Below are 54,968 nucleotides of genomic sequence, written 5' to 3'. Positions count from 1 at the left end.
CCACGCCTCGTCAGCGGTGCCCGGCGGGCTGCAGACCGATAGTGAGCCACACCGGTTGAACTGGTGGGCAGCCGCATAGAGAGCTTCCCGCCGGACACCTGGACCGAGTCTGGCCAGACACCGATCCTGCAGGGAAGTGTCTAGTAGCCGCGAACCGGCCACACTGACATGCCGAGATCCGGTCGAGTCCGTGGATCGTCAAGACAAGGACTCTGCGTGCTGACACCGGTCGGGCGACCGCGACTTGCGAGGCAGCGGCGGAGAAGGCGTGGGGGCTCGATGAGTCCGCTGCCCAGTAGCGGTCGATACCAGCATGACGACCGGACAGATCGACGACCGCTTCGGCGACCCCGCGGCGGTGGCTCCCTCGTGGGAGTCCGTGGAGGGACTGCTCGACCGGGCCGAGCTCTACTGGTTGACCACCGTGCGCTCCGACGGACGCCCGCACGTGACACCGCTCGTAGGTGTCTGGAGCGACGGGTGCTTCGCGTTCTGCACCGGTGTTGGTGAGCAGAAGCACGTCAACCTTCAACACTCCCCGCGCGTAGCCGTGACGACCGGGAGCAACAGCTGGAAGTCCGGCACAGACGTCGTGGTCGAGGGGACCGCGCAGCGGGCCACAGGACGCGAGCGGCTTCGGCCGCTCGCCGAGGCGTGGCGGCGCAAGTACGGCGATGACTGGGCATGGGACGCCGACGACGAGGGCTTTACGGCCGGTGATGGCAGCCGCCCGTGGGTGTACGTCGTACCGCCGGCGAAGGTGATCGTCTTCGGCAAGGACCCACATTCGCAGACAACCTATCGCCCCTGAGACGTTCCACGAAGATCACCTTGGCACCCTCCCGGCCCACTGCGATCACCGTGCAGGTGCGGCGCGCTGATCCATCCGCACCGACGTGCCCATCTCGTCGATCTGGCGGGCTCACACCCGCCGGCATCGACGCGTACGACGCCCTGGTCCCGAGCGTCACTCACCGCGACAGCCTAGGTAGACATCGCGCCGAGGACGTCGGGGTTCTCGCAGGCTCGGGCGAACGCGGCGATCCGGGCTCGGATCTCGCGGCCGAGCAGCCACCGGCCGATCGGGTCGGCGAGCGGGCCAAGCCAGGCGGGGCGGGCGGACCAGGTGTACTTCCACACGGCTCGGGTCCCGGACACCCCGGCCCGGTCCTCGGGACTGAAGCGCCAGCCGCCGCCGAAGGACGCGAAGAACCACGGCCCCTTCTCCATCGTCATGCCGACCGAGGTCGGCGGGCGGTAGGAGACGTAGCGGCTGATCATCGTCGGCCCGACGCGCGCCTTGGTCAGGGTGCGAACACCCTTGCCGGGCCGGTCGGCGTCGATCAGGTGCTGGTACCGGATGAACGGGTCCCAGCTCAGCCGGAGCTCACCGGTCGTCTGCGAGACGGCGAACGCCGTGTCGGGTGGGACCGGGACCCACGCCTCCGCCGTAACCTGTGGCATGCGCGCAGCATGCCACGGGGTACGGCGGAGGCGGGGAGATGCCCCCTGTCCGCCTCGTCAGCGACGGGTCGCGGTGACGATCCGGCACTCCAGTCGACGACCAGCCCGGTCCCCTCGTCGTCGAGGCGACCGGCCGCGGAGAACGTCGGCCGTAGAAGGTGAGGAACAGGTCGGCGAGCCCGGCGCCGTCGGCGAAGCGCTGGCGCACCGTCGACGTCACCGACTGCACGTCCGTGACGGTGTCGCCCAGCGTCGTGTCGTAGACACGGCCAAGCAGGTGGTGCGGAAGGCGCAGCCCCAGGCGGGAGGCCAGGAGCTGCCGGGACGGCGAGAGAGGAACACGGTGACCGCCTCGGACCGCGGACAGCAGGGCGAGAGACACCAGGTGGCCCGTCAGCGGCGGCTCACCGGCGTCGGCGCGGTAGAACGCCACCTCCAGGGCGTGCAGCTGAGGGTCGGGAACAGAGCGGAGCTCCCCGGTCGCGGGCGAAGGCGAGCCCCTGCTCCCACAGGCTCGTCTTCCCGACACCGGGCTCACCCTCCAGTACGAGCACGCCTGTGACCCCCTGGTCGGTCGACCAGGCGACGGATTGCTGCGAGCTCGTCCTCACGCGCGACCAAGCCACCCGGCTGCGGAGCGATGCCGGTCGCGTCGGGCGGGGACAGGCCCGTGGACGCATGATGGCAGCCTCGGGCGCGCCCCGCATCGGCCCTCGACGAGGGCGAGAGCCTCGGCGGGCTACAGGGGTCGGTTCCCGACTCCGACCTGGGTGCACACCTCGTCTACTCGCCGTACCCGGTCGACGGGCAGGACACCGGCACCGACGTCTCTGTCGAGATCGCCGCCTTCCCCGCGGTCTTCGCCTGCCGCATGGAAGAGCGGGCGATCGCCCTCGCGGCTACGCCGCGCCGGAGTCCGCTCGGATTTTGTCCTGCTCCGCCTTCAGCATCAGCGCGATGTCGATGAGCTGGTCCTCCTGGCCGCCGATCAGCTTGCGGCGACCGGCCTCGAGCAGGATCTTGGCGCCGGAGACGCCGTAGCGGTCGGCGGCGTTGCCGGCGTGCTTGAGGAACGACGAGTACACCCCGGCGTACCCCATCATCAGGGTCATCCGGTCGAGCTGGCACTCCTCGGGCATGGCCGGCTTGATGACATCCTCGGACGCGTCGACGATGGTGAGGAAGTCGATGCCGGTCTTCCAGCCGAGCTTGTCGCAGACGCCGACGAACGCCTCGAGGGGCGTGTTGCCGGCGCCGGCGCCAAAACGGCGGACCGAGCCGTCGATCTGGGTCGCGCCGGCGCGGGCGGCTATGACGGTGTTGGAGACGCCGAGGCCGAGGTTCTCGTGGCCGTGGAAGCCGACCGTGGCCTCGTGGCCGATCTCTCCGACGACCGCGGCGACCCGGTCGGCGGTCTGCTCCATGACGAGCGCGCCGGCAGAGTCCACGACGTACACGCACTGGTTGCCGGCGTCGACCATGATCCGCGCCTGCTTGGCGAGCACCTCGGGCGGCTGGGTGTGGCTCATCATCAGGAAGCCGACGGTCTCCAGGCCGAGCTCACGAGCCAGGCCGAAGTGCTGGATCGAGGTGTCGGCCTCGGTGCAGTGCGTGGCTATCCGGCAGATCTGGCCGCCGTTGTCCTGCGCCGCACGGATGTCGTCCTTGGTGCCGACGCCCGGGAGCATCAGGAACGCGATCTTGGCGCGCTTCGCGGTCTCGGCCGCGATCCTGATCAGCTCCTGCTCAGGCGTCTTCGAGAAGCCGTAGTTGAACGACGAGCCGCCCAGGCCGTCACCGTGGGTCACCTCGATCACCGGGACGCCGGAGTTGTCCAGCGCCTCGACGATGTCGTGCACCTCCTGTGCGGTGAACTGGTGCCGCTTGTGGTGCGAGCCGTCGCGCAGGCAGGTGTCGGTGAGGCGCAGGTCGAGGTCGTCGGACCAGGTGCGGGTCAGGGTGTTGATGTCGCTCATCAGGTTGCCTTTCGGGTTCCGGGGTTTCGAGACGGCGCTAGCGCGCCTCCTCAACCACCGGCGGCGAGGATCGAACGGGCGATGTTCTGACCGACCTGCGTCGCGGCGGCGGTCATGATGTCGAGGTTGCCGGCGTACGGCGGCAGGAAGTCGCCCGCGCCCTCGACCTCGACGAAGACAGAGACCTTGGTCTGGCCCTGGGTCGCGGCCGACGGCTCGTCGATCTGCGGCTCCTGGAGCAGCCGGTAGCCCGGCACGTACTCCTGCACTGCCTTCTCCATCGCGAAGATGCTGGCAATGATCGCGTCGCGGTCGGCGTCCGGAGCGACGGCGCAGTAGATGGTGTCGCGCATGATCATCGGCGGCTCGGCCGGGTTGAGGATGATGATCGCCTTGCCTCGCGCGGCTCCGCCGATCGTCTCCACCCCGGACGACGTGGTGCGGGTGAACTCGTCGATGTTGGCACGAGTGCCAGGCCCGGCCGACATGGACGAGACCGACGCGACGATCTCGGCGTACGACACCGCGGCCGCGCGGGAGACCGCAGCCACCATCGGGATCGTCGCCTGGCCACCGCAGGTGATCATGTTGACGTTCATCGCGGCGACGTGCTCCTCGCCGTTGACCGGCGGGATGACCGCGGGGCCGACCGCGGCCGGCGTCAGGTCGATCGCGCGGATGCCGGCCTCCTCGTAGCGCGGCGCGTACTCCCGGTGCACGTACGCCGAGGTCGCCTCGAAGATCAGGTCGGGCAGCTCGTCCTGCTTGAGCAGCCAGTCGACTCCCTCGTGGGTCGACTCGAGGCCCTTGTCCGCGGCCAGCTTGAGGCCCTCGGACGACGGGTCGACGCCGATCATCCAGCGCGGCTCGATCACGTCCGACCGGAGAAGCTTGTACATCAGGTCGGTGCCGATGTTGCCCGGCCCGACGATCGCGGCGGTCAGCTTCTTGGTCATGCTCACTCCTCGGCAGGTCACTCGACGAACTGGACGCGTAGCGGTGCGAACCCGCTGATGGTGGCCTCGACCCGGTCCCCCGGGGCGAACGGCACGAACGGGCCGAGGGCCCCGGACAGGATCAGGTGGCCGGCGCGCAGCGGGTCGCCGAACCGGTAGGCCTGGACGGCGAGCCAGCGCAGCGCCTCCAGGGGGTCGCCGAGGCAGGCCGCACCGTTGCCGGACGAGCGCTCCTCGCCGTTGATGGTGAGTGACATCGTGACGTCGCGCGGCTCCAGCTCGTCGAGGCTCCGGCCGTCGCGGCCGACGACGAAGAGACCGCTGGAGGCGTTGTCGGCGACGGTGTCCGTGAAGCCGATCGCCCAGTCGGCAATCCGGGAGTCGACGATCTCCAGCGCGGGCAGCGCGATCTCGACGGCGTCGCGGACCAGCTTGATCGTGATGTCTGCCTCGTCGGCCGGGTCGATGTCCTTCGCGAGCACGAAGGCGACCTCGCCCTCGACCCGCGGCTGCACCAGGGTGCGCATCGAGATCGGGTCGGCACCGTCGAGAGCGCCGGCACTGACGTCCATCTCGTCGAGCAGGTAGCCGAAGTCCGGCTGATCGACGCCGAGCTGGCGCTGGACGGCCTCGGACGTCGCGCCGATCTTGCGACCGACGACGGTGGCGCCAGCTGCGAGGCGCGCCTGGACCAGCCCCTGCTGCACGGCGTACGCCGCCTCGAGGTCGTCGGTGCCGATCAGGTCACGCACGGGCGCGCACGGCACCCGGGTCGCCAGCGCCTGTGAAAGGCGCGCCACGGCGGCCGCGATCGAGTCCTGGGAGGTCACGAGAGCATAGTAGAACCTGTTACAGTTTCTGGCCATGGAGACCCCCCTTCCCGCCGAGGTAGACGTGGTTGTGATCGGCGCGGGCGCTGCTGGGATGTCCGCTGCCCTTGCGGCCGGAGACCACGGCCTCGAGACCGTGCTGCTGGAGAAGAGCGCCTACTTCGGCGGCTCGACCGCACGCAGTGGAGGCGGCGTCTGGATCCCCGGCAACTACGCCCTCAAGGCCGCCGGCCAGGACGACCCGCTCGAGAACTCCAAGCTCTACCTCGACTCGATCGTCGGCGACGTGGTGCCGAAGGTCCGCCGCGACACCTACGTCGACCGCGGTGCCGAGGTGATGGAGTTCATCAAGGCCAAGACGCCGGTGCGCTTCACGTGGGTGCCGGACTACGCCGACTACCACCCCGAGCAGCCGGGCGGGCGGCCGAAGGGTCGGACTGTGGAGCCGATCCCGATGGACGCGCGCTTCCTCGGCGACGAGCTGGACCACCTGCACCCGCCGTACACCAAGGCTCCGGCCAACATGATCGTCACCCAGGCGGACTTCCGGAAGATCAGCCTGGGGCTCCGGACGATTCGCGGGCCGATCACGATGGTGAAGGTCACGCTCAAGCGACTGGTCAGCCTGCTGCTCCGTCGCCGGATGTACGCCATGGGCAACGCGATCGCGATCGGCCTGCGCAAGGGCCTGCAGGACTCCGGCGTGCCGGTCCACTACGAGACCGAGCTGCAGGACCTGGTCATCGAGGACGGCCGGGTCGTCGGCGTACGCGTCGTGCGCGACGGAGCCGAGTCCGTCGTCCGCGCCCGCCGTGGCGTGATCCTCGGCAGTGGTGGTTTCGAGCGCAACGCCGAGCTGCGTGAGAAGTACCTTCCTCAGCCCACCTCCGCGGACTGGACGACGGGCTCGCAGTTCAACACCGGCGGAGGGCTGCTCGCCGGTGTCGCCGCCGGCGCCGAGGCCGACCTGATGGACGACGCCTGGTGGGGTCCGACGATCCCGCTGCCGGGTCGTCCGTGGTTCTGCCTGGCCGAGCGCAACCTGCCCGGCTCGATCATCGTCAACAGCGCGGGCGAGCGCTTCATGAACGAGGCGCTCCCGTACGTCGAGGCCGTCCACGAGATCTACAAGGGCGAAGCCACCGGCGTGGGGCATGTGCCGGCCTGGATGGTCATCGACCAGCGCTACCGCAACCGCTACGTCTTCGCCGGCCTGATGCCGCGTCAGCCCTTCCCCGGGCGTTGGTACAAGAGCGGCGTGGTCAGGAAGGCGGACACCATCGAGGCACTGGCCACCGAGATCGAGGTGCCGGCCGAGTCGCTCGCCGCCACCGTCGAGAGGTTCAACGGCTTCGCGAAGTCCGGCACCGACGAGGACTTCCACCGTGGCGAGAGCGCGTACGACAAGTACTACTCGGACCCCACGGTGAAGCCGAACCCCTCGCTGCACAGCATCGACGAAGGCCCGTTCTACGCCGTGAAGATCGTCCCCGGCGACCTCGGCACCAAGGGTGGGCTGGTCACCGACGAGCAGGCCCGCGTGCTGCGCCCTGACGGGTCCGTGATCCCCGGCCTGTACGCCGCGGGCAACGTGTCGTCGGCCGTCATGGGCCACACCTACCCCGGACCCGGCGGCACGATCGGCCCCGCCCTGGTGTTCGGCTACCTCGCCGCCGAGGACATCGTCAACGGTGGTTGAGGGCGAAGACGCGCCAGCGCCGTCTCGAAACCCCGCACCCGAAGGAGACATCGCATGCCCATCGATCCCGACGTCGCGATCGGCGCCGAGCTCAGCTCGCTCGACTTCTCATGGTCCGAGAGCGATGTGCTGCTCTATCACCTCGGCATCGGTGCCGGTTCCAAGCCAGGCGACAACCTCTCCCCCACAGCGCTGCGCTTCACCTTCGACGGTCCGGGCCTGCAGGTGCTGCCGTCGTTCGGGGTCGTGGCACCGACGTTCCACATGACCGACCCGCCGCCGCTCGACCTGCCGGGCTGCGACATCAACCTCGCCCAGGTCGTGCACGGCTCGCAGTCGATCGAGCTGGCCGGACCGGTGCCGACCTCCGGCACAGCCACCGTGACGACCCGCATCAGCGAGATCTGGGACAAGGGCAAGGCCGCGGTGATCTGGCAGGAGGGCACCGCCACCTCGCCGTCCGGCGAGCGGCTGTGGACCACCCGGTCGTCGATCTTCGTCAAGGGCGAGGGCGGCTGGGGCGGTGACCGCGGCTCGTCCACACCGGTCGAGATCCCCGACCATGAACCAGACGCCGACACGACGTACGACGTGACGCCGCAGCAGGCGATGCTCTACCGGCTCTGCGGCGACCGCAACCCGCTGCACGCCGACCCCGACTTCGCTAAGGCTGCCGGGTTCCCGGCACCGATCCTGCACGGGCTCTGCTCCTACGGCATCGTGCTGCGGACCCTCACCGAGGAGCTGCTCGACGGCGACGCGACGCAGGTGACCGGGTTCGGCGTGAAGTTCGCCGGCGTGATCTTCCCGGGCGAGACGATGCGGGTGCGCGGCTGGCGCGAGGACGGTCGAATCATCGGCTCGGCGACGGTCTCCGGGGGCGAGCGGGACGGTGCTCCCGTGCTCGGCGACGTGGTGCTGACGACCGCCTGAGTTACCGGTCCGGGCGGTTCAGACCACCTCATCCACGTTCGTCGACCAGATGGTCTGGACGTTTCCGCTGTGGAATCCTGAGCGCGATCGTTGTCGTTCGAGGAGTCCGATGGCCAAGAACCTCCTGAAGAAGCTGACGTCGAAGAAGAAGTCGACGTCGAAGTCCGAGAGGAAGGACTCGTCGAGCCCGGCACCGACCAATCCGGTGCCGCTGCCGGTCATCGGCCGCCACCGGACGACGTCCGGTGCGCCCCAGCGCCCCCGGTCGTCCATCACGATCGGCGCGAACCGGACACCCCAGCCCCCGCCGCTCACCACGTTGCAGAAGTGGTCCCCGGGCACGAAGAGCGGGTCGCCGGCACCCGGCCCGGCGCTGATCGGGCGTGGCCGCGGCAGCTCGGCGCCAGAGGTCCGCGCCGAGGACGAGAAGGCGCCGTACACCGCCAACTACAGCTACACCTCACCCGGCGCGAGTCTCTTCGAGGACGACAAGGACTCCGGGCCCTACAACAACGAGGTCGGCAACGCGCCCTACAAGGTGACGGAGTTCGACCCCGAGGACGACAAGGACTCCGGGCCCTACAACAACGTGGCCTACTCCTCGACCGAGCAGCTGCGCCAGATGGTGGAGGACGAGAAGGACGGCGGTCCGTACAACAACATCAAGTACGGCACCCAGGAGGACCTCGACGCCATGCTCGAGGCCGACGATGACAGCGACTACCGCTCCGAGGACGACGAGCTTCTCTACCAGAACGTCGACGAGGCTCCCGAGCAGGAGCAGGAGCAGGAGGAGGTCGCGCCGCCGCCCACCAGGACGACGGCGTCGAAGGAGACCCCCGCCGTACGCGCGCACCGCGCGTGGCTGGTCGCCCAGCTGAGCAAGGACTACGAGCACGAGCGCAACGTCCAGCGCGCGGACCTCGCCAAGGCCGCCGGCGGTCTCGCCCGCGACATCAAGCTGTGGTGGGAGCTGATCGACGAGCTCGAGCTCGTCGATCAGAGCGACCCGGAGGAGCTCGCCGACGCCCTGGACTACGCCCCCAACAACCATCCGATCCGTGCCCTCACGACCGTCGCCGAGGCTCTCGAGATGGCCAGGAAGATGCACGCGATCAAGCTCGAGACGGCCCGGCGCCAGGAGCTGCCGGTGACCGAGGAGGGTGAGCTCGGCGACATCAGCGGCCGACTGGTGAAGTACGACGACGAGGCGGCCCAGGAACGGAGCCTCGTGCTCGTCGGCGGCAACAGACTCTTCCGCAACGACGACAAGAAGACCCCGGTCGACACCTTGCAGAGCTCGACCTTCCACTCGGGCCTCGGCGCCGAGATCTTCGTCGTCGGCATGGGCAACGACATCCACATGGCGTCGCACAAGATCGGCAAGTTCCACCACTCGAGCCTGCTCGGCGGCGCGACCGTCTCGATGGCCGGCGAGATGCAGGTGACCGACGGCAAGATCGACTGGGTCTCCAACAAGAGCGGCCACTACTCACCGACCGTCGTGCAGCTCCAGCAGTTCCTGCACCACCTGGGCAAGGACGTGCCGCTCACCTTCCCCGTGCTGGGCTGGGGGGTGCCGAAGGGCGTCACCGCGCAGCAGCTCGTCGACGGCGTCGACGAGAACGGCCAGCTCCAGCAGAAGAAGAGCCACAACTACCAGAAGACGCAGGCGATGCTGACCGCTTGGAAGGACCTGGTCGGCAAGGACGCCATGAAGAAGGTCCTGAAGGCCAAGGGCTGGAAGCTCGATAAGTGGAACGGCGAGTGGGAGGTCGAGGATGCCAACTACCAGGCGGTCCCGCCGGAGTCGGTGCGGCAGGCGATGAAGGAAGCCTTCCCGGACAAGAAGCCGGTCGGCGAGAAGTGAGCGCCGACCCGATCGACGCACTGCTCTCGACCACCGATCTCGATGGTCTGATGACTGCCGTCGATGCGCTGCCGGCGGACGCCGACACCGCCCGGATCGGCGGCGTCGTCGAGGCGTGGGCAGACCCGCAGGGTGTCGCCAACGTGCTCATGCACCCGTCCGTCATCCCGTCCTCGCACCGTGTCGCCGCGGTGCTGCGTGGCCTGCGATCGGAGGGCTACCTGCGGCTCGCCGCCACCGTCGGCGTCGGGCACCTGTCGCCGACCGAGCTTCCCGACGGCGTACGGCGTGAGCTGCTGGACGCCCTGCTCGATGTGGTGGCGTCCGACGCCGGACCGGCCGGCGTACGCGCGTCCGCCGAGATCGGTCCCCTGCTGCTCGCCGACGAGGTCGAGCTGCTCGACGACCTGGCGGCGCACCCCGTCGACGCCGTACGCCACAACCTGACGCAGGCCGGTCTCGGCGTCACCGCGCCGGACGCGCGCGAGCCGGTGCTGCTCCCCTACCTCCCGGACTACGCGGAGTACCTCGACGCGCGCTGACGCTCAGCTCCGAAGTGCCTGGCGCACCGGGCGCGAACCGCAGACGGATGCAAAGGACGAGGCGGCCGGCGGTCATCGAGTCAGCCCTGCTTCCTCGCGACGACGTAGAGGCGGTTGGTGGTCTCGCCACGGCGGGTGAGTGGGCCGCGGTGGTACCACTCGATGTCGACCAGGCCGGCCGCCGCGACCAGGGCAGCCACGTCCTCGGGCTCGTTGAAGACGAAGTCCAGGTCAATCGGCACGTCGAACCACTCAGCGTTGTGGCGTACGGCGGACCCCGCGTGCATCCCGAGCACCAACCAGCCGTCGGCCGCGAGCGGTCGCGCGAGCGCGGCGATGGCGTCGGGCAGCTCGGAGGCGGCGAGGTGGATCAGTGAGTACCAACCCAGCACCGCCGACCAGCCCGGCGCGGAGGTCGGGCGCATCAGCTGGCGCAGGTCACCGACCTCGTAGGTGCCGTCGGGGAAGCGGCGCCGTGCCTCCGCGATCATCGCGGGCGACAGATCGATGCCGGTCGCGTCGGCGCCCCCGTCGGCGAGGTAGGCCGTCACGTGACCCGGGCCGCAGCCGACCTCCACCACCGGTCCCTCGTCGGCGTGGGCGACCACCCGGTCGAGCAGCCAGCGCTCGAACGGCAGGTCGCTCACCTCGTTGACGAGCTCTTCGGCGTACACCTCCGCCACCGCGTCGTACGACGCGCGCACCCGGGCGTCCCGGGCAGCGCTGCCCTCGGCGAGCACGCTCTCGCGGTCGACAGCAGGGACGGCCGCGACCGGTGCTGACTCGGGCGGGTCGCCGAGCAGGTGCATCCACCGGCTGTCGCGGTCGCCGCTGCGTCGCGGCAGCTCGGACACCAGCCCGCGCTCGGCCATCCGGCGCAGCGTCTCCTCAGCCGCCCCGCGGTCGGAGAAGGCGTGCAGCCGCTCGGTGCGGGTCTTCAGCTCACCTGGCGCCTGCGGGCCGCGCAGCAGCAGCACCGTCAGCAACGCCCGCTCGTCGTCGGCGAGCTCCAGCCGCTCGTCGACCGTCTGGTGGTACTTCAGCGTCCGCCGGCCGGTGTCGGACCAGACGATCCGCACCAGCCCGGCCTCCTTGAGCCGACGGGCCGCCTGCTCGACGGTGTGCTCGTCGTACTCGGTGACGGGATCACGGCTGCTGGTCTGGTTGCACGCGGTGCGGAGGGCGTTGAGAGACAGCGGGTACGACGCCGGCACGGTCACCTGCTTCTCCAGCAGGCTGCCGAGGACGCGCTGCTCCTCCAGGTCGAGGACAGGCAGGTCGGGCACGACCCCGACCTTACTGACCGCCAGACTGTCCCCGTGCCCGCCGACCGGATCCAGCGCCTCCTCGCGGAGCCGCCCGACCTGCCGGTGCGCACCGGGCTGGCGGAGATCACCGCGGCCCTCGACGCCACGGGCACGGTCGTCGTGCAGGCACCGCCCGGCACCGGCAAGACCACCCTCGTCCCGCCGGCGGTGGCCGCCCTCGTGAACGGGCGCGTGGTCGTCACACAGCCGCGCCGGATCGCTGCCCGAGCCGCGGCCAGACGGTTGGCCCAGCTGTTGGGCGAGCCGGTCGGTGAGACCGTCGGCTACTCGGTGCGAGGCGACCGCAAGGTCGGTGCCCGCACCCGGATAGAGATCGTGACGACCGGCGTCCTGCTCCGCCGCCTCCAGCGCGACCCGGAGCTGCCCGGCATCGCCGCCGTGATCCTCGACGAGGTGCACGAGCGCCAGCTCGACGCCGACCTGACGCTCGCGATGCTGGTGGACGTGCGGGCCAACCTCCGGCCCGACCTGTTGCTGGTCGCCATGTCCGCCACCGTCGAGGCCGAGCGCACCGCTGCCCTCCTGGGAGGCCCGGCGTCCGTCGTCGCGGTGCCCGGCGCGCTGCACCCGGTGACCGAGGTGTGGTGCCCCCTGCCCGCCGGCGTACGACGCAGCGACGACCGGGGTCTGACGCCGCGCTTCCTGGACCATGTCGCCGCGTGCGTACGCCGAGCCCTCGCCGAGCAGGCCGGCGACGTGCTGGTCTTCCTGCCCGGCGTGGGCGAGGTGTCGGCGGTCGTGTCCCGGCTGGCGGGAGTCGACGCCGACGTACGCCCGCTCCACGGCCGGCTGCCACCGCGGGAGCAGGACCTCGCGCTGACTCCCGGCGACCGACGCCGGGTGGTCGTCTCGACCGCCGTCGCGGAGTCGTCGCTGACGGTGCCCGGCGTGCGCGCGGTCGTGGACGCGGGGCTCTCGCGCCAGCCGCGCACCGACCACCGCCGTGGGCTGGCCGGACTCGTCACGATCGGCGTCAGCCGCGCCGCCGCCGAGCAGCGCGCCGGCCGGGCCGGCCGTGAGGGACCGGGCAACGTCTACCGCTGCTGGTCCCAGGCCGAGCACGCCCATCTGCCGGCCCACCCGGAGCCAGAGATCGCGACGGCGGACCTCACGTCGTTCGCTTTGGAGATCGCCGCCTGGGGACACCCCGACCCGGCCGGGCTCGCCCTGATGGACCAGCCTCCCGCCGTGGCGATGGCCGCCGCCCGGTCTACGCTCGCCGGCCTCGGTGCCGTGACAGGGGACGGCTTGGTCACGGACCGCGGTCGGGAGATCGCCCGGATCGCCGCCGACCCGCGGCTCGCCCGCGCACTCCTTGACGGGGCTGCGGTCGTCGGCGCCCACCGCGCCGCCGAGATCGTGGCCCTGCTGTCCGAGGACGTGCGCGCTCCCGGCGGCGACCTGGTGGCGGCGTTGCGGGGGGTCCGGCGCGGGGGCCCTGGTGCCGGCGCCTGGGCTGCGTCGGTCAAGCAGCTGCAGGGCTCGCTCCCGTCACAGGAGATCGGCACCGCCGAGCGGATCGGCGACGACGTCGCCGTCGGGCTGGTCGTCGCGCTGGCTCATCCCGACCGCATCGCCCGCCTGCGACCGGGCGGTACGGCGTACCTGATGACCTCGGGCACCGGTGCCGTGGTGGCCGCGGGATCCTCGCTCGCCGGCCTGCCCTGGCTGGCGATCGCCGACGCGGACCGCCGACCGGGTGTCCGCGACGCCACGGTCCGGTCAGCCGCACCCCTCGGCGAGGACCTCGCTCTCGAGGCAGCCACCGCGCTCTGGCACGAGTCCGAAGAGGTGGCGTGGTCCGACGGTCGGGTGGTCGCCCGCCGGGTCGTCGCGCTCGGAGCGATCGAGCTCAGCTCGGTCACGGTCACCGACCCGCCGCCGCACCTGGTCGCCGCCGCCGTCCGCGAAGGCCTGCGTCAGGACGGGCTCTCGCTGCTGCCGTGGTCCGAGCCCGCCACTGCCCTGCGAACGCGGATGGCCTTCCTGCACCGGGCTCTGGGCGATCCCTGGCCCGAGGTGTCCGACAAGGCCCTGGCTGCCGGCATCGAGACCTGGCTCGGCCCCGAGCTCGCGCGCATCCGCGGCACCCGCGACCTGCGTCGGATCGACGTGCTCACGGCCCTGCGCAGGCTGCTCCCCTGGCCGGAGGCCGGTCGCCTCGACGAGCTCGCGCCCGAACGTGTGCGGGTGCCGAGCGGGTCCAGCGTGCGGGTCGACTACGACGGCGACCAGCCCGTGCTCGCCGTACGCATCCAGGAGGTCTTCGGCTGGACCGCGGCGCCGGCGCTGGCCGACGGCAGGGTGCCCCTGCTCCTGCACCTGCTCTCCCCCGCGCGTCGGCCGGCCGCCGTCACCGCAGACCTGGCGTCCTTCTGGGCCACCGGCTACCCGCAGGTCCGCTCCGAGCTGCGCGGCCGCTATCCCAAGCACGCCTGGCCGGAGGACCCCGCCGCCGAGCCACCCACGCGTGGCGTACGACGCCCCGGTCGCTAGCGGCGTGTCGCGAGGGGCAGGAAGACCTCGTCGACGATCGAGACCATGACGTCGTCCGGCACCCGCCCCAGCCGCATCAGCGCCTCGTGGCGGAACAGGTCGAACGCCACGTTGACCACCCGCGGCGTCAGCCCCTCGCGCTCCACCTCGCCCCGCTCGACCGCCTGGTCGATGATCACGTCGAGCACCGTCGGCCCATCGTCGAGGACCAGGCGGCGCAGGTCGTACGGCGACGTGCCGGTCTCCTGGAAGTAGCCGCCGAGGAACGCCGTGATCAGGGCCATCAGCCCGATCCGCTTGTCGTTGGTGTGGCGCATCACGGCGAGCATGTCGTCGCGCAGGCTGCCCGTGCTGGGGACCTCCGCCTTGTCGCGGCGCCCGACGAAGGTGATGGCTGCCTCGGTGAGCTCCCTCTTGCTCGGCCAGCGCCGGTAGACGACCGTCCGGCTGGTGCCGGCCCGCTGCGCGACGGCGTCGAAGGTCAACGCGCCGTACCCGACCTCGGTGAGCTCGTCCCACGTCGCTTGCAGGAGGGCCTCCTCCAGCTCGGCGCCGCGTCGGCGTCGGGCGACGGGCTGCTCGTCAAGATCCACTTGCGTATCTTATCGCTCGGACCTACGGTGGCCACAAGAGACAGTCACGTATCTAATTCCGCACACACTTCCGGAGCCCGCCCATGTCCCAGCAGGCCGTCGCACCGACACCCGGTGCCGCGCTCGACCCGCAGCTCAAGCGCATCGCCGCCGCGGTGATCACCGGCGCCATCGCCGTCATCCTCGACACGACGATCGTGAGCGTCGCGATCCACGAGCTCGGCAGCGAGCTGGACGCATCGGTCAGCACCATCCAGTGGGTGAGCACGGCCTACCTGCTGGCCATGTTCGTCGCCATCCCGGTCACCGGGTGGGCCCAGAGCCGAGTGGGCGCGAAACGGCTCTGGCTGATGGCGCTGACACTGTTCCTGGTGGGCTCGGTGCTCTGCGCGCTCGCCTGGAACGTCGAGAGCCTGATCGCGTTCCGCGTCGTCCAGGGACTCGGCGGTGGCGTGATGATGCCGCTGATGACAACGATCCTGATGCAAGCGGCGCACGGGCAGAACGTCGGCCGGCTGATGGCCGCCGTCAGCCTCCCGGCCGCGCTCGGCCCGATCCTCGGTCCCGTCATCGGCGGCCTGATCCTCAACTACCTGTCGTGGGAGTGGCTCTTCCTCGTCAACGTCCCGCTCTGCCTGGTCGGGCTCTACCTGGCCGTCCGGCTGCTCCCGGCCGACCGGGACGCCGTCCGGCCGGTGCCGCTCGACGTGGTCGGGATGCTGCTGGTCTCCCCCGGTGTCGTCGCGGTCATCTACGGTCTGGCGAACGTCGGCGGCGAGGGCGGCTTCGGCCGCGCCGACGTGATCGCCCCGTTGGTGATCGGCCTCGTGCTGCTCGCCGCCTTCGCGGCCTGGTCCGTCCACGCTGGCGAGCGTGCCCTGGTCGACGTACGCCTCTTCCGACACCGGGCACTGACGTCGTCCTCCGCGTTGCTGTTCCTGGCGGGCCTCGGCTTGTACGGGTCGATGCTGCTGCTGCCGCTCTACTGGCAGGAGGTGCGCGGCCAAGACGCCCTCGGCGCCGGCCTGCTGCTCATCGCCCAGGGCGTCGGCGCGCTCGGCTCGCGGAGCCTCGCCGGCCGCCTCACCGACACGATCGGCGGCCGCTGGGTCGCGGTGGGCGGGTTCGCCGTCCTCGCGGTGGCGACCGTCCCGTTCGCGTTCGCCACGCCGACCACCAGCGAGACGTTCCTGATGGCGGCGCTGTTCGTCCGCGGGCTCGGGTTCGGCGCCGTCACCATCCCGCTGATGACCGGCGCCTACTTCGGCCTCGAGCGGGATGAGATCCCGCACGCGAGCATCATCACCCGGGTCGCGATGCAGCTCGGCGGCTCCTTCGGCGTCGCCGTCCTGGCCGTGATCCTGGCCAGCAACGCCGCCGGCGCCACCTCCCTCGCCGGCATCGCGGAGGCCTTCGACGTCGCCTTCTGGTGGGCCATCGGGTTCACCGTGCTGGCCGTCGGGCTGTCCTTCCTGCTGCCGGCGAAGCCTGCCCGAGTCGAGGCCTGAGGCGCTCAGGTCACCAGCAAAGGGTCCAGGAACGAGTCGATCGCGAGGATGCGGCCGCCGCCGTCTGTGATCCGCCCGTCATGACGAACTCATCGCGTCACCTCGAACCTCTTCGTCAGGGTGGCCGTCGAGTCGTCTCCGGCGTACACCTGGATGGCGCCGGGCTCGACCACGAACTTCCCGCGGTTGTCGTAGAAGCCGAAGTCGCTCGCGTCGAGCGTGAAGCGCACCGTGGTCGACTCCCCCGGCTCCAGCGTCACGCGCTCGAATCCGCGCAACCGGCGGACCGGCTGGGAGATGCTCGCAACCGGGTCGTGGAGGTAGACCTGGGCGACGTCGTCACCGGCGACGTCACCGGTGTTGGTGACCTTCATCGAGGCGACCACGCTCCCCCTCCGGGAGACCGAGGCCCGGCTGAGCCTGAGGTCGGAGACGTCGAACGTCGTGTAGCTCAGCCCGAAGCCGAACGGGAAGAGCGGATCGCAGGTGCGCAGGTCGCGGTAGCGCGAGTTGTACTTCTGCGTGACGTCGCACGGCCGGCCGGTCGGCTCGTGGTTGTAGTAGATCGGCACCTGGCCGAGAGTCTGCGGGAAGGAGACCGGCAGCTTGCCGCCCGGATTGACCTTGCCGAAGACCACGTCGGCGACGGCGTTGCCCGCCTCGACGCCGGGGAACCACGCCTCGAGCACCGCCGGTGCGGACCCGACCACCCCGGACAGGGTCAACGGCCGACCGTTGAAAAGCACGACCACGAACGGCTTGCCGGTCGCCGCGATCGCGTCGATCAGCTCCTGCTGCTTGCCCGGCAGGTCGATGGTCGACCGCGAGGCCGCCTCGCCACTCATCTCGCGGGTCTCCCCCACCGCGAGCACCACCTGGTCGGCGGCGTTCGCTTTGGCGACGGCCTCGGCGAAGCCGGCGTCGGACGGGCAGTCCTGAGACGGGTCGTAGTCGGCCGGCTCCTTGTTGCTCAGCGCGCAGCCTTGAGCGTACGTCGTGGTCGCGGACGACCCGTCCGTGATGCCCTGCAGCACGCTGACGGCGTCGGCGTCCTCACCCTTGCCCCACCACGGGCCGAGCATGTCGTGCTGGGCGTCGCCGAGCGGTCCGATCACCGCTGTCTTCTTCGACGGGTCGAGCGGCAGCGTCTGGCCCTTGTTCTGGAGCAGCACCATCGACCGCGCGGCAGCCGTGCGTGCGGCCGTGCGGTCGGCTGTCGTGAGGAAGCTCGCCGGGTCGGTGGCCTTGGCCTGGTCGACGTACGGGCGCTCGAACAGCCCCGCGCGGAACTTGACGCGCAGGATCCGGCGTACGGCGTCGTCGAGCCGCTTCATCGAGATGCGGCCGTCGGCGAGCAGCTGCTTGCCGTAGTCGCGGATGTAGGTGCTGACCATCTCGGAGTCGGTGCCGGCCGTCAGTGCGTTGGCGGCCGCAGCGGGTCCGTCGGCCGCCGTGCCGTGGCCGCACGGGCCCTCGTCGGGCGTCTTCGGCGGGCAGGCGCGGGTCTCGGCGACGGCGGTGTAGTCACTCTCGATGAAGCCGTCGAAGCCCCACTCCCTCTTGAGGATCTGGGTCTCGGTGTAGCCGTTGGCGCAGCCGGGCACGCCGTTGAGGGAGTTGAACGAGCACATCACCGTGTCGGCACCGGCATCGACAGCGGCCTTGAACGGCGGCAGGTAGAGGTTGCGCAGCGTCTGCTCCGACATGTCAGTGGTGCCGTAGTCGCGACCACCCTCGGGGTCGCCGTACGCCACGAAGTGCTTGACGCTCGTGACGGCGCGGTCGGGCCGGCTGTAGTCGTTGCCCTGCGCGCCCTTCACCCGAGCCGCCGCGAACACCGAGCCGAGGTAGGGGTCCTCGCCGTTGCCCTCGACGATCCGGCCCCATCGCGGCTCGTGGGAGACGTCGACCATCGGGCTGTAGATCTGCTTGATGCCGACCGTCGTCGACTCGCGGGCGCCGATCGTGGCGTCTGCTTTCGCGACGTCGGGGTCGAACGAGCTGGCAGCGCCGAGCGGCACCGGGAAGATGGTCCGGTAGCCGTGGATCGTGTCGTAGGCGAACAGGATCGGGATGTGCAGCCGGGACTGCGTCATCGCGATCCGCTGGTAGTGGTCGATCTTCGCCGGGTCGGTGAGGCTGAACACGCCGCCCACCCCGGCCTTCGCGTCGGCATCTGTGATCTGGCCGTCCGAGAGCAGCTGCACCTGTTGCAGCTTCTCCGCCGTCGTCATCTGCGACAGCAACCTGTCGACCCGGTGCTCTATCGACCGGCTCGGATCCCCACGCGTGGGCGCCAAGGCTCGTTCGTCGGCCGATCCTCCGTCGCGTGCCAGCACACTGCCGGCGGTCAGGGAGCCGACCACCAACACCCCGGCCACCACCGTCGCACTCATCATCCTGTTCATGGGTTCCTCCGCGCGCTTCCCGCAGCTGGTGGCCGGCAGATACCGGCCACCAGGTCCCCTTCCCCGTGATCCACGTCACAAACGGGATCGGGTCGGACGCCGCCATACTGCGGGCATGACCCTCCTCGACAGCTGGACGCAGTCGTCCCACACCGCCGACGGGGTCACCCACCCGACGTACCGCAAGGGCACCGGCCCCGGAGTGGTCGTCATCCACGAGATCCCCGGTCTCACCCCCGAGGTCATCGCATTCGCCGAGGAGGTCGTCGATGCGGGCTTCACGGTGGTCCTCCCGCACCTCTTCGGAACTCCCGAGCGGCCGATGTCGCCGGCGTACGTCGGCAAGGTGCTGCCCAAGCTCTGCGTGAGCAGGGAGTTCACGACCATGGCCACTGGGAAGACCTCGCCGATCGCGGTGTGGCTGCGCTCGCTGGCCCGCTCGTTGCACGGCGAGCTCGGCGGGCCGGGCGTCGGCGCGCTCGGGATGTGCTTCACGGGTGGGTTCGCCCTGGCGATGATGGTCGACACGTCCGTCGTCGCGCCGGTGCTCGCTCAGCCGTCGCTGCCGTTCCCGGTCGGCCGTAGGCGAGCCGCCGACCTCAACCTGTCGCCGGCCGACCTCGCCGACGTCCGCGCCCGCGCGGCCGGCGGCTGCCAGGTCCTCGGCCTGCGCTACCGGGGCGACGTCGCGGTCGGCACCCGCTTCGACACGCTCACCGAGGAGATCGGCGACGCGTTCATCCGGGTCGAGTTCTCGGGCAAGGGTCACTCGACACTGACCGAGCACCGCCAGCAGGAGGGCGTCGACCGGGTGCTGGCCTTCTTCGACGAGAAGCTGCACGGCTGACAGGTCCGATTCCCGCCAGATCGACGCGTGTCCGGCCGACAGGCTCCGCGCGTACGACGCCCGCGGCTGGATCCACCCGGCGACGCGGACGCACGACGGCAGCGACGCTGCCGACGTCCTCGCCGCCGTACTGGCCGAGCCCGGCGTCGCGCTCGTGCACAGTCGCAACGTGGCGTACGGGTGCTACCTGTTCGCGGCCACCGCAGACTGACTTCTCAGCCTTTGCTGTCGCTTCTCGGGCGTTGCGATGCCTGAGAAGCGACGGTTTCCCCGGTGCACCGGGGAAACCGTCAGACAGACAGGACCAGCCCGCTCGTCGGGACGCCGGTGCCGGCGGTGACGACGAGGTGCTCGATGTCGTCGACCGGGTTGACCGAGGTGCCGCGGATCTGGCGGACGCCCTCGGCGATGCCGTTCATCCCATGGATGTAGGCCTCGCCGAGCTGGCCACCGTGCGTGTTGAGCGGGAACTTCCCGTCCACCTCGATCGCGCCGCCGGCGATGAAGCCGGGCGCCTCGCCACGACCGCAGAAGCCGAGCTCCTCCAGCTGCATGAGCACGTACGGCGTGAAGTGGTCGTAGAGGATGCCCATCCGCATGTCGCTCGGGCCGAGGCCGGATTGGCGCCACAGCTCGCGACCGACGACGCCCATCTCGGGGATGCCGACGTCGTCGCGGTAGTACGACGTCATCACGAACTGGTCCGCACCGCTCCCCTGCGCCGCCGCCGAGATGTACGCCGGCTTCTGCTTCAGGTCGCGCGCCCGCTCGGCCGACACCACGACCAGCGCCACCGCGCCGTCGGACTCCTGGCAGCAGTCGAGCAGGTGCAGCGGGTCGACGATCATCCGCGAGGCCTGGTGATCCTCGATCGTGATCGGCTTGCCGTAGAAGAACGCGTGGGGGTTGTTGGCCGCGTGCCGTCGGTCGGCCACCGCGACGGCGCCGAAGTCGGCGGAGGTGGCGCCGTACTCGTGCATGTAGCGGGTCGCTTGCATCGCGACGGTCGCCGCCGGAGTACCGAGCCCCATCGGGTAGGACCACGCGTTGTCGAGGCCGTTGGTGTTGACCTGGGTCGCGGCGGCGACGGAGAACTGGCCGAAGCGCGACTCGGAGCGCTCGTTGAAGCCGCGGTAGCAGACCACGACGTCGGCGACACCGGTCGCGACGGCCATCGCGGCCTGTTGCACGGTCGCGCAGGCGGCGCCGCCGCCGTAGTTGATCCGGCTGAAGAAGCGCAGTTCCTTGATCCCGAGCTCACGGGCGACCGCGATCTCGGAGGAGGTGTCCATGGTGAACGTCGTGAGCCCGTCCACGTCGTCGGTGGTCAGACCGCAGTCGGCGAGCGCGTGCTGGACGGCCTCGACGGAGAGCTGGAGCTCGGAGCGACCGGACGCCTTGGAGAACTCCGTCGCACCGATGCCGGCGATGGCCGCTTTGCGGTAGAGGCTCATGGGCGGCCTTCCGAGGTCTCGGCAAGCTCGACCGCCGGGGGTGCGACCACCCGTACGGTCCCGGTCACGTGGTCGCCGAGCGACACCGACCCGACGACCTTGATCGTCGCGATCCCGTCCTCGACCGACTCGACGGTCCCGTTGAAGGTCAGGGTGTCGTAGGGGTGCGCGGGCGCGCCGAGGCGGATCGCGATCCCCTTGAGCTCCGCGTCCTGGCCGAGCCAGTCCACGACGTACCTCTCGACCAGCCCGTTGCTGGTCAGGATGTTCATGAAGATGTCCTTCGACCCGGCCGCCTGCGCGATGTCCCGGTCGTGGTGGACGTCCTGCCAGTCGCGGGTCGCGATCGCGGTGCTCACGATCGTGGTCGGCGTCATCGGCAGGCTCCACTCGGGGATCTGCTGCCCGGCTTCCAACGTCTTCACAGCTTCCTCCAGATCGGCAGCGTCAGCTCGTCGTCGATGCGGCGGTAGTCCACGCGCAGCCGCATCCCGATCTCGATCTCGGCGTCCTCCCCAGAATCGGACACAGCGTCCACGACCTCGCCGACCATCCGGACGCCCTCGTCGAGGTCGACCAGCGCGATCACGATCGGCAGCTCCTTGCCGGGCACGGGCGGGTAGCGGTGCACGACGTACGAGAAGACCGTGCCGGTGCCGGCCGCCACGACGTGACCGCGGTCGAACTTCCCGCACTCGACGCACGTCGGGCCGGGCGGGAAGCGGAGCACGCCGCAGGCGTTGCACTTCTGGATGCGCAGCTCGCCGGCCGCCGTACCGTCCCAGAAGAACTGCGAGTCCCGACCCATCATCGGCCGGATCACACCGGCGGTCATGGCTTCTCCCCCTTCCTCTGAACAGGGACGAACTTGAGCACCCGGAAGAGCATCGTGGCCACGACCTCGTCACCGACGTACCAGGTGTTGCGCGACGTCACGAAGTAGCCCTCGCCCATCGCGGTCTTCTTCGGCCCGACCACCGAGTCCAGCGCGGTGGTCACCCGGAGCTCCTCGCCCACGCGCAGGTAGCGCTCGTAGGTCTGCTCGCAGTTGGTGCCGAGCACGGCGGTGTAGCCCGCGTCGGTGAGGACCTCCATCATCCGGCTCAGCGGGTCGTCGTCGGGACGGCGCCGACCGAGCCCCGGCATCGTCCAGACCTGCGCCATCGACGGCGGCGCCTCGCCGGTGCGGAAGCGCTCGTTGTCGTAGCCCATCGCGTCGAGCCAGGTGCCGATCGTCGCCTGGTTGACGGCGTACGGCGCCTTCGACTCCGACGCCTCGCCGAGCGCCTTGATCCGCTCGGCCTCGGCCATGATCGTGTCGTGGGCGCTCATCGGGGCACCCGCGGCATCCCGAGGCCGAACATGGCGATCAGCTCGCGCTGCACCTCTTGCACACCCCCACCGAAGGTGAGGACCAGGTTGCGCTTGGCCTGTCCGTCCAGATAGGTCATCAGGTCGCCGGTCTCCTTGTCCGAGGGGTCGCCGTAGCGGTGCACGATGTCGACCAGCGATGCCGAGAGGTGCTGCACCTGGTCGGCCGCGAAGACCTTCGACGACGAGGCGTCGCCGACGGAGATCTCGCCGACCGCGGCGGCGCGGGCGACCTCCCAGTTGAGCAGCTCGTTGACCCGGAAGACCGCGGTCACCTCGCCCATCACCCGGCGTACGTCGGGGCGGTCGATGACGCCTGCTTTCGTGGCCCAGTCGGCGACCCGGTCACGCAGTCCCTCGATGCGGCCGGCGGGGCCGAGCATCACGCGTTCGTGGTTGAGCTGGGTGGTGATCAGCTTCCAGCCCTGGTTCTCCTCGCCGACGAGCATGTCGACGGGGACCCGCACGTCGTTGAAGTACGTCGCGTTGACGTGGTGCGAGCGGTCGGCCGTGATGATCGGCGTGAACGAGTAACCCGGGTCCTTCGTGTCCACGATCAGGATCGAGATGCCCTTGTGCTTGGGCGCGTCCGGGTCAGTGCGTACGGCGAGCCACAGGTAGTCGGCCTGGTGGCCGCCCGTGGTCCACATCTTCTGCCCGTTGACCACGTAGTGGTCGCCATCTCGCTTCGCCGACGTGCGCAGCGACGCGAGGTCGGTGCCGGCGTCGGGCTCGCTGTAGCCGATCGCGAAGTGCACGTCGCCGGCGAGGATCCGCTTGAGGAAGAGATCCTTCTGCTTCTGGGTGCCGTACTTGATCAGCGTGGGCCCGACGGTCTGCAGCGTCACTGCCGGCAGGTGCACGTCGGCCCGCTGGGCCTCGTTGGCGAAGATGGTCTGCTCGATCTCGCCGAGCCCGTGGCCGCCGTACTCCTTCGGCCAGCCGACCCCCATCCAGCCGTCCTCGCCCATTTGGCGCACCACGCGCTGGTAGGTCTCGCCGTGCCGGTCGAGCGCCACATCCCGGTGGTCGCCCCCCTTGCGCAGAGTGTCGGCCAGACCGGTGAAGTAGTCCCGCAGCTCGGCCTTGAGTGCGCGCTGCTCGGCGGTGAGCTCGAGGTTCTTGGTCGTCGGGTCCTCGACGTGCACGTCGTCGGCCTGCACCTCGAGCGCGTGCACGATGTCGGTGACCCACGAGAAGTAGCGCTGCATCGGGTAGGTGATGTCGGCGCCCATGCCCCCGTGCAGGTGGTGGCAGGTGCGCATCGCACCGGGCGCCTCGTGGCAGGCCCAGTACGCCGCGACGGCCAGGTCGTCGGCGACGTCGATGCCGTTGGCGATCCGCCAGGCGGCGTTGTCGGCGGCCAGGTCGAGCGTCCGCGAGGCGATGTAGACGTCGGCGATCTGCATCGCGACCGCCTGGAACTCCGCCAGCGACCGGCCGAACTGCGTGCGCCCCTTGATGTACGTCGCCGTGAGGTCACGCGCGCCGACCACCAGGCCGGCTGCGGTCAGGGCGAGGCCGGCGACCGCGAGGTCGCTCAGCACCCGAGCGGCGTCCTCGCCGGGCAGCAGCTCGGCGGGCGCGCCGTCGAGGACGACGGTGTGCTGAGGGGTGCCGTACGACGACCCGGACTCCAGCAGCTCCACGCCCGGTCCGTGCGGGTCGACCAGCGCGACCACGGCGCGGTCCCCGTCGGTCGCGGTCACCAGGAGGCGGGCCGCGCGGCCGGCGTACGTCACGCCGATCTTGCGGCCGGTGACCTTCCCGTCGGCGTACGTCGTGCCGGTGGTCGAGCCCGTGCCCACCTCGCGCCACGCGGGGGTCAGCAGCGTCTCGCCCGAGGCGACCCCGGGCAGCAGCGCGGCGCGCTGCTCCTCGGAACCGACCGCCGCGAGCGTCAGAACCCCGCAGCAGAGCGTCTCCCACACCGGGAGCTGCACCGCCCGCTGGCCGGTCTCGCGCAGGAGCACGGCCACCTCGGGCAGGCCGAGGCTCTCGCCACCCTGGGCCTCGGGCACCGGCAGCGCCAGCAGGCCAGCAGCGGCGAACGCCGCCCAGGCCGCGTCCGCCCCGTCCGGTGTCTCCGGCTCGGCGGCCCGGTCCAGGGCCTCACGAACGACCGAGCGGACGGCCTCGACCGACTCCGCAGTCTGGGGGTCTAACGTCACGTGCATCTCCTACGACCGTCTCGGGTACGAACGGAACGGCAAAACTGTAACCTGTTCTACATCAGCCCGTCGCGATGGTCGAGAGTGAGGGTCACCAGGTGCACCTGCCGTCCCCGCTGACGATGGTCAAGGACCAGCTCGTCCATCGCATCTACGTCCCCCACGTGCGGATACCCGAGGGACGCATGGTCGAGCTGCCCGGCCGCGGCTCGACGTACGTCACCGATACGCCGGGCCCGTCGCCCGACTCTCCGACCATCGTGCTCCTGCACGCGGTGGGTTGCACGGGGCTGCTGACGTGGTTCCCGGCGATCGGGCCGCTGTCGCGCCGGTTCCGGGTCGTCACGCTCGACCAGCGCTGGCACGGGCGCGGGATCCAGTCGGAGGAGTTCTCGCTCTACGACTGCGCCGACGACGTCGCCGCGCTGGTCGAGGTGCTGGGGCTCGACGAGGTGATCGTCGCCGGCTACTCGATGGGCTCGATCATCGCCCAGCGCGTGTGGCGCCAGCACCCGGAGATCGTGTCGGGACTGGTGCTCTGCGCGACCACGGACCGCTTCCGGTCGTCGATCGCCGAACGCGCCTTCCACGCGTCGATGGAGGTGGCGATGCTCGGCACCCGCGGGCTGTCCCGGTCGCGCATCGCGGTCGTCGGCGCGCGTACGGCGGCCAAGGCACTCGACCTGGAGCCGGACGACGTGCACGACTGGGCGTTCGCGGAGTTCCGCAGCACCAGCCCCTGGGCCGTCGGCCAGGCGGTCGCCGCGCTCGGCCGCCACCACTCGCGGCCGTGGCTCCCCCGCATCGACGTACCGACCGCCGTGGTCGTCACCCTCCAGGACCACGTGCTGGCGCCGGACAACCAGATCGCCCTGGCCCGCCGAATCCCGGGCGCCACCATCCACGACGTCAAGGCCGGCCATGCCGCGTGCGTGCTGCAGTCGGAGCGGTTCGTGCCGGCCCTCCTCGAGGCGGTCACCACCGTCAACGCCCGGCGCCGCGACTTCAGCGCCCGGAGGCGGCCTTCTTCTTCCTTGCTCGCTTGATCGAGCTCGGCGGTGCCTGAGCGGTGACGACCGCCGCCTTGAGGGCGGCGAGCTCGACCGGGAAGCGGCGTACGAGATCGCCGACGTCCGGCATCGACTCCTTGCACGCGATGATCCCGACGTGCACCTGGCCGTTGTTGGACATCACGGTGATGTTGACGCCGGCGCCGTGGAAGACCGGGCCGAGCGGGTAGAGACCGTCGATCCGGGCACCCATGAAGTAGAGCGGCACCGGCGGTCCGGGGACGTTGGAGATGACCAGGTTGTGCACGACCGGGTGCTTCTCGGGCAGCTTCAGGCCGGCGTACGCGCGGACGGCGAGGCCGAAGGTGCGCGGTGCGGCGAACTCGGCCCAGTCCTGCAGCGAGTCCGCGCTGATCGCCTGGTGGTGCTCCTTGGCGAACTTGTTGTGGACCGCCATGTCCTGGAGACGCTCCAACGGGTCCTCGGTGTCCGTGCCGAGCTTGGCGAAGAGCGCCGACACCTTGTTGGCGCCGCTCGAACGCTTCGTCTCCGCGCGCACCGAGACGGGCACGGTCGCCAGCAGCGAGCTCGACGGCAGCTCGTCGCGGTCGAGCAGGTAGGAGCGCAGCGCGCCTCCGGCGATCGCCAGTACGACGTCGTTGACGGTGGTGCCGGTGGCGTTCTTGATCTGCCGGATGTCCTCGATGTCCATGTCGGCCAGGGCGATCGCACGCTGCCCCGTGATGGTGCCGTTGAACGACGTGCGCGGCGCCGAGAACGGCGCGGCCATCGCCGTACCCGCTCGCGCGCGGCCGACCGTCTTGGTGATCAGCTGGGCCGACGGCGTGACCAGGCGCACGGCGCTGAGGGGGCGGGTCACCGTGGTGATCAGGGCGCGACCGAAGAGCTCGCTCTGGCCCGGCTCGCGGCCGATCACGAGCGGCTCGGAGGGCTCCATCGGCGGCTCGTCCGCCTCGAGGCTGCACAGGTGCGAGAGCAGGTTGGAGCCGGAGACGCCGTCGACGGTCGCGTGGTGCATCTTCATGAAGACGACCACCGAGTCGTGGGCGTGCGCGCCGTCATACCCCTCGATCACCCACATCTCCCACAGCGGCCGCGACCGGTCCAGCGGCAGGCCTGCGAAGTGGCTGGTGAGCTCGGCCAGCTCGGCTGGGCCCGCCGGCGACGGCAGCGCGAGCCGGTGCACGTGCCGGTCGATGTCGAAGTGCCGGTCGTGCACCCAGATCGGGTGGTCCAGGCCGAGCGGCACCTTGCGCAACCGCCGGGTGAACTCTGGGACATCGCGCACCCGGCGGTCGATCTCGCCCCGGAACGCGTCGAACGAGTAGCCACCCGGCATGGTGCTGGGGTCGAGCACGATGACACCGCAGACATGCATCAGCTGCGCGGGCGTCTCCAGATAGAGAAAGCTCGCATCCAGCCCTGACAGACGATCCATGGCACCCTCAGCTCCCCAAATTGCAATGTGTACTAGTGCAATGTGTACACGTGGAACGTGTTCTAGTTGTAACGACGTTGCGCCCGTCCGGCAACGGTGACCGTGGTCTCACCCAGGCGCGTTCTACATTTGTCCACATGGGGTTCCTCCGTCGCCAGATCGTGACCGCAGCTCTCACCGCCAACGCGATCCGGCCCGTGCCGGGCTACCGGTCCGCCGTCCCGTCGTTCTTCGGAGGCTGGCTGACCACGGAGCTCGCGCCCCATCTGATGACGCTCACCGCCGCTGACACCGCCGCGCACGTCCTGAGGAGAAGGGCGGACGGACGGCGTCCCCGGCGTCGGCTCGGGCTGGCACTGGCCGGGCTCAACCTGGCCGGCCAGGCCTTCCTGGTCGGTCAGGCCCGGCGTTCGCGCGCCGAGGTCGAGGACGCACTCGTCGAGGGTCTCGGCGTCGACTACGTCGAACAGCTGGACGCGAAGCCGACCCCGGCCGAGCTCGCGACTCCATGGCGGCGGTTGGCGAACCCCTTCCGGATGCGCAACGTCGACGTCGTCGTCGACAAGGACGTCGTCTACGCACCCGAGCACGGCAAGCGTGGCCTGCTCGACGTCTACCGTCCCGCCGCCGGCACCGACGGTCGTGCGCCCGTGCTGCTCCAGGTCCACGGCGGCGCGTGGACGATCGGCAACAAGGACCAGCAGGGCATCCCGCTGATGCAGCACCTGGCCGCCAAGGGCTGGATCTGCGTCGCCATCAACTACCGCCTCGCGCCGCGCGACCCCTTCCCCGCACAGATCGTCGACGTGAAGCGCGCCATCGCCTGGATCCGCGACCACATCGCCGAGTACGGCGGCGACCCCGACTACATCGCCATCACCGGCGGCTCCGCGGGCGGTCACCTGACCGCCCTCGCCGCCGTCACGGCCAACGACCCCGACTACCAGCCGGGGTTCGAGAGCGCCGACACCAGCGTCGCAGTCGCCGTCCCCCACTACGGCGTCTACGACTTCGCCGGCTCGACGGGCCTGCGCTCGGCGGAGCTGATGCGCGACAAGTTCCTCGCCCCACGGGTCGTGAAGCAGCGCTGGGCAGACGACCCCGATGTCTTCGAGGCCGGCACTCCCCTGTTGCGGATCGACAAGGACGCCCCCGACTTCTTCGTCATCCACGGCGCCCACGACTCACTCGTCGCCGTCGACCAGGCCCGCCTCTTCGTCGCGCGCCTGCGCGAGACCTCCGGCGCCACCGTCGTCTACGCCGAGCTCCCCGGCACCCAGCACGCCTTCGACGTCTTCCCCTCCATCCGCTCCGCCCACGTCGTCCGCGCCATCGACCGCTACCTGCACTGGCACTGGAACGGCTGGCGCCGCGAACGGGCTCTCGCTGCTGGTTGAGACCCGTCCGGGGTGAGGTGCGAGCCCGCCTCGAGGCCGCGGGCTGCCGCGGCGGGTCGCTTTCGCGTTGTTCGAACGTTCGTCCTGGTCTTCCGCACGAACGTTCGAACAACGCGGAACCGCCTCCTTCGGAGAGTCGGCGTACCAGACGGCGCCCGGTGACGACCTCGAGAACGGCGACCTGCAGCAGGCTGCTGACATACACAGACTCCGCTCCGCGGTCCGCCAGTCGGACGAAGTACCCAATTTCGACTGTTGCGGTCATCTTCGCGCAGGAGTGATCTGGGACGACTACATCGACGTCCGGGAGGGACTCTCATGGTGAAGAGACGGATCACCACCAGCTTGGCAGCAGGAGCGGTGCTGGCACTCGCAGTATCGGGGGCCGCGTCGGCGCTCGCCGGTCACGGAGGTCACGGCGGCGGCAAACACCACGACCAGGGCTCGCTCGAGACCGTGCTCGACGGGCTGGACGGCCCGCGCGGCGTCGACGCCCTCGGCCACGGTCGCACCCTGGTGACCGAGACGGACGGCACGTTCAGCCTGGTCCTCGAACCGCGGCACCACTGGCACCACTGGCGCGGCGCCCGGCACGGCAGCGCACCTCGCAAGATCGAGCTCGGCCAGGTGCCCACCAACTTCGCGCCGGCAATCGCGGCAGGCCGCCACGGCACGATCTGGCTGCTCACCGGCGGCGCGTCCCCGGACGAGCCGGCTGCAGACAACGGCGCGACCCTCTTCAAGTGGAGGCCGGGTTGGGCGGCGCCGGTGGCGTTCGCGGACATCGCGGAGTACCAGGAGTCCGACCCCGACCCGTACGACCTCGAGAACCTGCCTGCGGACAGCAACCCGTTCGGACTGGCAGCCCTGCGCGACGGCAGTGTCCTGGTCGCCGACGCCGCGGGCAACGACCTGTTGCACGTCTCCAAGTCCGGCGACATCGAGACCGTCGCCCGGCTGAAGCCGCGCGTGGTCGAGACACCCGAAGGCCTTCCGGGCGCCGGCACCCCGGCGACGGCCGAGGCCGTGGCCACCTCCGTGACGGTGGGCGCCGACGGCGCCTGGTACATCGGCGAGCTCCGCGGCTACCCGGCCACCCCGGGCACCTCCGAGATCTGGCGGGTGCGCCCCGGCACGACCGACGCCGTCTGCGACCCCGAGAGGCCCTGGGGATCGTGCAAGCGGTACGCCGACGGCCTGGCGTCGATCGTCGACCTCGGCGCGGGCAAGAAGGGCATCTACGCCGTCACGCTCTCGAAGCTGAGCTGGCTGGCGGTCGAGAGCCCCACCCCGATCCCGGGGGCCGAGATCGGCGGGCTGTTCCTCGTCCGCGGTGACCACCACGGCTCGTCGTGGCGCCGGCACGGTCATGGCGGAGGCGGCACGACCAGCATCACCGAGCTGGTGCCCGACCAGCTCACGCTGCCGGGCGGCGTCGACGTTGCCGACGCGCCGTACGTCGTCGGTCCCGTCTTCGGCCCAGGAGCGCTGGCGAAGATCGACTGAGGCACGGACTGCGCCCGGCTAGCAGGGGATGTTGCCTAGCCGGGCCAGTCCCTTCAGGTCGCCCCGCCCGTACGTCGTGAGCCCGATCCGCTCGAACCGCAGTCCGATCGAGGTGGCACGCGCTGACGTCTCGCCTATCGTCGCGACATGGATCTCGAGTTCTCAGGAGATGTCTGGCACTGGCGTGGCCCGGCCCCGCACCACTTCGTCAGCGTCCCCGAGGACGACGCCGCGACGATCGAGTCCGTCGCGGCCGCCGTCACCTACGGCTGGGGCATGATCCCGGTGACCGTGCACCTCGGCGCTTCGACCTGGACGACCTCGCTGTGGCCCAAGGACGGCGGCTACATCGTGCCGCTCAAGCTCGCCGTACGGCGGACCGAGGAGGTCGACGTCGGCGACACAGTGCGGCTCCGGCTGACACTTGACGTCTAACGGGGCAGCCCGAGGATCCGCTCCCCCGCGACGTTGCGCAGGATCTGCGTCGTACCACCCGCGATCGACAGGCACCGGGTGTTGAGCATCTCCCAGACGTCGGCGCGCACGTCGTCCGACGCGTCGAGGAGTACGGCGTCACCGTGCAGCGAGACGACGAGCTCGGCACCGTCCTGACGGTTGCGTACGCCGAGGAGCTTGGCGACGCTCGACTCCGCGCCGGGGCCCTGGCCGGCGAGTGAGCGCAGCGTGCCGCGCACTCCCAGCAGGGAGCAGACGGTCGCCAGCGCGATCGAGCGCCCAACGGCGACGCGCTGTGCCGACGTCACGCCCGCGGCGGCCAGCTCGATGGCCCGCTCGGTGCTCTTCGACAGCCGCGCGGTCGCCATCGCCACCCGTTCGTTGGCGAGCGTGGTGCGGGCCAGCCTCCAGCCGTCGTCGACCTCGCCGACCACCATCTCGTCGGGGACGAACACGTCGTCGAGGAAGACCTCGTTGAAGAGCGCCTTGCCGGTGATCTCGCGCAGCGGCCGCACGTCGATGCCGGGACTGTTCTTCATGTCGACCAGGAAGTAGGTGATGCCCTTGTGCTTGGGCACGTCGGGGTTGGTGCGGGCCAGGCAGATGCCCCAGTCGGCGCGCTCGGCGACAGAGTTCCAGACCTTCTGCCCGGACAGCTTCCAGCCGCCGTCCACCTTGGTGGCGCGGGTCCGCAGCGACGCGAGGTCGGAGCCCGCCCCGGGCTCGGAGAACAACTGGCACCAGGTCAGCTCGGCCAGCAGCGACGGACGCACGAACCGCTCGCGCTGCTCCTCGGTGCCGTGCTCGAGGATCGTCGGCACCGCCCAGCCGGCGATCACGATGTCGGACCGGGTCAGCCCGGCTCGCGCGAGCTCCTGGTCGATGACGACCTGGGTGACCGCATCCGCCCCGAGGCCGTCGGGCGCGGGCCAGTGCGGGGTCAGGTAGCCGGTCTCCACGAAGGCGGCACGTCGCTCCTCCGGAGGCAGCGCGGCGATCCGCTCCACGGTCTCCCGGATCTCGCCGCGGATCGGCTCGTCACGGCCGTCGAGGTCGAGGTGGACCCGTCGCCGGGTGCCGTCGACCGCCGACGCGGTGAGGCGCTCGGCGGCCGCGTCGCTGTCGCCGACGAGCGCGCGCAGGGCCAGCGCCCGGCGCAGGTAGAGGTGGGCGTCGTGCTCGAACGTGAACCCGATGCCACCGAGCACCTGGATGCACGACTTGGCGACCTCGACCGCTCCGTCGAAGACGATCGCGACGGCGACGTCGGCCGCGAACTCCCACTGCTCGTCGTCGTCACGCTCAGCCACATTCACTTGGCAGACACCCGCGACGTCCCACGCGGCCGCGGTCACCGCCTCGGCGGTCTCCAGCATCTCCGCGCACAGGTGCTTGATGGCCTGGAAGGCACCGATCTTCTGCCCGAACTGCTCGCGGACCTTCGCGTACTCCACCGCGGTCGCCAGGCACCAGCGCGCCACACCGGCGGCCTCCGCGGCGGCCAGCGTGATCGTCGTACGGCGGAGCAGGTCGGTCGTCACCCCGGGTACGGCGACTCCGGCTGACTCGTCGACCACCCGCGCCGTACCGAACCGGCGGCTCAGGTCCAGGCCGACCGACGAGGACGCCTCGACCGCGTCTCGTGGGTAGACCGACCAGGAGCCGCCGGCGTCGGCGAGCAGTACGTGGGTGGCCGACGGCAGGTCCCAGATCACGTCAGACAGCCCGATCCCCACGATCGCGTCCGCCGACATCTCGGGAAGGACGAGCGACGCCACCGCCGGGCCGAGCAACGGACCGGGCACCAGCTCGTAGGCACAGGCCTCGAGCGCCACGGCGACGTCCAGCACCGAACCGCCACCCCCGCCGGCCGACTCGGGGAGCCCGATGGTCGCGATCCCCATCTCCTGCCCGGCCTGCCAGGCGGTCTCGAAGGTCGCGTCCGCGTCGGTCTCAGCGGCGCGCGCGAGCTCGCGGCCCTTCAGGTCGGCCGCCCACTTGCGCAGGCTCGCGGCCAGCTCGACGTGCTCGTCGGAGATCCCGATCGACATGCGGCTCCTCGGCGTGGTGGTTTCGAGGCTCGCCTCGCTCGCGCCTCAACCACCGAGAACTAGAACGTGTTCCAATCCTAACGGGCACCGCCGCCGTTTGCCCAGGCGGAGCGCCGGTGGCGGCAGCTGGCCCCGCATCGTGCACGTCGTGCACAGACCGTGCGAGCTGCGGCTCGCCGCGGTCCGCGACGTCGGGCCGAGGCTCTGGAGGCCGCAACGCCGGCCGTGCCCTAGGGTCCGGTCCGTGACGAACATGCCGGCCGACCTGCTGCAGCACGCTCTGCACGCGAAGGGCTTCATGCCCCCGGACGAGGGGCTCCTGCTGCACCGCTACGCCCGCGAGCGACTCCGTTACGGCCCGGCACTCGAGGTCGGCACCTACTGCGGCAAGTCCGCGATCTACCTGGGCGCCGCTGCTCGCGAGGTCGGTGGCACCGTCTTCACGGTCGACCACCACCGCGGCTCGGAGGAGAACCAGGCCGGCTGGGAGCACCACGACGACTCCCTCGTCGACGCGGAGCTCGGGCTGATGGACACACTCCCGATCTTCCGTCGCAACATCGCGCTCGCCGGGCTCGAGGACCAGGTCGTCGCGGTGATCGGCAAGAGCACCACGGTCGCGGCGTACTGGCGCACTCCCCTGTCGCTGCTCTTCATCGACGGGGGCCACGCCGAGGAGCACGCGCAGAACGACTTCTCCGGCTGGGCGCACTGGCTGACCAGCGACGGACTGCTCGTCATCCACGACGTCTTCCCCGACCCCGCGGACGGCGGGCAGCCGCCTTACCACGTCTTCCTGCGCGCGCTGGAGGGCGGCGCCTTCACCGAGGTGGAGGCGCTGGGCTCGATGCGGGTGCTGCGCCGGACGTCAGGACAGGCTGGAGACGCTGTCGGCTGACGGGCAGCCGCACTCCAGGGCGAGCTCGGCGAAGTGCGGTGCCAGCGAGGTGCCGCGCATGATGCCGGAGCCGGCGGTGCTGTGCCCGGCGACCTCGCCGAGGGCGTCGATGGCGAGGATGACCGCGGCGGCCGTGTAGGTCGTGTACTCGACCGGCCAGTAGACGTTGCGCGGCTCGCCCTCGGGCACGGTCTCCGACTCGTCGCCGTACACCCAGCCGGTCCAGTAGCGGCCGTCGTCCTCGCGCAGGTGCTGCATGTCCTTGATCAGCGTCAGCGCGCGACGGTGGTCGCCGAGGGTGTCGAGCGCCATCGCGAGCTCGCAGGTCTCCGCGCCGGTCACCCACGGGTTGGTGTCGACGCAGAGGATGCCGAGGCCCGGTCGGACGAACTCGTCCCAGCGGCTCTCGAGCAGCTCGAAGGCGTCCCGCCCGCGTACGGCGCCGCCGAGGACCGGGTAGTACCAGTCCATCGAGTGCGCCGACTTGTCCTCGAAGAGGTCGCGGTGCTCGCGTACGGCGTGGCCGAGCCGGCCGCCGGCGAGCTCCCACTCCGGCTGGGGGTCGTCGAGCAGGTCGGCGAGCGCGACGCCGGCGCGCAGCGACTGGTAGATGCTCGAGGAGCCCGTCAGCAGCGCGAAGTCCTCGGTCGGCGTGTAGTTGATACCGCCGAACGGCAGCTGCTGCGAGACCACCCAGTCGAGGGCGGACCGCACGCTCGGCCAGAAACGGTGCACGAACGCGATGTCGCGGCGGACCAGCCAGTGGTGCCAGATGCCGACCGCGAGGTAGGCCGTCATGTTGACGTCGCCGCGGTCGTCCTCGACCTTGCCGTTGACCATCTTGGTCGGGAACGAGCCGTCGTCGCGCTGCATCGTCGGCATCCAGCCGTAGGCGCGCTCGGCCGCGTCGGCCTCGCCGCCGACGAGCATCGCCATGGCGGCCTCGACGTGGTTCCACATGTCGACGTGCTCGCCGACGCTCCACGGCACGGCGCCACACGGCTCCTGCATCGCCACGATCGACGCCGCGGTCGCCGCGACCTGCTCGGCGGTGAGGATGCCCTCGACGTACGGAAGCTGTGCGAGGGGATCCGTCATGCCACGTCGGGCTTGCGGAAGTAGAGGACCATGCTCTTGCCGATCAGCGGGTCGAGGACCTTGCCGGCGTACTGCAGCGTCTTGGGCTGCTTCATGATCTCCCAGACCAGCAGCTTGTGGTACGCCTTGGCGAGCGGGTGGCCGTCGTTCTCGACGCCCACCGCGCACTTGATCCACCAGTAGGGCGCGTGCAGTCCGTGGGCATAGTCCTTGCCCTCGAAGACCATCGCGTCGCCGGCCGTGCCATCGTTGAACTTCCCGGCCTTGGTGACCTTGTCGATCAGCTCGTGGTCGGTGTAGATCCGGATGTGCCCGCCCTGGGCGTTGTGGTAGTCGTCGGAGAGCTTCCAGTTGATGACCTCGGGCAGCCAGCGCGGCACCGAGATCGCCAGGGTGCCGCCGGGGCGCAGCACGCGCACGAGCTCCTTGATCGCGTCGACGTCGGCGTGGATGTGCTCGAGCACCTCGGCCGCGACGATCCGGTCGAACTCGCCGTCGGCGAAGGGCAGCTGCAGGGCGTCGCCCTGCTTGATGTCGGCCGAGGCACCAGCCGGGACCTCGCCCTGCTCCTTCATCGCACCGAAGATCTCGAGCACGCCGGCCAGCTCGTCGGCGTCCATGTCGAACGCGACGACGTCGGCCCCACGGCGGTACATCTCGAACGCGTGGCGTCCACCGCCGGCACCCATGTCGAGCACCCGCTCGCCGGGCCGCAGGCCCAGCCGGTCGAAGTCAACGGTCAGCACTGGTGCGCTCCTCCTGGTAGTCGGCGATGACTTCTTCGTACGCGATGGCGACCTTGGCGGCCACCGCCCGCCAGCTGAACAGCTCCTCGACGCGCTTGCGCCCGGCCGCGCCGTACCGCGCGCGGCGCTCGGGGTCGTCGAGCATCTTCGCGATCGCGGCCTCGAGCTCGCCGACGTCGCCAGGCGTGACCAGGTCGGCGCACAGCCCGTCGGGTCCGACGACCTCGGGGATCGCTCCGGCGTCCGAGACGACGAGCGGAGTGGCGCACGCCATCAGCTCGGCAGTCGGGAGCGAGAAGCCCTCGTACAGCGACGGCACGCAGGCGAGCTCGGCCGAGCCCATCAGCTCGACGAGCTCGGCGTCGCTGATGCCGTGCACGAAGCGGACCGAGTCGTTGATCGACAGCTTGTCGATCAGCTTCTCGGTGCGGCCGCCCTCCTTGGGCTTGGTGACGAGCAGCAGCTCGAGGTCACGCTCGGTGCGCAGCTTGGCGAACGCCTCGAGCAGCGTCGCGATGCCCTTCATCGGCGCGTCGGCGCTCGCCATCGCCATGATCCGGCCGGGCACTCGCGGCTTGGTCGGCGGCACGAACGCGTCGTCGACGCCCAGCAGGATGACCTGCATCCGCTCGGGGTCGACGCCGAAGTCCTTCGCGATGTCGCGCTTGGACGTCTCGGACGGCGTCAGGATCTTGCGGGCCTGACGGGCCACCCGCGCCTGCATCTTCACGAAGCCGTACCAGCGGGTGAGCGTGAACTTGCGCCACGGGTTCTTGGTGGCGGCGATGTCGATGCGGCGGTCGTAGCTGATCGGGTGGTGCAGGGTCGTGAGCAGCGGCAGCCCGAGCTTCTCGATCTCGAGCATCCCGTAGCCGAGCACCTGGTTGTCGTGGACGATGTCGAAGTCGTCGACGCGGCCGCTCAGCTCGCGTACGGCGCGCAGGCTGAAGGTCTTCGGCTCGGGGAAGCCGGCCGCGCACATGGTCGCGAACTCCTCGACGTCGATCCGGTCGCGGAACTCCTTGAGCTTCGGCAACCGGAACGGGTCCGGTTCGCGGTAGAGGTCGAGGCTCGGCAGCTTCGTCAGCTCCACGCCCGGGTCGAGCTCCGGGTAGGGCTGGCCGGAGAACACCTCCACGGAGTGGCCGAGGTTGACCAGCTCGCGGCTGAGGTGGCGGATGTAGATGCCCTGTCCCCCGCAGTGCGGCTTGCTCCGATAGGACAGCAACGCGACTCGCATCCGCACCTCAATCTCTCGATCCGTCGGACACGGTGCCCTGGCGAACTGGAACGTGTTCCTATTTTAGACCATGGATTGTTAGCCTAGTTGCAGATCACAGAGTCGTTACCAGCGGGTACGCCGGATCTGGTCACTAGAATCGGCGGACCGCCGTCGTGTTCGGGGCGGCCACAACAACACCCATGGGGGTCCGAGTGAGCAGCGCCAACTCTCTGGCCGTCGAGGACCTCGGTTCGGCCGCCCAGCGCGACCGCCGCAAGCGGATCCTCGACGCCACGATCACGCTCGCCTCGCAGGGCGGCTTCGACGCCGTACAGATGCGAGCGGTCGCCGAGCAGGCCGACGTCGCGCTCGGCACGCTCTACCGCTACTTCCCCTCCAAGATCCACCTGCTCGTCTCGGCGCTGCAGCGCGAGTTCGAGCGCACCGAGGCGATCATGCGCGAGCGCCCCTCCGAAGGCGACACCGCCGCCGAACGGGTGATCAACTCGCTCAAACGCACGACCCGCGGCATGCAGAGCGACCCCCAGCTCACCGAGGCCCTCACCCGCGCCTTCATGTTCGCCGACGGATCCGTCGCCGCCGAGATCCACCAGGTCGGCATGTTGCTGACCTCGATGCTGACCAAGGCGATGCACCCCGAGGGCCACGACAAGCTCACCGAGGAAGACGTCGCCATCGCCCGCGTCATCGGCGACGTCTGGCTCTCCGCCCTCGTCGGCTGGGTCACCGGCCGCACCACCGCCGCCGAGACCGGTCAGCAGATCGAGGTCGCGGTCAAGCTCCTCCTCCGCGACTGACGGAGGGTCTTCGCGGCAGTGATCCGGAACGTCGACAAGCTGGTTGATGCCCTCTCGGCCGCCGGCCTACCGGACGCTGACATCGCCGGGCTGAGGCCGCGGCTGACGACGTGGCGTACCCAGCTCGACGCCCGCCGTCAGTGCTTGTGGCCGAAGTGCAGGAGACCGCCGATCGGGTCCCACGTGATCTCGCAGACCTTCCTCGAGGTCATCGCGGACGGCGGCAAGGGCCTGAAGACGCCCAAGAACCCCGAGACCTTCACCGCCTACCCTCGCGCCTCGCGCATCGGCAGCGAGGCACCGTCCAAGGCATCGACCTTCCCCGGGTTCTGCGGCACCCACGACCACAAGGAGTTCGCCGGCTTCGAGAACGCTCGCCGGTTGCGCCACCTCGACGACTACCGTCGACAGCTCATCCGCACCACGACGATCGAGTGGCAGAACCGCTCTGACCTGATCGATCTCCTGAACTTCCTCAGGAAGCGAGACAGCGGAGTATCGAGCTTCTTCGCAACGCCCGGATTCGACGCGCGACTGGCGAGGACGCAGGAGCACTACAGGCAGCTCGAGCAGCTCCGCCTCTCGCTGCACGCCGACCTGTCGTTGCCGTCCACGGAGTCCGGCTCGGTCGCCATCCACACCGCGTCGCACGAGTCCGTCAACGGCGTCGCCCTGAGCTATGCGGACTTCTTCGAGGCGCAAGACATCGACGATGGCGGGTCCGTTCCGTTTCCCCTGGCCATCGCCGTCGTCCCACAACGAAGCGACCCCGAAGCCGCGACGGACGAGCCGACGACACGTCTGATCCTCGGATCGACAGATCGGCAGGCCCTGGATCTCTACGTCGCTCGCCACCTCTCGTCGCCGCTCCGGGCCCACGACTCCGTGATGGCGTGGCTGGGCAAGGGTTGCTTCTCGTGGTGGATCAATCCCGGCAAGTGGGAGGCGATGTCGTCCCAGGAACAGGACGAGATCAAGCGCGGCCTCACCAGGTTCTAGAGGACCGGCCGGTGCCTGCTAGCCCAACCCGCCCAGCTGAGCGAGCCTGGCCACTCCTGCGGACGTGTTCGCCCGCAGACGGCGTACGGCGTCATCGAGCTGCGCGGAGTCGGGGTAGTCGGGCGGGAGGCGCGCCGGGTTGAGGGCGACCCGGTTCGACCAGTCCTTGATGTCCGGCTCGGAGCCGAAAGCGGCTGAGTTGCGGAAGCCGATCACGTTCATCTCGGCCCAGTCCGTCAGCGTGTTGCCGAACGACGAGGGCGGGCACAACCGGTTCTTCTCCGCGTCGTCGTCGCGGGTCGCCTCGACGTACCCGACAAGCGCGGCACCGAAGCACGGGAAACCGGCGCGGACCGGCTGCGGAGTGATCGCGTCTGGCCCCCAGATCGCCACTCGCGGCCGCCGCTTCAGGCCGTCGGCCGCGCAGTCGACGACGACGGCATCGTCCGCGATCCCGACCGATCCTTCGGTCAGGTCGAGCCGGCCACGACGGACGGTCTGGATGTGTCCGAGACGTACGACGTTGTCGATGGTGCGCAGCTGGTCGAGCTCCCACCGTCCGAGCGTCGGCGCCTTGGCCATCGTCGGCGTGACGGTCGGGTCGATGCGCTGCATGATGTCGAGCTCTTCCAGACGCAGGAAGAGGTCGTCGAGCGACGCCGCCGTCGCAGCGGCCGCCATCATGTCGGCGACCATGCCCAGGTAGATCACGGGATCGGGCTGGATGAGCGCTCGGTTGAGCATCCACGGATCGCGCGGCCGCACCCAGCAGATGGCGTCCGGATCGACGCCGCGGGCGAGCAGCCAGATGCAGGAGTCGGTCGCGGTCTTGCCGGACCCCACGACGACGAACTGGCCAGGCGCGTCCTCGAGCCGGGCCAGGTCGTTGACCGGGATCACCCGGGCACCGTCGGACACGCCGAACCGCGGCTTCGACTCGGCCGGGATGTCGGGAGACAGATAGCTGGCGTGGACGATCCGGCAGGTCTCCGGCACCTCGTACGTCTGCCCGGAGACCCGAGAGACGAAGGTGCGCTCCCCCAGGTAGTCGCAGCCGGCGAAGAACTCGACCCGGTCGGACGCCAGCATCCGGTCGGTCAGCAGGTCGCCGAAGTAGCTGCAGATCTTCGCCTGATCGGCCCGCTCGTGGAGACCGGCCTCGGGACCGCGCTCCTGGATCCGGCCACCCCCGAGCACCGTCGACGCGGCGCCGTAGAAGGTGGACGACTGGTGCAGGCGCACGAACGGGTACGCCGCGAGCCAGTGCCCGCCGGGGGCGTAGCGGCGATCCACCAGCGCCACGCGTACGTCGGCGTGGTCGATCAGCGAGTCCGTGAACGCCATGCCGGTCGCACCCGCACCGACCACGAGGTAGTCGACATCGACCCGTCGCGTCACACGGGACAGCCAACCACCGCCACCAGCTGGACGTCCACCACGTCTGTCGTGTTAGCTCTAGTATGTCGGCCGTCTCACTCGCCTATTGTCCCTCGACTCGGAAGAAGGACCATGACCGACCACTCCCCCTCTCGTGCCGGCGGCCTCACCCGGCGCACCCTGGCAGGCGCCGCCGTCGGCGCACTCGGCGCCACCGCGGCCGTGACCAACGCGGACTCGGCGTACGCCGAGCAGCCGTTCCGTGCTGTCGCCCGGCACGGCAAGACTCCGCGCCCCAACATCCTCGTGATCTTCGCCGACGATCTCGGCGCCGCCGACCTCAGCGTGTACGGTGCTCCGCACATCCGCACGCCCAACCTCGACAAGCTCGCCGCCTCCGGGCTGAGGTTCACGCAGGGCTACTCCGCCGGTGCGGTGTGCTCTCCCACCCGGATAGCGCTCTACACCGGCCGGCACCCGGGCCGCATCCCCGGCGGGCTGCAGGAGCCGATCGGGGCTCCGACACCCGTCGACGGCATCCCGCCGGAGCACCCGACCCTCGCGCCCTTGCTGCGCGGGGCCGGCTACTCCACCAACATGGTCGGCAAGTGGCACGGCGGCTTCCTACCGTGGTTCTCACCGCTGAAGTCCGGGTGGGACTACTTCTACGGCAACTACTCCGGAGGCGTCGACTACTTCAGCAAGTACACGACGTTCGGCTACGACCTGTACGAGGGCGAGGAGCTGACCCAGGACCCGCGCTACTACACGGACATCCTGAAGGAGAAGGCCGTCGAGGTCGTCCGCCGCAGCGCCAGGCAGAAGAACCCCTGGCTCCTCAACCTCAACTTCACCTCGCCGCACTGGCCGTGGGAAGGCCCCGGCGACAAGGCGGTCAGCGACGAGATCACCGCCCGCATCAAGGCCGGGGACCGCACGGCCCTCTTCCACTACGACGGCGGCTCGGTCGACAAGTACGTCGAGATGGTCGAGACCCTCGACGCCGCCATCGGCACCGTCCTGCGCGAGCTGCGTCGGACCGGCCAGGAGAACGACACACTCATCCTCTTCGCCAGCGACAACGGTGGCGAGCGCTTCTCGTACAACTGGCCATTCAGCGGCAACAAGGCCAGCGTCAACGAAGGTGGCATCCGGGTCCCCATGATCCTCTCCTGGCCAGGGCAGGTCCGCGCCCGCCAGGTCGACGACCTGCCGGTCTACACCACCGACTGGACCGCGACCTTCCTCGAGCTCGGCGGCGCCAAGCCGGACCCGGCGTACCCGCTCGACGGCACCAGCCTGGTCCCGCACCTCTTCCAGGGACGTCGGGTCCCGGAGCGCGACCTCTTCTGGCGCACGCGCGGCGGCCGGGCGCTGCGCCGCGGCGACCTCAAGTACGTGCGGATCGACGGCGTCGACCACCTGTACGACGTGGAGGCCGACTCGCGCGAGCAGGCGGACCTCGCCAAGAAGCGCCCGCAGGACCTGGCCGCTCTCCGCACCGCATGGGAGCAGGTCAACCAGGGCCTGTTGCCCTACCCGGCCTGAGCTGACGGGCGTCGGGACGTCATACGAATCGTGGCCCAGAGGGCTCGATTCGTATGACGTCCCTGGGGGCCTGAGCTACTCCAGGAACGCCGCCGTGGAGCCGCCCAGCTCCATGGCGGGCAGCCCGAGCTTGCGGTGGTCCCAGGACCGGACCCGGTCGACGTCGAGGCGGATGGCCGCACGGTTCTTGGCCATGAACTCCACGAACGGCTTCATCTCTTCGGTGTACGGCGCGTTGTAGCGCTCGAAGATGTTGACGCAGACGTCCCAGACGACCTGCTCGTCCTCGATCACGACGCCCTGGCCCTCGATCGCGACGCCGCGGAGCTGGTCGTAGGTGTGGCCGGCCTCGACGAGGAACGAGCAGCGCGGGTCGCGGCGCAGGTTGACGGTCTTCTGCGCCTTCTTCTTGGTCTCGAACCAGATCTGGTTGTCGAGCACGCCGTACCACATGCCGACGAGGTGGATCTGTCCCTGCGGACCGAAGGTCCCGAGGGTCGAGGACCGCTGCTGGAGGAGGAACTCGACCTGCTCGTCGTGACTCATCACGACCTGGCCGCGCTGGTTTGCCATGCGTGGAAACTAGCCGCCGAAGGCGTGGGTCGACGTCACGCCTCCGTCGATCGAGATCTCGGCGCCGTTGATGTACGACGACTCGTCGCTGGCGAGGAAGACGTAGAGCGGCGCGATGTCCTCGGGGTAGCCGACCCGGCGCAGCGGCACCCGGGAGGCGCCGAACTCCATGGCCGCGTCGCCACCGTGCACGCGGGTCATCGGGGTGTCGATCATGCCGGGGTGGATCGAGTTCACCCGGATGCCCTTGGGGCCGAGCTCCATCGCGGCGCACTTGGTCATGCCGCGGATCGCCCACTTCGTGGCGGCGTACGCCGTGCAGCTGGCCATGCCGGCGAGGCCCTCGACGGAGGAGGCGTTGATGATCGAGCCGCCGCCGTTCTTGCGCATGGTGCGGGTGACGGCCTGCATGCCGAGGAAGCAGCCGAGCTGGTTGATCCGCCAGATCAGCTCGACCTCTTCGGCCGGCTGCCGCTCGATGTCGCCGAAGCGGAGGATGCCGGCGTTGTTGGCGAGCACGTTGACCGGGCCGAACCGCTCGTTCGCGTCCTCGACGACGCGCGCCCAGGAGGCCGCGTCACTCACGTCGTGGTCGGCGTAGTGCGCACCGGGACCGAGGTCGTCGGCCAGGGCCTGCCCGGCCTCCTTCGCGATGTCGGCGATGACGACCTTCGCGCCCTCGGCGACGAAGTGCCGCGAGATGGCCTCGCCCTGCCCCTGCGCGCCACCGGTGACGATGGCGACCTTGCCGTCCAAGCGGTTCATGCTCCACCCATCTCTTGCATCTCTTGCGCCTTCAGCTTCATGATCGAGTCGGCCGCGAAGCCGACAGAGGGGTCACGGTCGGTGAAGTAGCCGCCGAGCTGCTTGTCGAGGTCGTCGGCCGTCCACAGGTTGCCGGCCTTGTCGAAGCGCTCCTCGACGACCGGGGCCGCGACGAGCGCCACCATGCCGCCGTACACGACGAAGACCTGGCCGGTGATGCGCTCCGCGGCATCGGATGCGAGGTAGGCGACAACGGGCGCCACGTGCTCGGGCGAGTAGGGGTCGACGTCCATCCCGGACTGGTCCTCGCCGAACACCTGGGCGGTCATCGCCGTCCGGGCTCGCGGGCAGATCGCGTTGGCGCGGACGCCGCTGCTCGCCATCGCGCGCGCCGTCGAGACCGTGAGCGCGGCGATGCCGGCCTTGGCCGCGCCGTAGTTGGCCTGTCCGGGCGGCCCGGAGAGGAACGCCTCCGATGCGGTGTTGACGACGCTCGCGTTGACCGGACCGGACTCCTTGGCCTGCGCGCGCCAGTACGCCGCGGCATTGCGGGAGAGCAGGAAGTGGCCGCGCAGGTGGATGTGGATCACCTGGTCCCACTCCTCGTCGGACATGTTGAAGAGCATCCGGTCGCGGGTGATGCCGGCGTTGTTGACCACGACGTCGACGCGGCCGAAGCCCTCGACTGCCGCAGCGATCATCGCGTCGGCGGTGGCCCGCTCCCCCACGTCGCCGGTGACGATGCTGGCCTCGCCGCCCCGCGAGCGGATCTCCTCGGCGGTGCCGTCGGCACCGCCGGGCAGATCGTTGAGTACGACGCGGGCGCCGGCGTCAGCAAGCGCGAGCGCCTCGGCGCGGCCGAGCCCGGCGCCGGCACCGGTGACGATCGCGACCTTGCCGTCGAGAGAGGTGGTGCTCAAGATGTCAGTCCTCCAGGGAGATCGCGGCGCGCGGGCAGGCAGCCACGGCGCGGTTCACGGCGTCGATGTTCTCGGGGGTGGTGTGCTCGGTCTTGAGCTGGAGGAAGTCATCGTCGTCCAGCTCGAACACATCGGGCGCCATCGCCTCGCAGAGTGCGTTGCTTTCACAGAGGTCGAAGTCGATCTTGATCTTCACGGGCGGTGCCTCAGCTTCCTTCACTGGAGTGACCGGGGAACACGTGGGCGCTCGGGTCGATCACGACCGCGGCGTTGTTGACAGCGGTCGCGGCCTCGCCGAAACCGACGGCGATGAGCCGCACCTTGCCGGGGTACTCGGTGACGTCACCGGCGGCGAAGACGCGCGCGAGGTTGGTGCGCATCGAGGAGTCGACGACGACATGTCGCTTCTGCACCTCGATCCCCCACTGCTGGATCGGGCCGAGATCGGCGATGAAGCCGAGCGCGGCCACGATGGCCTGCGCGGGGCGGGTGGTGACCTCACCGTCGACGGTGATGTCGACGGACTCGACCGTGCCATTGCCGTTGATCGCGGAGACCTCGGCCTTGGTCACGATCTCGACCTTCGGCGACGCCTTCACCGCATCGACCGTGCCGGCGTGCGCGCGGAACGCGTCGCGGCGGTGGACCAGGGTGACCGAGGAGGCGACCGGCTCGAGGTGCAGCGCCCAGTCGAACGCGCTGTCACCGCCGCCGACGATGACGACGTCCTTGCCGACGTACGGCTGGAAGCTCGGGACGAAGAACTCCAGGCCGCGGCCCACCCAGCCCTCGCCGGCGGGCAGCGGGCGCGGGCTGAACTTGCCGATGCCGGCGGTGATCAGGACGACCTTGGCGCGCACGCTGGTGCCGTCGTCCAGGCCGACGGTCACTCCGTCCTCGTCCTCGGTCAGGCTCGCGGCGGTGCGCTCGAGCAGGTAGACCGGCTCGGCCTTGGCCGCCTGCTCGACGAGTCCCTCGACGAGCTCGCGCCCCTTGACGGTCGGGAAGCCTGCGACGTCGAGGATCTGCTTCTCGGGGTACATCGCCGTGATCTGGCCGCCGAGCTCCGGCAGTGAGTCCACGACGGCGATGCGCATGCCGCGGAACCCGGCGTAGTAGGCGGCGAAGAGGCCGGTAGGGCCTGCTCCGACGATGAGGAGGTCGGTGTCGATGTTGTTACCTGAGGGGTGGGCCACGCCGTGATCCTGCTCCTCTCCGGACACGGACTCAACTATAACGTGTTCTAGTTTGCCACATCGCCGGGTGGGAAATCACGGTGGTGGACCTTCATTGGGTCTCGATGTTGGAGACCAGCCATCCGTGGTCGGTGTGGACGACCGTCACCAGCGCCCGGTATTGCGCGAACGCCGTCTTCGGCTGGCCGTCCTGCTCCTTCTCGACGTACTGGTTGAGGAAGAGCAGCGCCTGCACCTGTGCCGGCGACGCCTGCACGACGCCCTGCGCGACCGCCTTCACCTGGAGCTTGGTCTTCTGGGCGATGAACTCGTCCTTGATGCCGTCCGACGTCTCCGCGTACTCCTGCGCGAAGGTGTCGGTCATCCTCTCGCTCGCCTTGGCGGCCTGCTCGTCGTAGTCCTGGTAGCTCGTCGACAGGATCTGCTCGGTGGAGCGCGCCGCGGCCTCGACCGCCGCGCGGTGGCTGAGCTCGCCGATCACCACCGGGCGGGCGGCAGAGACCGTCGGCGACGGGTCGCGGTTGAGGTAGACGAGCTCGCCGATCCCGACCAGGGCCAGGATCGCGATGACGGCGACCAGGATCCAGGTCGTACGTGCTCGCGGTCGCCTCTCGGGCGCGTCGTCGTTGGTCGAGCTTGTCGAGACCCCCGCAACGTCCGCGCGAGCCTGTGGGTCCTCAGGCGCCTCGTCGACTTCCGGGGTCTCGACGACGCTCGCTGGCGCTCGCTGCTCGACCACCGGGTCCGGCTCGACCTGCTCCTGACCTGCACCCCGGCCCGCGATCTTGCGCGGGCGGCCGGTGGCGGGGCGGGACTGGCCCTTGCGTGGAGGGGTCATCCGACGAACTCCACGTTGCTGGTCTTCCAGGCGTCCTTCTCCCGGACCAGGTCGACCTTGATCCGGAACTGGCGGGCGACCGGCTTGTTGTCGGTCGAGGCGTTGGCGACGGTGCCGGTGGTGGCCACGATGACCGAGGCGCTGTCGGAGTCGGAGTCGACGATGCCGGCCCAGAGCACCTTGCCCTCCATCACCGACTTCGCGCGGGTCAGGATCTTCACCACGTCCTTCGTGCTGGTGTCGTACTGCTTCGCGAAGTCGCCCGTGGCACCCGCCGCCACGGCGTCGATGCTCTCCTGGGCGTTGGTGTAGTCGATGTTGACGAACGCCTCGATCTCCGTGCGCGCTGCCGTGAGCACGTCGCCGTACCGCGCCTGCTCGGCCGCGGCGCGCTGCCGGTCCTGGTGCTCCTGCTGGATGAGCACACCGCCGAAGACGACGGCGCAGCCGAGCAGCAGCGCCACGGCGTACAGCACGACGGTGAGCCCTGGCCGCTTCATTCGCTCACCGGTCCCACCAGGAGCCACTTCCACGCGTCATCTCCCAGGATCGACAGGTTGCCCGGATCGACGAACCGTACCGGGTTGCCCCGGCGGTCCACCGCGCCCCCGACCATGCCGGTGGTCGGGTCGTACGACGAACGGTAGAGGCGACCCGTCGAGGGGTTGCCCGGCGTGCCGGGCGAGTAGTTGGACCCGCGCATCGCGAACGGCGGACCGGCCTTGCAGTGCGCCGGGTAGATCTCGCTGTCGGACAGGTTGCTCGGCGGCCGCCATTCGCTGCGCGGCTTGTAGCCGTCGGTGCACGGCGGCTGGCTGTAGGCGAGCTGCAGGTTGACGTGGCCGTAGCCGTCGCCGGGCGTGCCGGTGAAGCCCGACGAGATGGTGCGCGGGTAGGTCACGAGCAGCTGCTCGACGCCGTCGAGGTGCGAGACCACCACCTGGTTGACGCTCACGGCGCTGCCGAGCAGGACGGGCAGCGTGGGCTCGAGGTCCTTGAGCAGCGCGTCGAGCTCGCGGGCGGTGCCGGGCGTGCCGTCGAGGACCTTCTCGAGATCCCCGTCACTGGCGGCGAGCGCGTCGGTGAGCGAGCGCAGGTCGCTGGAGAGCGAGCGGATGTTCTCCTTCTCGCCCTGCTGCGTGGTGAGCACCTTCTTGCCCTGGTCGAGGAGCGCGATGGTCTCATCGGTGTGGGCGGACGCCTCGCGCACGAACTTGCTGCCGTTGTCGAGCAGCCGCTGCAGCGGGACGCCGGTGTCGTCGAACATGGTGCCGAGCTCGCGGACCACGGTCTCCAGGTTGCCCTTGTCGACCGAGCTCACGAACTGGTCGAGCTCGACCAGGAGGTCGGCCTCGTCCACGGGCAGCGACTCCACGTCGCCGTCGATGGTGCCGCCGGCCTCGACGTACGGGCCCTTCTCGTCGGGAGGCTCGAAGTCGAGGTACTGCTCGCCGACCGCCGAGAGGTTGTGCACGAACATCGGCGAGTCCGCGGGGATATCGGTGCCGTCCTCCAGCGCGAGGTCGAGCGTGACGCCCTTGTCAGTCGCCTGCATCTTCGCGACCTTGCCGACCTTCACGCCGCGGTAGGTGACCTCGCTGCCCTCGAAGAGTCCACCCGAGCTGGGCAGTGTCGCCTGGATGGTGATCCCGCGGCCGAGCACGCGGTCGACCAGGCCGAGGTAGGTGCCGGCGATGTAGACGATGCCGACGGCACTCAACACCAGGAAGGCACCGATCCGGATCCGTACGCCGCGACTCACTGCGGTCCTCCGTAGAGCGCGTTCGGACTGGGCACGGCAGCACGCGGGTCGGCGCCGCCGACGAGCCCGCCGAGCAGCCCACCGAGGATCGGGAGGTCCGGCAGCCCGGGGACACCTGGGACGGTGGGCGTGCCGCCGTCGTCGCTCGGGACGACGTTGATGAGCACGCAGACCGGGTTGTCCTTGTACGCCGGCTTCTTGCAGTCGGCGCGCAGCTGCTTGAGCAGGTCCAGCGAGTCGAGCACCTTGGCGCAGGCCGCGCTGGTGAGGTCACCGCTGCGCAGGCACTTCTCAACCTGGGTGAGCACCTCCCCGGGGTTGGGCAGGCCGGGGATGCCGCCGCCCGGATCGCCGTTGGGGATGATGTTCTCGAGATTGATGTCGGCACGGATCGACGTGTTGGCGTAGTCGCCCCTCACGATGTCGCCGGCCTCCTTCGGGAAGGGGAAGCTCACCAGCAGGTTGATGCCGGGCGCGAGCGAGTCACCGGCCTCGTGGAGCCTGGCCAGGATCGGCTGGAGGTGGTCGAGCGAGGCGAGGATGTCGTCCTTGCTCTTGCCGATCACCCGGGTCCCGACCTCGCCGAGCTTGTCGAGCGAGGTGAGCATCGCGATCAGCTCGTCGTGCTGCTTGGCCAGGACGTCGACTGCGGGACCGGCCACGTCGAGCGCTCCGGTGATCGACTTCTTCTCGGCGTTGAGGGTCTCGGTCAGGTGCGCGATCGACTCCATCGCGTTGAGGATGTCCGCCTTCTGGTCGTCGATGCTGCCGACGACGTCCTCCAGCGAGCCGAGCAGGTGACGCAGGCGGTCGGTGCGGCCGTCCATCACCTCGTTGAGCTCGTGGGTGATGGTGCCGAGCTGGGCGACCCCGCCGCCGCTGAGCAGGAAGGACAGCGCGCCGAGCACCTCCTCGACCTCGGGGTTGCGGCCGGTGTCGGCGAGGTCGATCTTGTCGCCGTCGGACAGCCTGCCGGTCGGCGCGCCCTGGGTCGGCGCCTCGAGGGCGACGTACTTCTCCCCCAGGAGGCTGACCTGGCGGATGTCGGCGATCGCGTTGTCGGGGAGCTCGACGTCGTCCTTGACCCGCATCGTCACCTTGGCATGCCAGCCGACCCGCTCGACGCCGGTCACCTCGCCGACGGTGACGTCGTCGACCATCACGGGCGACTTCGGGACCACGTTGAGGATGTCGGCGAACTCCGCAGTGATCTGGAACGAGTTGTCGTCGGAGACCGGCGAGCCCGGGAGCGGGAGGTCGTAGGCGCCGTCGAACTTGCAGCCGGTCGCCGTCACCGCGAGGACGACCACCAGCACGCACCAGCGCAGCAGGCGGGTCATGAGCCCCCTCCCATCAGGTGCGACAGCGACGACCCGGGCGCGACCCGGTTGGCGGCTCCGTTGGCGAGCGGACTCCGTGGCGTGGCCGGCGGGATCGTCGGGAGCTGGCCTTCGACCGGCTCCAGCAGCTGCTTGAAGAGGGCACAGGCGAGGTCGGCGGTCTTGCCGGGCAGGCTCGCCTGCTGCACCACCGAGCAGAGGAAGCCGTCGGCGTCCCAGAGGTTGCCGCTGACGCCGATGCGCGAGCCGATGGTGCCCGTCTGGGTGTTGAAGGCCAGGCTCAGGTTGCCGATCGCCGTCGGCGCGACCTTCAGCGCGGTGTCGAGGCTGTCCTTCTCCGAGTTGATCGTCTGCATCACGCGGGTGAGCTTCTCGACGTCCGTCACGAGTGCCTGTCGGTTGTCGTGCACGAAGCCCTTGACGGTGCCGACCGCATCGGCCACCGCAGCGAGCGACTGCCGGATCTCGGTCCGCTCGTCGGACAGCTGTGACGAGACACCGGCGAGGTCCTTGATGAAGGCGCGCACGAACTTGTCGTTCTGCGCGAGGGTCGTCGTGAGTGTTGCCAGCTGGGTGACGGTGTCGAACAGTGGGCCGCTCCCCTCGCCGAAGGTCTGGGCCGCGGCCGCGAGCTCGGTGAGCATCTGGTTGCCCAGCTCACCCTTGCCGTCGAGCGCGTTCGCCCCGGCCTCGAGGACGTGGTCGAGGGTGCCGTCCTTGTTGACGCCGTTGGGGCCGAGCGCCTCGGAGAGGTCGCGCAGGCTGGCGTAGATCCGGTCGAGCTCGACCGGCACCGCCGTCTCGGGCAGGGCGATATCGGCGCCGTCGGCCATCAGCTTGTCGCCCTCGGCGTACGCCGGGGTGAGCTGGACGAACCGGTCGGCGACGAGCGTCGGCGTCACGATGACAGCCTTGGCGCCGGCCGGCACGTCATACTTGGCGTCGTACGTCATGTCGACCCGCACCGAGTTGCCCTCGGGCACGACGGCGGTGACCCGGCCGACGTTGACGCCGAGGATCCGCACGTCGCTGCCCGGGTAGATGCTGACCGCTCGCGGGAAGTGGGCGGTCACCGTCTTGGTCTCGGTCGTGTCGCGGACGGCGAAGAAGTAGATGCCGAAGACCAGCACCAGCGCCAGGACCCCGGCCAGGACGCGGCCGACGACCGTGTTGGGTGCGCGCACGACTCAGCCCTCCCCTCGGGTGGGCAGGAACTCGCCGGTCGGGATACCGAGGAGGTTGGAGGCGTAGGCGTCGAACCACGGACCCGTGCCGATGATGTTGCTGAGGATGTCGACGTACGGCCCGAGCGCACCGATCGTCGCCTTGAGCTCCTTCTCCTTGGAGTTCAGCAGCGACAACAGGTCGTCGACCTCCTGGAGCGCCGGCCCCATCTGGGCCTGGTTGTCCTTCGCGACGCCGCGCAGCTGCGTGGCGAGGTCACGGGCGTTGACGAGCAGCAGGTGCACGGCTTCCTTGCGGCGCTGCACCTCCTTGAAGACGAGGTCGCTGTGCTTCATCAGGGACACGAGGTCGTCGCTGCGGGCGGCGAGGGTCTTGCTGACGCTCTGCGATCCCTTGAGCAGGGCCTGGATCTGCTCGTCACGCGAGGCCACCGACTCCGACAGCCGGGCGATGCCGCGGAAGCTCTGCTCGATCTCCGGAGCGGCCTTGTTGGTGGTGTCGGCGACGACGTCGAGCGCCTGCGCGAGCTGGTCGGTGTCGATCCGCTCGGTGGTCGTCGTCAGGTCGGTGAAGACGCCGACGATGTCGTACGCCGACTGGGTGCGCTCGACTGGGATCACGTCGTCGGCGGACAGCTGACCGGTGCCTGCGGGCTGCAGCTCGAGGTACTTCTCGCCGAGCAGGCTGAGCACCTCCACCGAGGCGCTGGTGTCCTTGCCGAACTCGACCCCGTTCTCGACGTCGAACGTGACGACGACGGTGTTGCTGTCCTTGAGCTCGACGTCCTGGACCCGGCCCACCCGGATCCCGCCGACCTGGACCATGTTGCCCTTGTGGAGGCCGCTGGCGTCCTTGAACTCCGCGCGGTACGACGTGCCGGCGAACCCCGGGAACTTCCCGAGGTTGAAGGCGGCAGCCATGATCAGCGCCATCACCACCAGGGTGATCGCGCCGAGTCGCATGATCCGCGCCTCGTTGCGGCGCCTCGCGGTACTCATCGGAGCCGGCTCACTGGGCAGCCGCCCCGTTGCAGCGCGGTGCCGACGAGCGGAAGTCGAGGTGGTTGAGCTCGTTCATCAGCTGCTTGACGCCGGGGAGGTCGCCCAGGCCGGCCGGCAGCGTGATCCGGCCGCTGAAGCCGCAGACGTAGTAGTTGTACCAACTGCCGTAGGTGCCGGTGCGGGTCTGATCGGTCATGGACTCCGGCAGGCGGTCCAGCATCTCGACGACCTGCTTGCGCGACTCCTTCTTGTTCAGCAGCGCCGCGAGCTCGCGGAGCTTGGCCACGTCGGACTTGATCAGCGGCCGGCCCTGACGGATCAGGTCGGCGACCACGACGGTCAGGTCCGAGATGTTCTGCAGCGACGACCCGATCGTCGAGCGGTCGCGGGCAAGGTCGGTCATCCAGTCCTTCAGGCCGATCACCAGGTCGTTGAGCTGCCGGTGCCGGCTGTCGACGGTGGTCAGGGTCTCGCTGAGGTTGTTGACGACGCGGCCGATCAGCTCGTCGCGGTCGGCGAGCGTGTTGGTCAGTGACGCGGTCTTCTGGAGCAGGCCCTGGACGGTGCCGCCTTCGCCCTGCAGCACCTGGACGAGGTTCATGCTCAGGTCGTTGACCTGCTGGGGGTTCAGCGCCTGGAAGAGCGGCTGGAACCCGTTGAAGAGCACCGTGAGGTCCAGCGCGGGCTTGGTCTGCGCGATCGGCAGAGTGCCACCGTCGCCGAGCGCCTTCGCATCCTTGTCGGAGCCCTGCTCGAGGGCGAGGTAGCGGTCGCCCACGAGGTTGAGGAACCGGATCTCGGCCCGCGAAGCGGTGGTCAGCGACACCCCCGACTGGACATTGAACGTCACCAGCGCCTCGGTGCGCTCATAGTGCTCGACCTTCTTGATCTCGCCCACGCTGACGCCGGCGACCCGCACGTCGTCGCCCTTCTCGAGCATCGAGGCCGAGGAGAAGACCGCCTGGTACGTCGTACTGCTGCCGAACCCGATGTTGCCCATGATCGCGGCCAGCAGCCCGGTCACCAGCAGAGAGACGACCGTGAAGATGCCGAGCTTGATGCCGGCTGAGATCGTGGTGGCGTTGCGAGAGGTCATCGCGCACCCCCCACGGATTCGCGGACCAGTGGTCCGTACATGAGCGACCCGAGCGCGCCGTACCTCTCGGCGCTGGAGCCGGTGCGCTCCGCGAGCATCGCGTTGACGATCTGCTGCTCACCAGAGCTGCCGGAGTAGTCGGCGCCGACCCGGTTGAGGCCCAGGAGGTCGGGGACCGGCGACGTCGGCGGGTGCTCGTCCATGTCGCTGCCCTGGTCCAGCGCGACCGGCGGCACCGGGACCGGCGCGTCGGGCAGACCGAGGCACCACGGTCCGTGCCCGACCTCGCCGTACGTCGGGCGGTCGCGCTCGTCGTACGCGCGGTACTGCGGGGTGCCGAGCTCGAGGTACTGCTTGACCTGGTTGCCCTCGAAGGTCCTGGCCAGACGCGGCGCGTACTTGGCGGCGCCCTTGATCAGGCACGGGAACTCAGGTGAGTAGACGGCAAGCAGCTTGAGCACCGGCTCGGTCACCTGGCCGAGCCGGATCAGGCTGCTCTCGTTGTCACCCAGCACCCGCGTGGAGGTGTCGGCGACGCCCCGGAGGTCGGCGAAGAAGCTGCCCAGCTGCAACTTGTTGTCCACGATCGTCTGCCCGGTCGTCGTCACGTTGCGCAGCACGGCGAGCAGGTCTGGGGCAGCGAGGTCGTAGGTGTTGGCGACGTCCGCGAGCTTGACCAGGTCCTCGCGGAGCGTCGGCAGGTGGTCATCGATCTTGCCGAGGTAGGTGTCGAGCTCGTCCATGGACTGGCCGAGCTGCTCGCCGCGGCCCTCGAGCGCGGTCGCCAAGGCGTTGAGGGTGGCGTTGAGGTCGGCGGGACGGACGGCGCGCAGGAGGGGGAACAGGTTGGCCAGGATCCGGCTCAGCTCGACGTTCGTCTCGACCCGACTGGCCGGGATCACGGCTCCGTCGGCGATCGCCTTCGTCGACGGGTCGTCGGGGCGGACCAGCGAGATGTACTTCTGCCCGAAGAGCGTCGTGGGCATGATCTCCACGGTCACGTTCTCCGGGACCGCCGCCGCCTGGTCGGGCTCGAGCGCGACCGTGATGACCGCCTGCTTGCCGTCCTGACCGATCTTGCGGACCTGACCGACCAGGGCACCGTTGAGCTCGACGTCGCCGAACTTCGCGAGCTGCAGGCCCGCTCGATCGGCCTTGATCGTGATCGTCGTCGACTTCTCGAACGTCTTCTGGTAGATCGCGACCGACAGCGCGATCAGGAGCGCGATCACCGTCAGGAACGCGACGCCCGCGACCACCAGACGGCGGTGCTCGTCCGGGCTGTCGTGGTAGATGTTCACGAGCATCGCCGTCACCCGCCCGTGATTCTGACGGTGGTGGTCGAGCCCCAGATCGCGAAGCTGAGGAAGAAGTCGGCCACCACGATCGTGACGATGCTGGTGCGGATCGCGCGGCCCACCGCCGTACCGACTCCGGCCGGGCCACCCGAGGCGGTGTAGCCGTAGTAGCAGTGGATCAGGATCACCGCGGTCGCGAGGAACAGCAGCTTGAAGAACGACCAGAGCATGTCGATGGGCGGCAGGAACTGCAGGAAGTAGTGGTCGTAGGTGCCTGGCGACTGCCCGTAGATGTAGGTCGTGATCAGACGGGGCGAGAGGTACGACGCGCTCAGCGCCACGACGTACAGCGGGATCACGGCGATGAAGGCGGCGATCATCCGGGTGGTGACCAGGAACGGCAGCGACGGGATGCCCATCACCTCGAGCGCGTCGATCTCCTCCGAGATCCGCATCGCCCCGAGACGGGCGGTGTAGCCGCAGCCGACCGTCGCGGCGAGCGCGATCGACGAGATCAGCGGGGCGACCTCGCGGGTGTTGAAGTAGGCCGAGATGAACGCGCTGAACTTGGCGACGCCGATCTGGCTCAGTGAGGCGTAGCCCTGGATGCCTACCTCGGTGCCGGCGAAGAAGGCGAGGAACGCGATGACGCCTGCGGATCCCGCGATCAGGGTCAGTCCCCCGGCGCCGAAGGTGACCTCGGCCAGGGTGTTGGTGATCTCGCGCGGATAGCGCTTGATGGCACGCGGCACCCAGAGCAGCGCCTTGACGTAGAACAGCAGCTGGTCGCCGTACTGCTCGAGGGAGTCGCGGCGTCCCCTGTAGAACGCGCCGCCCAGCTCGCCGATCGTGGCCATGTCAGATGCCTGCCGGGGGGACGACCTGGAAGTAGATCGCGGTGATGACCGCGTTCATGAAGAAGAGCAGCATGAAGGCGGCGATGACCGTCTCGTTGACCGCGCGGCCCACGCCGCTGGGACCACCGCCGGCGTTCAGGCCCTTGTAGGCGCCGACGATCGCGGCCATGCCCCCGAACAGGACGGCCTTGACGATCGCGATGTAGAGGTCGTTGATGCTGGCCAACGCCGTGAACGAGGACAGGAACGCGCCCGCCGAGCCACCCTGGATGATCACGGTGAAGAAGTAGGCGCCGCCGATGCCGGCGCCGATCACGATGCCGATGATCATGAAGGCGACGAACATGGTCGCGAGCACGCGGGGTACGACGAGTCGCGCGATCGGGTCGACGCCGAGGACCTCCATGGCGTCGATCTCCTCGCGGATCTTGCGGGCGCCGAGGTCGGAGCAGATCGCGGACCCCGCGGCACCGGCGATGATCAGCGCTGCCGCGATCGGGGCCGCCTCGCGGACCACCGCGAGGACGGCGGTCGCGCCGGCGAACGACTGGGCGCCGAGCTGGCCGGTCAGGCTGCCGACCTGCAACGAGATCACCGCACCGAACGGGATCGAGACCAGGATGGTGGGCATCAGCGTGACACTGGTGATGAACCACGCCTGCTCGATGAACTCGCGGACCTGGAAGGGGGTGGTGAAGGTGCGCTTCGCGACGTCGATGACCATCGCGGCCAGCTCGCCGGGCCCTCGGACGATCGACGCAGCCGAGAACGCCACCCTGCACCTCCCCACCTGGTCTAGACCGCCACGGAACAATAGAACGTGTTCTCATTTCGGGCAAGCGAGCTCCAGCGCTCCCAGCTAGAACTTGTTCTCCTTACGAGGTCAACGAGCGTCTTCCCCGGAGGTAACGCGGGCGAAACGTGGGCTGGACCGGTGCCGCCAACGAGCGAGACCAACGCTCGCGGTGGTTGAGGTGCGAAGGCCGCTCGGCACCTCGGTGGTTGAGGTGCGAAGGCCGCTCGGCACCTCGGTGGTTGAGGTGCGAAGGCCGCTAGTGTCCTGCACGGAAAATGCGGTTCGTTAGTCGTAGGCTGGGGGTATGGCT

The 54,968-nt window shown here is 69.8% G+C and carries 50 protein-coding genes; 17 read left to right on the top strand and 33 right to left on the bottom strand.

The window, feature by feature from the left end; translation table 11 throughout:
* Positions 1–313 precede the first annotated feature (313 nt).
* The gene (locus tag ABEA33_RS26965; protein ID WP_345530245.1) at positions 314–811 is read left to right on the top strand and encodes a pyridoxamine 5'-phosphate oxidase family protein; all 498 of its coding nucleotides are present in this window, start codon (positions 314–316) and stop codon (positions 809–811) included.
* Between the two features lie 173 nt (positions 812–984).
* On the opposite strand, the gene ABEA33_RS26960 is transcribed toward ABEA33_RS26965, so the two are convergent.
* The 4 genes from ABEA33_RS26960 to ABEA33_RS26945 form a co-directional block, all read right to left on the bottom strand.
* Positions 985–1,464 carry an SRPBCC family protein gene (locus ABEA33_RS26960; RefSeq protein ID WP_345530244.1) on the bottom strand — a complete coding sequence of 160 codons (480 nt, stop codon included), beginning with the start codon at positions 1,462–1,464 and terminating at the stop codon, positions 985–987.
* An 899-nt stretch (positions 1,465–2,363) separates the two neighbouring features.
* Complete coding sequence (gene dmpG / locus ABEA33_RS26955; protein WP_345530243.1) at positions 2,364–3,440, bottom strand: 4-hydroxy-2-oxovalerate aldolase; 1,077 nt, start codon at positions 3,438–3,440, stop codon at positions 2,364–2,366.
* A 50-nt stretch (positions 3,441–3,490) separates the two neighbouring features.
* Complete coding sequence (locus ABEA33_RS26950) at positions 3,491–4,396, bottom strand: acetaldehyde dehydrogenase (acetylating) (protein WP_345530242.1); 906 nt, start codon at positions 4,394–4,396, stop codon at positions 3,491–3,493.
* A 17-nt stretch (positions 4,397–4,413) separates the two neighbouring features.
* Entirely contained in the window at positions 4,414–5,226 is an 813-nt protein-coding gene (locus ABEA33_RS26945; RefSeq protein WP_345530241.1) for a 2-keto-4-pentenoate hydratase, read from the bottom strand.
* Between the two features lie 34 nt (positions 5,227–5,260).
* Between ABEA33_RS26945 and kstD the strand changes: the two genes are divergently transcribed.
* The 4 genes from kstD (at position 5,261) to ABEA33_RS26925 (ending at position 10,270) form a co-directional block, all read left to right on the top strand.
* Entirely contained in the window at positions 5,261–6,925 is a 1,665-nt protein-coding gene (kstD, locus tag ABEA33_RS26940) for a 3-oxosteroid 1-dehydrogenase (protein WP_345530240.1), read from the top strand.
* Between the two features lie 54 nt (positions 6,926–6,979).
* Positions 6,980–7,858, top strand: a complete 879-nt coding sequence (locus tag ABEA33_RS26935) for a MaoC/PaaZ C-terminal domain-containing protein (protein WP_345530239.1) — start codon at positions 6,980–6,982, stop codon at positions 7,856–7,858.
* Between the two features lie 109 nt (positions 7,859–7,967).
* Positions 7,968–9,728, top strand: a complete 1,761-nt coding sequence (locus ABEA33_RS26930) for a hypothetical protein (RefSeq protein WP_345530238.1) — start codon at positions 7,968–7,970, stop codon at positions 9,726–9,728.
* The gene (locus ABEA33_RS26925) at positions 9,725–10,270 is read left to right on the top strand and encodes a hypothetical protein (RefSeq protein WP_345530237.1); all 546 of its coding nucleotides are present in this window, start codon (positions 9,725–9,727) and stop codon (positions 10,268–10,270) included. Before ABEA33_RS26930 ends, ABEA33_RS26925 begins: the two co-directional genes overlap by 4 nt.
* 80 nt (positions 10,271–10,350) lie before the next feature.
* On the opposite strand, the gene ABEA33_RS26920 is transcribed toward ABEA33_RS26925, so the two are convergent.
* Entirely contained in the window at positions 10,351–11,556 is a 1,206-nt protein-coding gene (locus ABEA33_RS26920) for a DUF480 domain-containing protein (protein ID WP_345530236.1), read from the bottom strand.
* A 33-nt stretch (positions 11,557–11,589) separates the two neighbouring features.
* Between ABEA33_RS26920 and hrpB the strand changes: the two genes are divergently transcribed.
* Positions 11,590–14,094 (top strand): ATP-dependent helicase HrpB, encoded by a 2,505-nt coding sequence (gene hrpB, locus ABEA33_RS26915; protein WP_345530234.1) that lies wholly within the window; start codon positions 11,590–11,592, stop codon positions 14,092–14,094.
* Here hrpB and ABEA33_RS26910 read toward each other — a convergent pair.
* The gene (locus ABEA33_RS26910) at positions 14,091–14,687 is read right to left on the bottom strand and encodes a TetR/AcrR family transcriptional regulator (RefSeq protein WP_345530233.1); all 597 of its coding nucleotides are present in this window, start codon (positions 14,685–14,687) and stop codon (positions 14,091–14,093) included. The two genes, hrpB and ABEA33_RS26910, sit on opposite strands and share 4 nt — an antisense overlap.
* 83 nt (positions 14,688–14,770) lie before the next feature.
* Between ABEA33_RS26910 and ABEA33_RS26905 the strand changes: the two genes are divergently transcribed.
* On the top strand, positions 14,771–16,195 hold the full coding sequence (locus tag ABEA33_RS26905) for an MDR family MFS transporter (RefSeq protein WP_345530232.1): 1,425 nt from the start codon (positions 14,771–14,773) through the stop codon (positions 16,193–16,195).
* An 89-nt stretch (positions 16,196–16,284) separates the two neighbouring features.
* Here ABEA33_RS26905 and bglX read toward each other — a convergent pair whose 3' ends face one another.
* Positions 16,285–18,603 carry a beta-glucosidase BglX gene (gene bglX / locus ABEA33_RS26900; protein WP_345530231.1) on the bottom strand — a complete coding sequence of 773 codons (2,319 nt, stop codon included), beginning with the start codon at positions 18,601–18,603 and terminating at the stop codon, positions 16,285–16,287.
* 115 nt (positions 18,604–18,718) lie between these two features.
* Here bglX and ABEA33_RS26895 point away from each other — a divergent pair, with 115 nt between their 5' ends.
* Positions 18,719–19,450, top strand: a complete 732-nt coding sequence (locus ABEA33_RS26895) for a dienelactone hydrolase family protein (RefSeq protein WP_345530230.1) — start codon at positions 18,719–18,721, stop codon at positions 19,448–19,450.
* 19 nt (positions 19,451–19,469) lie between these two features.
* Positions 19,470–19,661, top strand: coding sequence for a DUF1203 domain-containing protein (locus ABEA33_RS27570; RefSeq protein ID WP_425577482.1), 192 nt, complete (start codon positions 19,470–19,472; stop codon positions 19,659–19,661).
* A gap of 79 nt (positions 19,662–19,740) precedes the next feature.
* On the opposite strand, the gene ABEA33_RS26890 is transcribed toward ABEA33_RS27570, so the two are convergent.
* The 5 genes from ABEA33_RS26890 to ABEA33_RS26870 are packed head-to-tail and all read right to left on the bottom strand — an operon-like array spanning position 19,741 to position 24,446.
* Positions 19,741–20,904 carry a lipid-transfer protein gene (locus ABEA33_RS26890; RefSeq protein ID WP_345530229.1) on the bottom strand — a complete coding sequence of 388 codons (1,164 nt, stop codon included), beginning with the start codon at positions 20,902–20,904 and terminating at the stop codon, positions 19,741–19,743.
* Positions 20,901–21,329 (bottom strand): MaoC family dehydratase, encoded by a 429-nt coding sequence (locus ABEA33_RS26885; protein ID WP_345530228.1) that lies wholly within the window; start codon positions 21,327–21,329, stop codon positions 20,901–20,903. The genes ABEA33_RS26890 and ABEA33_RS26885 overlap by 4 nt, the downstream gene beginning before the upstream one ends.
* Positions 21,326–21,739, bottom strand: coding sequence for a Zn-ribbon domain-containing OB-fold protein (locus ABEA33_RS26880; RefSeq protein ID WP_345530227.1), 414 nt, complete (start codon positions 21,737–21,739; stop codon positions 21,326–21,328). Before ABEA33_RS26880 ends, ABEA33_RS26885 begins: the two co-directional genes overlap by 4 nt.
* A complete protein-coding gene (locus tag ABEA33_RS26875) occupies positions 21,736–22,236 on the bottom strand; it encodes an FAS1-like dehydratase domain-containing protein (RefSeq protein ID WP_345530226.1) in 501 nt (166 codons plus the stop codon). The genes ABEA33_RS26880 and ABEA33_RS26875 overlap by 4 nt, the downstream gene beginning before the upstream one ends.
* The gene (locus tag ABEA33_RS26870) at positions 22,233–24,446 is read right to left on the bottom strand and encodes an acyl-CoA dehydrogenase family protein (protein ID WP_345530225.1); all 2,214 of its coding nucleotides are present in this window, start codon (positions 24,444–24,446) and stop codon (positions 22,233–22,235) included. The genes ABEA33_RS26875 and ABEA33_RS26870 overlap by 4 nt, the downstream gene beginning before the upstream one ends.
* 98 nt (positions 24,447–24,544) lie before the next feature.
* Here ABEA33_RS26870 and ABEA33_RS26865 point away from each other — a divergent pair, with 98 nt between their 5' ends.
* On the top strand, positions 24,545–25,492 hold the full coding sequence (locus ABEA33_RS26865) for an alpha/beta fold hydrolase (RefSeq protein ID WP_345530224.1): 948 nt from the start codon (positions 24,545–24,547) through the stop codon (positions 25,490–25,492).
* Here ABEA33_RS26865 and ABEA33_RS26860 read toward each other — a convergent pair.
* Entirely contained in the window at positions 25,452–26,915 is a 1,464-nt protein-coding gene (locus ABEA33_RS26860) for a WS/DGAT/MGAT family O-acyltransferase (protein WP_345530223.1), read from the bottom strand. The two genes, ABEA33_RS26865 and ABEA33_RS26860, sit on opposite strands and share 41 nt — an antisense overlap.
* Positions 26,916–27,052: 137 nt before the next feature.
* On the opposite strand from ABEA33_RS26860, the gene ABEA33_RS26855 reads away from it, so the two are divergent.
* The 3 genes from ABEA33_RS26855 to ABEA33_RS26845 all read left to right on the top strand — a co-directional run bounded on the left by ABEA33_RS26855 (position 27,053) and on the right by ABEA33_RS26845 (position 30,253).
* Positions 27,053–28,312 (top strand): alpha/beta hydrolase fold domain-containing protein, encoded by a 1,260-nt coding sequence (locus tag ABEA33_RS26855; protein ID WP_345530222.1) that lies wholly within the window; start codon positions 27,053–27,055, stop codon positions 28,310–28,312.
* A gap of 318 nt (positions 28,313–28,630) precedes the next feature.
* Complete coding sequence (locus tag ABEA33_RS26850; protein WP_345530221.1) at positions 28,631–29,818, top strand: ScyD/ScyE family protein; 1,188 nt, start codon at positions 28,631–28,633, stop codon at positions 29,816–29,818.
* Positions 29,819–29,965: 147 nt separating this feature from the next.
* Positions 29,966–30,253 carry a DUF1905 domain-containing protein gene (locus ABEA33_RS26845; protein ID WP_345530220.1) on the top strand — a complete coding sequence of 96 codons (288 nt, stop codon included), beginning with the start codon at positions 29,966–29,968 and terminating at the stop codon, positions 30,251–30,253.
* Here ABEA33_RS26845 and ABEA33_RS26840 read toward each other — a convergent pair.
* On the bottom strand, positions 30,250–32,325 hold the full coding sequence (locus tag ABEA33_RS26840; RefSeq protein WP_345530219.1) for an acyl-CoA dehydrogenase family protein: 2,076 nt from the start codon (positions 32,323–32,325) through the stop codon (positions 30,250–30,252). The genes ABEA33_RS26845 and ABEA33_RS26840 overlap by 4 nt on opposite strands.
* Before the next feature lie 253 nt (positions 32,326–32,578).
* Here ABEA33_RS26840 and ABEA33_RS26835 point away from each other — a divergent pair, with 253 nt between their 5' ends.
* Positions 32,579–33,223: a class I SAM-dependent methyltransferase gene (locus ABEA33_RS26835; RefSeq protein ID WP_345530248.1), complete on the top strand. Its 645-nt coding sequence runs from the start codon at positions 32,579–32,581 to the stop codon at positions 33,221–33,223.
* Here the strand turns inward: ABEA33_RS26835 and ABEA33_RS26830 are convergent.
* Genes ABEA33_RS26830 through ABEA33_RS26820 form a run of 3 tightly spaced genes read right to left on the bottom strand, consistent with a single transcriptional unit; the run spans position 33,194 to position 36,307 of the window.
* Complete coding sequence (locus ABEA33_RS26830) at positions 33,194–34,321, bottom strand: prenyltransferase/squalene oxidase repeat-containing protein (protein ID WP_345530218.1); 1,128 nt, start codon at positions 34,319–34,321, stop codon at positions 33,194–33,196. The genes ABEA33_RS26835 and ABEA33_RS26830 overlap by 30 nt on opposite strands.
* A complete protein-coding gene (locus tag ABEA33_RS26825) occupies positions 34,318–35,067 on the bottom strand; it encodes a class I SAM-dependent methyltransferase (protein ID WP_345530217.1) in 750 nt (249 codons plus the stop codon). Before ABEA33_RS26825 ends, ABEA33_RS26830 begins: the two co-directional genes overlap by 4 nt.
* Positions 35,054–36,307 carry a glycosyltransferase family 4 protein gene (locus tag ABEA33_RS26820; RefSeq protein ID WP_345530216.1) on the bottom strand — a complete coding sequence of 418 codons (1,254 nt, stop codon included), beginning with the start codon at positions 36,305–36,307 and terminating at the stop codon, positions 35,054–35,056. Before ABEA33_RS26820 ends, ABEA33_RS26825 begins: the two co-directional genes overlap by 14 nt.
* A gap of 194 nt (positions 36,308–36,501) precedes the next feature.
* On the opposite strand from ABEA33_RS26820, the gene ABEA33_RS26815 reads away from it, so the two are divergent.
* Both ABEA33_RS26815 and ABEA33_RS26810 read left to right on the top strand, forming a co-directional pair.
* The gene (locus tag ABEA33_RS26815; RefSeq protein ID WP_345530215.1) at positions 36,502–37,107 is read left to right on the top strand and encodes a TetR family transcriptional regulator; all 606 of its coding nucleotides are present in this window, start codon (positions 36,502–36,504) and stop codon (positions 37,105–37,107) included.
* Positions 37,108–37,125: 18 nt separating this feature from the next.
* Positions 37,126–38,106 carry a hypothetical protein gene (locus tag ABEA33_RS26810; RefSeq protein WP_345530214.1) on the top strand — a complete coding sequence of 327 codons (981 nt, stop codon included), beginning with the start codon at positions 37,126–37,128 and terminating at the stop codon, positions 38,104–38,106.
* An 18-nt stretch (positions 38,107–38,124) separates the two neighbouring features.
* On the opposite strand, the gene ABEA33_RS26805 is transcribed toward ABEA33_RS26810, so the two are convergent.
* A complete protein-coding gene (locus tag ABEA33_RS26805; RefSeq protein WP_345530213.1) occupies positions 38,125–39,504 on the bottom strand; it encodes a pyridine nucleotide-disulfide oxidoreductase in 1,380 nt (459 codons plus the stop codon).
* A gap of 111 nt (positions 39,505–39,615) precedes the next feature.
* Here ABEA33_RS26805 and ABEA33_RS26800 point away from each other — a divergent pair, with 111 nt between their 5' ends.
* Positions 39,616–41,031 carry a sulfatase-like hydrolase/transferase gene (locus ABEA33_RS26800; protein ID WP_345530212.1) on the top strand — a complete coding sequence of 472 codons (1,416 nt, stop codon included), beginning with the start codon at positions 39,616–39,618 and terminating at the stop codon, positions 41,029–41,031.
* A gap of 75 nt (positions 41,032–41,106) precedes the next feature.
* Here ABEA33_RS26800 and ABEA33_RS26795 read toward each other — a convergent pair whose 3' ends face one another.
* The 15 genes from ABEA33_RS26795 to ABEA33_RS26725 form a co-directional block, all read right to left on the bottom strand.
* Positions 41,107–41,604, bottom strand: a complete 498-nt coding sequence (locus ABEA33_RS26795; RefSeq protein ID WP_345530211.1) for a pyridoxamine 5'-phosphate oxidase family protein — start codon at positions 41,602–41,604, stop codon at positions 41,107–41,109.
* 9 nt (positions 41,605–41,613) lie between these two features.
* Positions 41,614–42,369: an SDR family NAD(P)-dependent oxidoreductase gene (locus ABEA33_RS26790; RefSeq protein ID WP_345530210.1), complete on the bottom strand. Its 756-nt coding sequence runs from the start codon at positions 42,367–42,369 to the stop codon at positions 41,614–41,616.
* Positions 42,366–43,289, bottom strand: a complete 924-nt coding sequence (locus ABEA33_RS26785; RefSeq protein WP_345530209.1) for a 3-oxoacyl-ACP reductase — start codon at positions 43,287–43,289, stop codon at positions 42,366–42,368. Before ABEA33_RS26785 ends, ABEA33_RS26790 begins: the two co-directional genes overlap by 4 nt.
* Before the next feature lie 4 nt (positions 43,290–43,293).
* Entirely contained in the window at positions 43,294–43,485 is a 192-nt protein-coding gene (locus ABEA33_RS26780) for a ferredoxin (RefSeq protein WP_345530208.1), read from the bottom strand.
* A gap of 10 nt (positions 43,486–43,495) precedes the next feature.
* A complete protein-coding gene (locus tag ABEA33_RS26775; protein ID WP_345530207.1) occupies positions 43,496–44,512 on the bottom strand; it encodes an NAD(P)/FAD-dependent oxidoreductase in 1,017 nt (338 codons plus the stop codon).
* A 64-nt stretch (positions 44,513–44,576) separates the two neighbouring features.
* Complete coding sequence (locus ABEA33_RS26770) at positions 44,577–45,323, bottom strand: hypothetical protein (RefSeq protein WP_345530206.1); 747 nt, start codon at positions 45,321–45,323, stop codon at positions 44,577–44,579.
* Positions 45,320–45,823: a hypothetical protein gene (locus ABEA33_RS26765; RefSeq protein ID WP_345530205.1), complete on the bottom strand. Its 504-nt coding sequence runs from the start codon at positions 45,821–45,823 to the stop codon at positions 45,320–45,322. Before ABEA33_RS26765 ends, ABEA33_RS26770 begins: the two co-directional genes overlap by 4 nt.
* The gene (locus ABEA33_RS26760; RefSeq protein WP_345530204.1) at positions 45,820–47,085 is read right to left on the bottom strand and encodes an MlaD family protein; all 1,266 of its coding nucleotides are present in this window, start codon (positions 47,083–47,085) and stop codon (positions 45,820–45,822) included. Before ABEA33_RS26760 ends, ABEA33_RS26765 begins: the two co-directional genes overlap by 4 nt.
* Entirely contained in the window at positions 47,082–48,425 is a 1,344-nt protein-coding gene (locus tag ABEA33_RS26755) for an MCE family protein (RefSeq protein WP_345530202.1), read from the bottom strand. The genes ABEA33_RS26760 and ABEA33_RS26755 overlap by 4 nt, the downstream gene beginning before the upstream one ends.
* Positions 48,422–49,609 carry an MCE family protein gene (locus ABEA33_RS26750; protein WP_345530201.1) on the bottom strand — a complete coding sequence of 396 codons (1,188 nt, stop codon included), beginning with the start codon at positions 49,607–49,609 and terminating at the stop codon, positions 48,422–48,424. The genes ABEA33_RS26755 and ABEA33_RS26750 overlap by 4 nt, the downstream gene beginning before the upstream one ends.
* A 3-nt stretch (positions 49,610–49,612) precedes the next feature.
* On the bottom strand, positions 49,613–50,608 hold the full coding sequence (locus ABEA33_RS26745) for an MCE family protein (protein ID WP_345530200.1): 996 nt from the start codon (positions 50,606–50,608) through the stop codon (positions 49,613–49,615).
* Between the two features lie 10 nt (positions 50,609–50,618).
* Positions 50,619–51,707 carry an MCE family protein gene (locus ABEA33_RS26740; RefSeq protein WP_345530199.1) on the bottom strand — a complete coding sequence of 363 codons (1,089 nt, stop codon included), beginning with the start codon at positions 51,705–51,707 and terminating at the stop codon, positions 50,619–50,621.
* On the bottom strand, positions 51,704–53,014 hold the full coding sequence (locus ABEA33_RS26735) for an MCE family protein (protein ID WP_345530247.1): 1,311 nt from the start codon (positions 53,012–53,014) through the stop codon (positions 51,704–51,706). Before ABEA33_RS26735 ends, ABEA33_RS26740 begins: the two co-directional genes overlap by 4 nt.
* Positions 53,015–53,019: 5 nt before the next feature.
* The gene (locus ABEA33_RS26730; RefSeq protein WP_345530198.1) at positions 53,020–53,862 is read right to left on the bottom strand and encodes an MlaE family ABC transporter permease; all 843 of its coding nucleotides are present in this window, start codon (positions 53,860–53,862) and stop codon (positions 53,020–53,022) included.
* Between the two features lies 1 nt (position 53,863).
* On the bottom strand, positions 53,864–54,637 hold the full coding sequence (locus ABEA33_RS26725; RefSeq protein ID WP_425577481.1) for an MlaE family ABC transporter permease: 774 nt from the start codon (positions 54,635–54,637) through the stop codon (positions 53,864–53,866).
* Positions 54,638–54,968: the final 331 nt, after the last annotated feature.

The sequence above is a fragment of the Nocardioides endophyticus genome, from assembly GCF_039543845.1.
Taxonomy (GTDB): domain Bacteria; phylum Actinomycetota; class Actinomycetes; order Propionibacteriales; family Nocardioidaceae; genus Nocardioides; species Nocardioides endophyticus.
This window is presented reverse-complemented; position numbering and strand designations above follow the sequence as displayed.

Excerpts from the sequence above, each read along its gene's own strand:
- ABEA33_RS26890 (WP_345530229.1), bottom strand. The coding sequence starts at position 20,904 with ATGAGCCTCTACCGCAAAGCGGCCATCGCCGGCATCGGTGCGACGGAG.
- ABEA33_RS26845 (WP_345530220.1), top strand. The coding sequence starts at position 29,966 with ATGGATCTCGAGTTCTCAGGAGATGTCTGGCACTGGCGTGGCCCGGCC.
- ABEA33_RS26860 (WP_345530223.1), bottom strand. The coding sequence starts at position 26,915 with ATGGATCGTCTGTCAGGGCTGGATGCGAGCTTTCTCTATCTGGAGACG.
- ABEA33_RS26880 (WP_345530227.1), bottom strand. The coding sequence starts at position 21,739 with ATGACCGCCGGTGTGATCCGGCCGATGATGGGTCGGGACTCGCAGTTC.
- ABEA33_RS26850 (WP_345530221.1), top strand. The coding sequence starts at position 28,631 with ATGGTGAAGAGACGGATCACCACCAGCTTGGCAGCAGGAGCGGTGCTG.
- ABEA33_RS26770 (WP_345530206.1), bottom strand. The coding sequence starts at position 45,323 with ATGACCCCTCCACGCAAGGGCCAGTCCCGCCCCGCCACCGGCCGCCCG.
- ABEA33_RS26820 (WP_345530216.1), bottom strand. The coding sequence starts at position 36,307 with ATGCGAGTCGCGTTGCTGTCCTATCGGAGCAAGCCGCACTGCGGGGGA.
- ABEA33_RS26800 (WP_345530212.1), top strand. The coding sequence starts at position 39,616 with ATGACCGACCACTCCCCCTCTCGTGCCGGCGGCCTCACCCGGCGCACC.
- ABEA33_RS26835 (WP_345530248.1), top strand. The coding sequence starts at position 32,579 with ATGCCGGCCGACCTGCTGCAGCACGCTCTGCACGCGAAGGGCTTCATG.
- ABEA33_RS26735 (WP_345530247.1), bottom strand. The coding sequence starts at position 53,014 with ATGCTCGTGAACATCTACCACGACAGCCCGGACGAGCACCGCCGTCTG.
- ABEA33_RS26755 (WP_345530202.1), bottom strand. The coding sequence starts at position 48,425 with ATGACCCGCCTGCTGCGCTGGTGCGTGCTGGTGGTCGTCCTCGCGGTG.
- ABEA33_RS26935 (WP_345530239.1), top strand. The coding sequence starts at position 6,980 with ATGCCCATCGATCCCGACGTCGCGATCGGCGCCGAGCTCAGCTCGCTC.
- ABEA33_RS26950 (WP_345530242.1), bottom strand. The coding sequence starts at position 4,396 with ATGACCAAGAAGCTGACCGCCGCGATCGTCGGGCCGGGCAACATCGGC.
- bglX (WP_345530231.1), bottom strand. The coding sequence starts at position 18,603 with ATGAACAGGATGATGAGTGCGACGGTGGTGGCCGGGGTGTTGGTGGTC.
- ABEA33_RS26905 (WP_345530232.1), top strand. The coding sequence starts at position 14,771 with ATGTCCCAGCAGGCCGTCGCACCGACACCCGGTGCCGCGCTCGACCCG.
- kstD (WP_345530240.1), top strand. The coding sequence starts at position 5,261 with ATGGAGACCCCCCTTCCCGCCGAGGTAGACGTGGTTGTGATCGGCGCG.
- ABEA33_RS26730 (WP_345530198.1), bottom strand. The coding sequence starts at position 53,862 with ATGGCCACGATCGGCGAGCTGGGCGGCGCGTTCTACAGGGGACGCCGC.
- dmpG (WP_345530243.1), bottom strand. The coding sequence starts at position 3,440 with ATGAGCGACATCAACACCCTGACCCGCACCTGGTCCGACGACCTCGAC.
- ABEA33_RS26830 (WP_345530218.1), bottom strand. The coding sequence starts at position 34,321 with ATGACGGATCCCCTCGCACAGCTTCCGTACGTCGAGGGCATCCTCACC.
- ABEA33_RS26895 (WP_345530230.1), top strand. The coding sequence starts at position 18,719 with ATGACCCTCCTCGACAGCTGGACGCAGTCGTCCCACACCGCCGACGGG.
- ABEA33_RS26795 (WP_345530211.1), bottom strand. The coding sequence starts at position 41,604 with ATGGCAAACCAGCGCGGCCAGGTCGTGATGAGTCACGACGAGCAGGTC.
- ABEA33_RS26740 (WP_345530199.1), bottom strand. The coding sequence starts at position 51,707 with ATGACCTCTCGCAACGCCACCACGATCTCAGCCGGCATCAAGCTCGGC.
- ABEA33_RS26855 (WP_345530222.1), top strand. The coding sequence starts at position 27,053 with ATGGGGTTCCTCCGTCGCCAGATCGTGACCGCAGCTCTCACCGCCAAC.
- ABEA33_RS26875 (WP_345530226.1), bottom strand. The coding sequence starts at position 22,236 with ATGAGCGCCCACGACACGATCATGGCCGAGGCCGAGCGGATCAAGGCG.
- ABEA33_RS26765 (WP_345530205.1), bottom strand. The coding sequence starts at position 45,823 with ATGAAGCGGCCAGGGCTCACCGTCGTGCTGTACGCCGTGGCGCTGCTG.
- ABEA33_RS26930 (WP_345530238.1), top strand. The coding sequence starts at position 7,968 with ATGGCCAAGAACCTCCTGAAGAAGCTGACGTCGAAGAAGAAGTCGACG.
- ABEA33_RS26960 (WP_345530244.1), bottom strand. The coding sequence starts at position 1,464 with ATGCCACAGGTTACGGCGGAGGCGTGGGTCCCGGTCCCACCCGACACG.
- ABEA33_RS26840 (WP_345530219.1), bottom strand. The coding sequence starts at position 32,325 with ATGTCGATCGGGATCTCCGACGAGCACGTCGAGCTGGCCGCGAGCCTG.
- ABEA33_RS26965 (WP_345530245.1), top strand. The coding sequence starts at position 314 with ATGACGACCGGACAGATCGACGACCGCTTCGGCGACCCCGCGGCGGTG.
- ABEA33_RS26745 (WP_345530200.1), bottom strand. The coding sequence starts at position 50,608 with ATGAGTACCGCGAGGCGCCGCAACGAGGCGCGGATCATGCGACTCGGC.
- ABEA33_RS26790 (WP_345530210.1), bottom strand. The coding sequence starts at position 42,369 with ATGAACCGCTTGGACGGCAAGGTCGCCATCGTCACCGGTGGCGCGCAG.